General features: G+C 69.8%; 54 protein-coding genes (1 of these 54 running past the window's edge). 37 read left to right on the top strand and 17 right to left on the bottom strand.

The window, feature by feature from the left end; translation table 11 throughout:
• Window positions 1-712, top strand: partial view of a S1 family peptidase gene (locus D0D37_RS07670; RefSeq protein ID WP_116199829.1) — the 3' portion only. Its footprint begins 23 nt before the window's first position; 712 of the gene's 735 nt are visible here — the last part of the coding sequence; its start codon lies off the left edge, out of view; it ends in the stop codon at window positions 710-712.
• On the opposite strand, the gene D0D37_RS07665 is transcribed toward D0D37_RS07670, so the two are convergent.
• Complete coding sequence (locus tag D0D37_RS07665; RefSeq protein WP_116199828.1) at window positions 690-1,784, bottom strand: ROK family transcriptional regulator; 1,095 nt, start codon at window positions 1,782-1,784, stop codon at window positions 690-692. The two genes, D0D37_RS07670 and D0D37_RS07665, sit on opposite strands and share 23 nt — an antisense overlap.
• A 101-nt stretch (window positions 1,785-1,885) precedes the next feature.
• Here D0D37_RS07665 and D0D37_RS07660 point away from each other — a divergent pair, with 101 nt between their 5' ends.
• Together D0D37_RS07660 and D0D37_RS47820 are read left to right on the top strand one after the other, a co-directional pair.
• On the top strand, window positions 1,886-3,157 hold the full coding sequence (locus D0D37_RS07660) for a DUF1479 domain-containing protein (RefSeq protein ID WP_116199827.1): 1,272 nt from the start codon (window positions 1,886-1,888) through the stop codon (window positions 3,155-3,157).
• Window positions 3,158-3,911: 754 nt separating this feature from the next.
• Window positions 3,912-4,175 carry a lasso peptide biosynthesis B2 protein gene (locus D0D37_RS47820; protein WP_341867974.1) on the top strand — a complete coding sequence of 88 codons (264 nt, stop codon included), beginning with the start codon at window positions 3,912-3,914 and terminating at the stop codon, window positions 4,173-4,175.
• On the opposite strand, the gene D0D37_RS07650 is transcribed toward D0D37_RS47820, so the two are convergent.
• Window positions 4,118-5,017, bottom strand: coding sequence for a LysR family transcriptional regulator (locus D0D37_RS07650; RefSeq protein WP_116199826.1), 900 nt, complete (start codon window positions 5,015-5,017; stop codon window positions 4,118-4,120). The two genes, D0D37_RS47820 and D0D37_RS07650, sit on opposite strands and share 58 nt — an antisense overlap.
• A gap of 72 nt (window positions 5,018-5,089) precedes the next feature.
• Between D0D37_RS07650 and D0D37_RS07645 the strand changes: the two genes are divergently transcribed.
• Together D0D37_RS07645 and D0D37_RS07640 are read left to right on the top strand one after the other, a co-directional pair.
• Window positions 5,090-6,874 (top strand): gamma-glutamyltransferase family protein, encoded by a 1,785-nt coding sequence (locus D0D37_RS07645; RefSeq protein ID WP_116199825.1) that lies wholly within the window; start codon window positions 5,090-5,092, stop codon window positions 6,872-6,874.
• A gap of 482 nt (window positions 6,875-7,356) precedes the next feature.
• Window positions 7,357-9,924 carry a glutaminase domain-containing protein gene (locus D0D37_RS07640; RefSeq protein ID WP_116199824.1) on the top strand — a complete coding sequence of 856 codons (2,568 nt, stop codon included), beginning with the start codon at window positions 7,357-7,359 and terminating at the stop codon, window positions 9,922-9,924.
• 66 nt (window positions 9,925-9,990) lie between these two features.
• Here the strand turns inward: D0D37_RS07640 and D0D37_RS07635 are convergent, their stop codons facing one another.
• The gene (locus D0D37_RS07635; protein WP_116199823.1) at window positions 9,991-11,490 is read right to left on the bottom strand and encodes an acyl-CoA synthetase; all 1,500 of its coding nucleotides are present in this window, start codon (window positions 11,488-11,490) and stop codon (window positions 9,991-9,993) included.
• An 85-nt stretch (window positions 11,491-11,575) separates the two neighbouring features.
• On the opposite strand from D0D37_RS07635, the gene D0D37_RS07630 reads away from it, so the two are divergent.
• Window positions 11,576-12,238, top strand: a complete 663-nt coding sequence (locus D0D37_RS07630; RefSeq protein WP_116199822.1) for a TetR/AcrR family transcriptional regulator — start codon at window positions 11,576-11,578, stop codon at window positions 12,236-12,238.
• Here D0D37_RS07630 and D0D37_RS07625 read toward each other — a convergent pair.
• Together D0D37_RS07625 and D0D37_RS07620 are read right to left on the bottom strand one after the other, a co-directional pair.
• Window positions 12,225-13,799 (bottom strand): succinic semialdehyde dehydrogenase, encoded by a 1,575-nt coding sequence (locus D0D37_RS07625; protein WP_116199821.1) that lies wholly within the window; start codon window positions 13,797-13,799, stop codon window positions 12,225-12,227. The genes D0D37_RS07630 and D0D37_RS07625 overlap by 14 nt on opposite strands.
• A gap of 16 nt (window positions 13,800-13,815) precedes the next feature.
• The gene (locus D0D37_RS07620; protein WP_116199820.1) at window positions 13,816-15,444 is read right to left on the bottom strand and encodes a GMC family oxidoreductase; all 1,629 of its coding nucleotides are present in this window, start codon (window positions 15,442-15,444) and stop codon (window positions 13,816-13,818) included.
• 491 nt (window positions 15,445-15,935) lie between these two features.
• Between D0D37_RS07620 and D0D37_RS07615 the strand changes: the two genes are divergently transcribed.
• Genes D0D37_RS07615 through D0D37_RS07605 form a run of 3 tightly spaced genes read left to right on the top strand, consistent with a single transcriptional unit; the run spans window position 15,936 to window position 17,672 of the window.
• Window positions 15,936-16,145, top strand: a complete 210-nt coding sequence (locus tag D0D37_RS07615; protein ID WP_116199819.1) for a CbtB domain-containing protein — start codon at window positions 15,936-15,938, stop codon at window positions 16,143-16,145.
• A 25-nt stretch (window positions 16,146-16,170) separates the two neighbouring features.
• Window positions 16,171-17,010, top strand: a complete 840-nt coding sequence (locus tag D0D37_RS07610) for a CbtA family protein (protein ID WP_116199818.1) — start codon at window positions 16,171-16,173, stop codon at window positions 17,008-17,010.
• Window positions 17,007-17,672, top strand: a complete 666-nt coding sequence (locus tag D0D37_RS07605; protein ID WP_208719848.1) for a (2Fe-2S)-binding protein — start codon at window positions 17,007-17,009, stop codon at window positions 17,670-17,672. Before D0D37_RS07610 ends, D0D37_RS07605 begins: the two co-directional genes overlap by 4 nt.
• 4 nt (window positions 17,673-17,676) lie before the next feature.
• On the opposite strand, the gene D0D37_RS07600 is transcribed toward D0D37_RS07605, so the two are convergent.
• Window positions 17,677-18,249, bottom strand: coding sequence for a DUF3558 family protein (locus tag D0D37_RS07600; protein ID WP_162834118.1), 573 nt, complete (start codon window positions 18,247-18,249; stop codon window positions 17,677-17,679).
• Window positions 18,250-18,403: 154 nt separating this feature from the next.
• Between D0D37_RS07600 and D0D37_RS07595 the strand changes: the two genes are divergently transcribed.
• The 4 genes from D0D37_RS07595 to D0D37_RS07580 all read left to right on the top strand — a co-directional run bounded on the left by D0D37_RS07595 (window position 18,404) and on the right by D0D37_RS07580 (window position 22,035).
• Window positions 18,404-18,604 carry a hypothetical protein gene (locus D0D37_RS07595; RefSeq protein ID WP_116199815.1) on the top strand — a complete coding sequence of 67 codons (201 nt, stop codon included), beginning with the start codon at window positions 18,404-18,406 and terminating at the stop codon, window positions 18,602-18,604.
• Window positions 18,605-18,901: 297 nt separating this feature from the next.
• Window positions 18,902-19,120, top strand: a complete 219-nt coding sequence (locus tag D0D37_RS47325; RefSeq protein ID WP_208719847.1) for a hypothetical protein — start codon at window positions 18,902-18,904, stop codon at window positions 19,118-19,120.
• Window positions 19,105-19,578: a nuclear transport factor 2 family protein gene (locus D0D37_RS07585; RefSeq protein WP_208719846.1), complete on the top strand. Its 474-nt coding sequence runs from the start codon at window positions 19,105-19,107 to the stop codon at window positions 19,576-19,578. The genes D0D37_RS47325 and D0D37_RS07585 overlap by 16 nt, the downstream gene beginning before the upstream one ends.
• Window positions 19,579-19,662: 84 nt before the next feature.
• Window positions 19,663-22,035 (top strand): HAD-IC family P-type ATPase, encoded by a 2,373-nt coding sequence (locus D0D37_RS07580; RefSeq protein ID WP_116199814.1) that lies wholly within the window; start codon window positions 19,663-19,665, stop codon window positions 22,033-22,035.
• 85 nt (window positions 22,036-22,120) lie between these two features.
• Here the strand turns inward: D0D37_RS07580 and D0D37_RS07575 are convergent, their stop codons facing one another.
• The 3 genes from D0D37_RS07575 to D0D37_RS07565 all read right to left on the bottom strand — a co-directional run bounded on the left by D0D37_RS07575 (window position 22,121) and on the right by D0D37_RS07565 (window position 23,927).
• On the bottom strand, window positions 22,121-22,390 hold the full coding sequence (locus tag D0D37_RS07575) for a DUF1918 domain-containing protein (protein WP_116199813.1): 270 nt from the start codon (window positions 22,388-22,390) through the stop codon (window positions 22,121-22,123).
• 337 nt (window positions 22,391-22,727) lie between these two features.
• The gene (locus tag D0D37_RS07570; protein ID WP_116199812.1) at window positions 22,728-23,543 is read right to left on the bottom strand and encodes a cupin domain-containing protein; all 816 of its coding nucleotides are present in this window, start codon (window positions 23,541-23,543) and stop codon (window positions 22,728-22,730) included.
• 30 nt (window positions 23,544-23,573) lie between these two features.
• Window positions 23,574-23,927 (bottom strand): hypothetical protein, encoded by a 354-nt coding sequence (locus D0D37_RS07565; RefSeq protein ID WP_116199811.1) that lies wholly within the window; start codon window positions 23,925-23,927, stop codon window positions 23,574-23,576.
• Between the two features lie 136 nt (window positions 23,928-24,063).
• Here D0D37_RS07565 and D0D37_RS07560 point away from each other — a divergent pair, with 136 nt between their 5' ends.
• Window positions 24,064-25,398 carry an MFS transporter gene (locus D0D37_RS07560; RefSeq protein WP_116199810.1) on the top strand — a complete coding sequence of 445 codons (1,335 nt, stop codon included), beginning with the start codon at window positions 24,064-24,066 and terminating at the stop codon, window positions 25,396-25,398.
• A complete protein-coding gene (locus tag D0D37_RS07555) occupies window positions 25,395-25,946 on the top strand; it encodes a flavin reductase family protein (RefSeq protein ID WP_116199809.1) in 552 nt (183 codons plus the stop codon). Before D0D37_RS07560 ends, D0D37_RS07555 begins: the two co-directional genes overlap by 4 nt.
• Here D0D37_RS07555 and D0D37_RS07550 read toward each other — a convergent pair.
• Window positions 25,904-26,746: a PaaX family transcriptional regulator gene (locus D0D37_RS07550; RefSeq protein ID WP_116199808.1), complete on the bottom strand. Its 843-nt coding sequence runs from the start codon at window positions 26,744-26,746 to the stop codon at window positions 25,904-25,906. The two genes, D0D37_RS07555 and D0D37_RS07550, sit on opposite strands and share 43 nt — an antisense overlap.
• An 85-nt stretch (window positions 26,747-26,831) precedes the next feature.
• On the opposite strand from D0D37_RS07550, the gene D0D37_RS07545 reads away from it, so the two are divergent.
• The 9 genes from D0D37_RS07545 (at window position 26,832) to D0D37_RS07510 (ending at window position 34,271) form a co-directional block, all read left to right on the top strand.
• Window positions 26,832-28,022 carry an acyl-CoA dehydrogenase family protein gene (locus D0D37_RS07545; protein ID WP_116199807.1) on the top strand — a complete coding sequence of 397 codons (1,191 nt, stop codon included), beginning with the start codon at window positions 26,832-26,834 and terminating at the stop codon, window positions 28,020-28,022.
• Entirely contained in the window at window positions 28,019-28,285 is a 267-nt protein-coding gene (locus D0D37_RS07540) for a TIGR04076 family protein (protein WP_116199806.1), read from the top strand. Before D0D37_RS07545 ends, D0D37_RS07540 begins: the two co-directional genes overlap by 4 nt.
• Window positions 28,228-28,560 (top strand): TIGR04076 family protein, encoded by a 333-nt coding sequence (locus D0D37_RS07535; RefSeq protein ID WP_341867973.1) that lies wholly within the window; start codon window positions 28,228-28,230, stop codon window positions 28,558-28,560. The genes D0D37_RS07540 and D0D37_RS07535 overlap by 58 nt, the downstream gene beginning before the upstream one ends.
• A gap of 2 nt (window positions 28,561-28,562) precedes the next feature.
• A complete protein-coding gene (locus D0D37_RS07530) occupies window positions 28,563-29,585 on the top strand; it encodes an LLM class flavin-dependent oxidoreductase (RefSeq protein ID WP_116199804.1) in 1,023 nt (340 codons plus the stop codon).
• Window positions 29,582-29,743: a hypothetical protein gene (locus tag D0D37_RS46480; RefSeq protein ID WP_162834117.1), complete on the top strand. Its 162-nt coding sequence runs from the start codon at window positions 29,582-29,584 to the stop codon at window positions 29,741-29,743. The genes D0D37_RS07530 and D0D37_RS46480 overlap by 4 nt, the downstream gene beginning before the upstream one ends.
• 70 nt (window positions 29,744-29,813) lie before the next feature.
• A complete protein-coding gene (locus tag D0D37_RS07525) occupies window positions 29,814-30,476 on the top strand; it encodes an aspartate/glutamate racemase family protein (RefSeq protein WP_208719843.1) in 663 nt (220 codons plus the stop codon).
• A gap of 290 nt (window positions 30,477-30,766) precedes the next feature.
• Window positions 30,767-31,288, top strand: a complete 522-nt coding sequence (locus tag D0D37_RS07520; protein WP_116199803.1) for a PadR family transcriptional regulator — start codon at window positions 30,767-30,769, stop codon at window positions 31,286-31,288.
• The gene (locus tag D0D37_RS07515; protein ID WP_116199802.1) at window positions 31,288-31,977 is read left to right on the top strand and encodes an ABC transporter ATP-binding protein; all 690 of its coding nucleotides are present in this window, start codon (window positions 31,288-31,290) and stop codon (window positions 31,975-31,977) included. The genes D0D37_RS07520 and D0D37_RS07515 overlap by 1 nt, the downstream gene beginning before the upstream one ends.
• A complete protein-coding gene (locus tag D0D37_RS07510; protein ID WP_116199801.1) occupies window positions 31,974-34,271 on the top strand; it encodes an FtsX-like permease family protein in 2,298 nt (765 codons plus the stop codon). Before D0D37_RS07515 ends, D0D37_RS07510 begins: the two co-directional genes overlap by 4 nt.
• 330 nt (window positions 34,272-34,601) lie before the next feature.
• Here the strand turns inward: D0D37_RS07510 and D0D37_RS07505 are convergent, their stop codons facing one another.
• The gene (locus D0D37_RS07505; protein ID WP_244223424.1) at window positions 34,602-35,957 is read right to left on the bottom strand and encodes an NAD(P)-binding domain-containing protein; all 1,356 of its coding nucleotides are present in this window, start codon (window positions 35,955-35,957) and stop codon (window positions 34,602-34,604) included.
• 89 nt (window positions 35,958-36,046) lie between these two features.
• Here D0D37_RS07505 and D0D37_RS07500 point away from each other — a divergent pair, with 89 nt between their 5' ends.
• The 5 genes from D0D37_RS07500 (at window position 36,047) to D0D37_RS07480 (ending at window position 40,854) form a co-directional block, all read left to right on the top strand.
• Window positions 36,047-36,688 (top strand): TetR/AcrR family transcriptional regulator, encoded by a 642-nt coding sequence (locus tag D0D37_RS07500; RefSeq protein WP_116199800.1) that lies wholly within the window; start codon window positions 36,047-36,049, stop codon window positions 36,686-36,688.
• Window positions 36,689-36,816: 128 nt separating this feature from the next.
• Entirely contained in the window at window positions 36,817-37,557 is a 741-nt protein-coding gene (locus D0D37_RS07495; RefSeq protein WP_116199799.1) for a FadR/GntR family transcriptional regulator, read from the top strand.
• 88 nt (window positions 37,558-37,645) lie between these two features.
• Window positions 37,646-38,374: an SDR family NAD(P)-dependent oxidoreductase gene (locus D0D37_RS07490; RefSeq protein ID WP_116199798.1), complete on the top strand. Its 729-nt coding sequence runs from the start codon at window positions 37,646-37,648 to the stop codon at window positions 38,372-38,374.
• A gap of 45 nt (window positions 38,375-38,419) precedes the next feature.
• Window positions 38,420-39,292 carry a cyclase family protein gene (locus D0D37_RS07485; protein ID WP_167493504.1) on the top strand — a complete coding sequence of 291 codons (873 nt, stop codon included), beginning with the start codon at window positions 38,420-38,422 and terminating at the stop codon, window positions 39,290-39,292.
• 11 nt (window positions 39,293-39,303) lie between these two features.
• Window positions 39,304-40,854 carry an AMP-binding protein gene (locus D0D37_RS07480; protein ID WP_116199796.1) on the top strand — a complete coding sequence of 517 codons (1,551 nt, stop codon included), beginning with the start codon at window positions 39,304-39,306 and terminating at the stop codon, window positions 40,852-40,854.
• Between the two features lie 87 nt (window positions 40,855-40,941).
• Here the strand turns inward: D0D37_RS07480 and D0D37_RS07475 are convergent, their stop codons facing one another.
• The 4 genes from D0D37_RS07475 to D0D37_RS07465 are packed head-to-tail and all read right to left on the bottom strand — an operon-like array spanning window position 40,942 to window position 45,347.
• Window positions 40,942-42,465 (bottom strand): class I adenylate-forming enzyme family protein, encoded by a 1,524-nt coding sequence (locus tag D0D37_RS07475; protein WP_116199795.1) that lies wholly within the window; start codon window positions 42,463-42,465, stop codon window positions 40,942-40,944.
• A gap of 13 nt (window positions 42,466-42,478) precedes the next feature.
• Window positions 42,479-42,637, bottom strand: a complete 159-nt coding sequence (locus D0D37_RS47090; protein WP_167493503.1) for a hypothetical protein — start codon at window positions 42,635-42,637, stop codon at window positions 42,479-42,481.
• A complete protein-coding gene (locus D0D37_RS07470) occupies window positions 42,634-43,932 on the bottom strand; it encodes an amidase (RefSeq protein ID WP_341867972.1) in 1,299 nt (432 codons plus the stop codon). Before D0D37_RS07470 ends, D0D37_RS47090 begins: the two co-directional genes overlap by 4 nt.
• A 47-nt stretch (window positions 43,933-43,979) precedes the next feature.
• Entirely contained in the window at window positions 43,980-45,347 is a 1,368-nt protein-coding gene (locus D0D37_RS07465; RefSeq protein ID WP_116199793.1) for an MFS transporter, read from the bottom strand.
• A gap of 265 nt (window positions 45,348-45,612) precedes the next feature.
• Here D0D37_RS07465 and D0D37_RS07460 point away from each other — a divergent pair, with 265 nt between their 5' ends.
• From D0D37_RS07460 to D0D37_RS07440, 5 genes are read left to right on the top strand one after another with little or no spacing between them, the layout of a single operon-like run.
• Window positions 45,613-46,752, top strand: a complete 1,140-nt coding sequence (locus D0D37_RS07460) for an acyl-CoA dehydrogenase family protein (RefSeq protein ID WP_116199792.1) — start codon at window positions 45,613-45,615, stop codon at window positions 46,750-46,752.
• Window positions 46,753-46,754: 2 nt separating this feature from the next.
• Window positions 46,755-47,675, top strand: coding sequence for an acyl-CoA dehydrogenase family protein (locus tag D0D37_RS07455; RefSeq protein WP_116199791.1), 921 nt, complete (start codon window positions 46,755-46,757; stop codon window positions 47,673-47,675).
• Window positions 47,672-48,604, top strand: coding sequence for an acyl-CoA dehydrogenase family protein (locus D0D37_RS07450; protein ID WP_116199926.1), 933 nt, complete (start codon window positions 47,672-47,674; stop codon window positions 48,602-48,604). Before D0D37_RS07455 ends, D0D37_RS07450 begins: the two co-directional genes overlap by 4 nt.
• A complete protein-coding gene (locus D0D37_RS07445; RefSeq protein ID WP_116199790.1) occupies window positions 48,601-49,398 on the top strand; it encodes an enoyl-CoA hydratase/isomerase family protein in 798 nt (265 codons plus the stop codon). The genes D0D37_RS07450 and D0D37_RS07445 overlap by 4 nt, the downstream gene beginning before the upstream one ends.
• Window position 49,399: 1 nt before the next feature.
• On the top strand, window positions 49,400-50,518 hold the full coding sequence (locus tag D0D37_RS07440) for an acyl-CoA dehydrogenase family protein (protein ID WP_116199789.1): 1,119 nt from the start codon (window positions 49,400-49,402) through the stop codon (window positions 50,516-50,518).
• 40 nt (window positions 50,519-50,558) lie between these two features.
• Here D0D37_RS07440 and D0D37_RS07435 read toward each other — a convergent pair whose 3' ends face one another.
• Both D0D37_RS07435 and D0D37_RS07430 read right to left on the bottom strand, forming a co-directional pair.
• Window positions 50,559-51,005 (bottom strand): hypothetical protein, encoded by a 447-nt coding sequence (locus D0D37_RS07435; protein WP_208719842.1) that lies wholly within the window; start codon window positions 51,003-51,005, stop codon window positions 50,559-50,561.
• A 73-nt stretch (window positions 51,006-51,078) separates the two neighbouring features.
• Entirely contained in the window at window positions 51,079-51,879 is an 801-nt protein-coding gene (locus tag D0D37_RS07430; RefSeq protein WP_116199787.1) for an IclR family transcriptional regulator, read from the bottom strand.
• A gap of 58 nt (window positions 51,880-51,937) precedes the next feature.
• Here D0D37_RS07430 and D0D37_RS07425 point away from each other — a divergent pair, with 58 nt between their 5' ends.
• From D0D37_RS07425 to D0D37_RS07415, 3 genes are all read left to right on the top strand, one after another.
• Window positions 51,938-53,038, top strand: a complete 1,101-nt coding sequence (locus D0D37_RS07425; RefSeq protein WP_116199786.1) for a mandelate racemase/muconate lactonizing enzyme family protein — start codon at window positions 51,938-51,940, stop codon at window positions 53,036-53,038.
• Window positions 53,035-54,210 (top strand): iron-containing alcohol dehydrogenase family protein, encoded by a 1,176-nt coding sequence (locus D0D37_RS07420; protein ID WP_116199785.1) that lies wholly within the window; start codon window positions 53,035-53,037, stop codon window positions 54,208-54,210. The genes D0D37_RS07425 and D0D37_RS07420 overlap by 4 nt, the downstream gene beginning before the upstream one ends.
• Before the next feature lie 188 nt (window positions 54,211-54,398).
• Window positions 54,399-55,604: APC family permease (locus tag D0D37_RS07415; RefSeq protein ID WP_162834116.1), on the top strand; the 1,206-nt coding region annotated here is incomplete at its 3' end.

Below are 55,604 nucleotides of genomic sequence, written 5' to 3'. Positions count from 1 at the left end.
ACTGGCCGTCCTAGCTCCGGTTGCCGCCCTGGTCGCCGTCACCCTGGCGACCCCGGCGTCGGCCGTGATCGGCGGTTCGGTCTCCAGCTACGGCCCGTGGGCGGTGCGGATGCTGGTCGACGGCAAACCCGAATGCACCGGCACCGCGATCAGTCGCGAATGGATCATCAGCGCCGACCACTGCTTCAACGAGGCCGCCGAACCCATCGCGGACTCCCGGATCGAGTTCCGCGTCGGCAATCTCGACCAGCGGCTCGGCACCGTCGTCCGGCCGGTGCCGGGCAGCCGCAACAACCACGCGCTGGCCGACCTCATGCTGATCAAGGTCACCCCGATGAACATCACTCCGGCGAAGCTGCCGACCGGGGGACCGGTGCGGCCAGGCGAGACGGTTCGCGGGTTCGGCTGGGGTGCGACCTGCACCGGCGACGAGAACAGTTGCCAGTCCGACGTGCTCAAGCAGGTGGACGCGAAGGTCATCGACCCCGACGACCAGCGCTGCGAGGGCATGACCATCTCCGGCGGCACCGATTTCTGCGCGCTGAGCACGACCGGCGTCACGGCGGGCGGCGACTCCGGCGGTCCGGTCATGTCCACCGCTGATCGCGACACGATCGTGGGAGTCACCAGCAAATCCGACCGCAGCAGCGTCGCGGCCGACGGGGACGTGTTCGGCCAGCTGGAGTGGATCAAGAAGACCATGAAGGGCTGAGAACGGCGCTCCGCAGGGCACGCACAGCTTCGTCGCGTGCGCCGGTCAGGGCGGGGGAGTCCATGGCGTGCGGGGCGCGGAGCGGGACGTTGCGCGGCAGTCGCGCGAAACGGGCCGACACGGCGTCGAGCACGGCGGGGCCCCACGGGCCGCCCAGGATGATGAGTTCCGGGTCGGCCACGGTCACCAAAGCCAGGAGCACGCCGCAGATCGCTTCGGCGAGGGTGTCGAGGACGTCGTCGGATTTGATCGCGGTCCGCAGGGCGTCGACGTCGATCGTGGTCGAATCCGGCTGGCGGACACCGAGATCGGCGAAGACGTCGATGAAGGCGAGCGCCTGGCCGTCCGCGCCGCGCGTGAGGACGTGCGCGATTTCCCCGGCGAAACCGGCATGCCCGCGCCGCACTTCGCCGTCGGCGACGACAGCGCAGCCGAGTCCTTCGCCGAGGAAGAGGTAGGCGAAGTCATCGGCGGCCTGTTCGGTGCGGGCGGCCCAGTTCACGTCGTTGTCCACCGTGACCGGTCCGGCGACCAGCGGTGCGAGGACGTCGGCGGGGGAGAGTTCCCCGAGCAGGAACGGGGAATCGGGCAGGTGGACCAGTTTCCCGGTGGCGCGGTCGACCGGATCCGCGGCGCTGACGACGGCGAGCCGGAGCGTCCCGGCGTCGTCGGCGACCTGCGCGGCGGCCTTGCGCAGAGCATGAGCGACCTTCCGCGGACGCACCGGGCGGCCGAGGTCTTCGACGTGCCGGGCTAGCACCTCGCCGAAAACGTCGACGGCTTCGGCGATCGCGCCGTCGTGGGAGATGCTCACGACCAGGGCCGTGCCGAGGTCGTCGGCCAGCGCGTAGTAGGTGCCGACGCGGCCGCGGCCGGTGGTGCGTTCGCCGGTGTCGCGCAGCAGCCCGGCCTCCGCGAGCCGCGCGACGCTGTCGCCGACCGCGGGCTTGGAAATGCCGGTGCGGGCGGCGATTTGCGCGCGCGTGAGCCGGCGTTCGGCGAGCAGCGCCCGCAGGACGTGCTCGTCGGTCAGCGACCGGAGCAGGTCGAGGGAGGGCTTGGCCGGCATCATCGGCGCGAGTGTAGCCGATTTAGTCAGGAGTGTTGCCTGAATCGGTGCGGGCGCCTTACCGTCGATTCAGTAAGGAGCCCTTCCTGAATGGAGCGAGCGCTATGCAGCTGCCCCCGTTGCCGCACTGGGAGACGACGCCGGACGACCTTCCGGCGGCGATTCGCGAGGTCAAAGCCGCGCTGCGGGCGCGGATCGAGGCGTCCGGGCGCACCGTGGACGAGGTGTTCGCGGTGGTCGAGGCGCGTGTCACCGCCGCGGTCGAGGAGATCGAGGCGGCGAAAGCGCGCGGCGAAGCGATCTGGCCGGAGCTGGACTACGCCGACATCGAGGCGGGCCGAGTCTCCGAAGAAGAACTCGCCCGGCTCGGGCGGCGCGGCTGTCTCGTGGTGCGCGGTCACTTCCCGCGCGAGCAGGCGCTTGAGTGGGATGCGGGGATCGTCGACTACGTCGACGGCAACCGGTTCTTCGAGAACTACCGCGGCCCCGGCGACGACTTCTTCGGCACCGTCGGCTCGAGGCCGGAGATCTATCCGATCTACTGGTCACCAGCGCAAATGGAAGCACGGCAAAGCGACCGGATGGCGCACGTGCAGGCGTTCCTCAACGCGCAGTGGAAGTCCGAGTCCGACGGTGTCCGGTGGTTCGATCCCGGCCGGGATTCGCTGTACCCGGACCGCATCCGCCGTCGCCCGCCGGGCGCGGATTCCGGCGGTCTCGGCTCCCATCTCGACCCGGGCACCCTGGACCTCTGGATGACCGAGGCGTACCAGCGGGCTTTCCGGCAACTGTTCGACGGCACCGTCGAGTCCTACGACCCGTGGGACGCCGCGCACCGCACGGCCGGTCCGCAGTTCGAGGGTTCGACGATGTGCTCGGTGTTCCGCACCTTCCAGGGCTGGACCGCGCTGTCCGACATGAAACACGACCAGGGCGTGCTGCACACGGTGCCGATCCCGGAGGCGATGGGCTACCTGATGCTGCGGCCGCTGCTGGCCGACGTCCCGGAGGACGACATGTGCGGCGTAACGGTGAACCAGGTGTTCCCGGCCAGCGAGAAATGGCATTCGTTGCTGCTGCGGGCTTCCAGCGGCATCCCGGACGTGCGGGCGGGCGATTCCGTGTGGTGGCACTGCGATCTGATCCACAGCGTCGCTCCGGTGGAGAACCAGCAGGGCTGGGGCAACGTCATGTACATCCCGGCCGCACCGTGGTGCCCGCGGAACGCGGCGTACGCGGGGTCGGTGCGCGAAGCGTTCGAGTCCGGGTCCAGTCCGTCGGACTTCCCGGCCGAGCATTACGAGCGAACCTGGCCGGACCGATTCGCTCCCGGGCAGTTGAACGAGACCGGGCGGCGCGGGCTCGGCATCGGATGACAGTGGTCTAGTCCATTCGGGCCAGCGGGCGGGGCGGGTCCGCGCTCCGACCGGTTCTTTCACCTGGTGGCCACTGTGGACGGTGCGGTGCGGATTCAAGGCACGGCAACCGGATTGCGGCGGGTGTTTCACTGCCGGGTCGACGGAGTGCCGGTCGCCGCTGATCGGGCAGATCTGCTCGCCGAGTTTCTTGTGGGGTGCTCGCCGCGCGGGTGTCATGCGGGCTGCAACTTCCGCCGCCGTTGAACGAACGACCGTTGTGCGTCAAGGTTTCCGCAGTGCCGCCGAGTGTCTGTCTGTTGTGGACAGACGGCCGAGTGCGGGTGAAGCCGTGGTGGCGTCCGCCGGTCGCTCGCGAGTCGCTTGCCCGCGGACCGCGCTCGCCGAGGCGGTCCACTCTGGACGCGGGTCCGCTGACCTGTCCGGCGGCATGGATTCGACGTCGCTGTGTTTCCTTGCCGCTCGGGAGAATCCGGAGTTGCTAACCGTCCGCTGGGCTCGAGGCGGAGGCGGGCAACGACGACGCGGAAGGACGTGACCGCAGTGCTCGACCACCTGCGGTCCGCCGGGTTGCTGACGGCATGACCGCCCCGGTCGCGCTCGCCACGCGCACCCGCCTCCCGCTGCATCGCCGCCCGGTGCCGCTGCTTGCCGTAGTTTTGGCCCGCCCGCTCGCCCGGCTGCGTCCGGCGAAGCTGCGCCGAGTCTTGGAATTCGCACGCCGCGGTGCCCGCGCAGCGACCACCGATGAGGCATCCGCTGCCCGATCGGACGTCGTATCCGTCAGCCTCCGCTGTGCCGGACAAGGCTGCTCCAACGCTCGATCGCCGCCGCGCTCCTGTGTCGGCTCAGGGGCTCCTGGCCGACCTGGTGCACCGGCGTGCGGACGAGCCCGTTCGCCGCGCATGCGTGGATCGAGGCGGACGGTCGCGCGATCGGGGAGCCGTATCCGGACGGCCATTACGCGCCGATGCTGTCGGTTCCGCCGGTGGCGAGGGTGATGTCCACGAACGCCTGAGTTGCCGCGGCAATCGGACCCGACCGATATATCAACCACTGCGGGAGCGTCTCCGGCGGCGAGAACCGGAACACCTCGGCACCGGCGCGGCGGGCCAGGTCCGCCCAGCCGTCCGGCATCAGGCTCGCGCCGATCCCGCGCAGCACCATCGGCAGCACGACGCTCCGGTCGCCTGCCTCGGCCGCGATCGACAGGCCAGGCACGCTCGCCGCGAGCCGGTCGAAGAATCCGCGGACGGCCGTCGGCGACGTGGTGACGACGAACTGCCTGCCGCTGAGTTCGGACCGCTCCACGACCCCGCCCGAGCCGATTTCCGTGCCGGGCGGGGCGACCAGCAGCACTTCCTCGTCCCGCAGGTGATGCGCGACCAGCCCCGGCCCGACCGGGCGTTCGGCGCTCCCGCACACCCCGGCCTCGCACCGGCCCTGCACCACCATCGCGACCACCTCGGCCGCCGACAACGCCGCCGACGTGCTCACCAAAACGCCCGGATACCGCGTGCGCATCTCGGCGATGATGCTGAGCACCGGCTCCAGCGCGGACGACGACGTGGCCGCGACGTCGATCCGCCCGGCCGGTCCGTCGCCCGCCAGCCGTGCGGCGGCGCGCAGGGCGTCGAGGTCGCGCAGCACGAGACGGGCGCGTCCGGCCAGCAGTTCGCCCGCGTTCGACAGCACCGCGTTACGCCCGACCCGGTGGAACAGTTCGACGCCCAGGTCCTGTTCCAGCTTCGAAATCGCCCGCGACAACGACGGCTGCGCCACCCGCAAAGCCCGCGCCGCGTGCGTGAACCCGCCGTGCTCGGCGATCGCGACGAAGTACTCCAGCTGACGGCGTTCCATAGCGATACGCTATCGGACTGGTGTCTCAGATGTCTTTGACGTACCGCCAGCTCACACGCGACGATAAGACCCATGGTCCAGACGCGCCCGACGTTGCAGGGCACCTTCGGCATGGTGTCGTCCACCCACTGGCTCGCCTCGGCGGCCGCGATGGCGGTCCTCGAGGACGGCGGCAACGCCTACGACGCCGCGGTCGCGGGCGCGTTCGTGCTGCATGTCGTCGAGCCGCACCTCAACGGTCCGGGCGGCGAGGTGCCGATGATCCTCGCCCCGGCGGGCGGTGCGCCGAAGGTGCTGTGCGGGCAGGGCCCCGCGCCTGCCGGCGCGACGATCGAGCACTACACGTCGCTTGGCCTGGACCTCGTCCCCGGCACCGGTCCGCTCGCCGCCGCGGTGCCCGGCGCGGTCGAGGCGTGGCTGCTCCTGCTGCACGACCACGGCACGAAGTCGCTGCGCGAGGTCCTCAAGTACGCCATTCACTACGCCGCGGACGGCCACCCGGCGGTGGAGCGCGTCGGCGCGACGGTGGAGACCGTCCGCGAGCTGTTCGAAAACGAATGGACCACGTCGGCCGAGCTGTACTTGCCCGGCGGCGTCGCACCGAAACCCGGTGGGCTGCTGAAGAATCCCGCGCTCGCCGAGACCTGGCGCCGGCTGATCGCGGAAGCTGAGGCCGCCGGAAGCGACCGGGAAGCGCAGATCGAGGCGGCGCGGAAGGCGTGGCGCGAGGGGTTCGTCGCCGAAGCACTCGCCGCCTTCGCCGCGAAACCGGCGATGGATTCTTCCGGCGAACGGCACGCGGGCACGCTCACCGCCGACGACCTCGCCGCGTTCCGCCCGGCCTACGAGGACCCGGTCACCCACACCTGGAACGGCTGGACCGTCGCGAAAGTCGGCCTGTGGAGCCAAGGTCCGGCTTTTTTGCAGCAGGTCGCGCTCCTGCCGGGCGAGCTGGAGTACGCGACGCCGGACTATTACCACCGGCTCATCGAGGGCACGAAGCTCGCGATGGCCGACCGTGAAGCCTGGTACGGCGACAGCACGGACGTGTCCATCGAGGCGCTGCTTTCCCCGGAGTACAACGAGGCCCGGCGCAAGCTGATCGGTGAGCGCGCGTCCTTCGACCTGCGTCCGGGCAGCCCGGAGGGTCGCACGCCTCAGTTGAGTCGGCACGCGCACTACGTCGTGGGCGGCGGGGTCACCGCGTCGGCGATCGGGGCGGGGGAGCCGACCGTCGCGAAGGACGGCCTGACCCGGGGCGACACCTGCCACCTCGACGTCGTCGACCGGTGGGGCAACATGATCGCCGCGACGCCGAGCGGCGGCTGGCTGCAGTCCAACCCGGTGGTGCCGGAGCTGGGCTTCCCGCTGGGCACCCGGCTGCAAATGGCGTGGCTCGACCCGGGCCTGCCCAACTCGCTCGCGCCGGGCAAGCGGCCGCGCACGACGCTCTCGCCGTCGCTCGCGCTGCGCGACGGCGTGCCGGTGATGGCCTTCGGCACCCCCGGCGGCGACCAGCAGGACCAGTGGAACTTCCACTTCTTCCTCGGCACGGCGTTGCGAGAGAAGGTCCGTGGCGGGCTCGACCTGCAAGGTGCGATCGACGCGCCGAACTGGCACACGGACAGTTTCCCGAGTTCGTTCTACCCGCGCGGCATGGCGGCGGGCAGTGTGACGGTGGAGTCGCGGATCGGTGCGGAGGTCATTGCGGCGTTGGAGGCGCGGGGTCATGACGTGACGGTGGGGGAGCCGTGGTCGGAGGGGCGGATGTGCGCGGTGGCGAAGGATCCTGAGACTGGGGTGCTTTCGGCGGCGGCGAATTCACGTGGCGCGCAAGGGTATGCCGCTGGGCGGTGATCGGGATTGACAAGCGCGGTCCTGGCGGCAGGCAGCGTGATGGTGGAGTCGCGGATCGGTGCGGAGGTCATTGCGGCGCTGGAGGAGTGGGGCCGTGCCGTGACGGTCGGGGAGCCGTTGGTCGGAAGGACGGCTGTCCGCGGTGGCCAAGAATCCCGAGACCGGGGTGTTTTCGGCGGCGGCGATTTCGCCTGGGCGCGAGGGTATGCCGCCGGGCGGGGCAGGGCGCTCAGCCCTCCGGCGGCTGCTCGGCGACGTCGGCGGCCCCGGGCAATCCCATGAGCACGATTTCGGCCGCGGTGCTCAGCGGTGAACGACGCGCGTTCGCCTTCTCCGAGATACCCGGTGGTGTGGGCTCGGCAGCGGGACCAGGCTCCGACTGCCCCCTTTCGGCAGATTTACAACGTTGTATCGCGGGGTGACACTGAGGTCGCTCGGTTTCTTCTTTCCCGTGTCCGGCATCTGACCGAAAGAAGCTGTCGATGTCCTCCTCCCAACGTCCCCGCATACTCAGCCGCCGCGACGCTCTGCGCTGGGCGGGCACCGGCGCGGCCGCGGCCGCCGCGCTCTGGTGCGCGCCGGAGCTGGTCCAGTCCACCGCCTCGGCAGCGCCGGCGGGCACGCTGAACCCGCTGCGCCCGCCCGCGACGCCGCTCATCGTGCGTTCGCCGTACCTCTCGACCTGGCAGGCCGCGGACAACCTGCCCGGCGCCTGGTCCACGTTCTGGACCGGGCACGTCACCGCGCTGTGCGGAATCGCCCGGATCGACGGCGCCGCGTACGTGTTCGCCGGGGCACCGCAACTGCCGTCCGGCCCGAGCCTGACGCCGATGACGCAGAACTCCTTGCAGGTCACGGCAACCCGCTCGATTTACGAACTCGCCGGCGGCGGCGTGACCCTCACCGTCACCTTCTTCTCCCCGGTCGACCCCGGCAATCTCCAGCGGCAGTGCGTGCCGTTCGGCTACGTCACCGTCGCCGCGGCGAGCGCCGACGGCCGGGCGCACACCGTCTCGCTGCATTTCGACACGTCGGCCGAGTGGTTGCAATGGGATTCGGGCACGCCGGTCGGCTGGCAGCGGCAGGAGTCCGGCGGCATCACGTCGCTGAGCGTCCAGGCCGCTTCGCCGGCGGTGCTCGCCGAGGACGGGCACGACCAGCCGCGCTGGGGTTCGCTCGTGGTCGCGGCGCCTTCGTCCGGCGTGACCTGGCAGATCGGGCAGGACACGGTCGTGCGCGCGAACTCGGCGAACGGGGGAGCGCTGCCCGGGACCAGCGATCCGGACCAGCCGCGGGCGATCAGCGACCGTTGGCCAGTCCTCGCGTTCGCCAAAGACCTGGGCACGATCCAGCCGGGCGCGGCGGCCGATCCGCTGGTGGTGGTGATCGGGCACGTCCGCACGCCCGCGGTCAGCTACCTCGGCGCGCAGCTGGCGCCTTGGTGGACGCACTACTGGTCGTCGTGGCAGGACATGGTCTCTTGGTTCCACGCCGACTACCCGGCCGCGCTCGCCGCGGGCCTCGCGCTGGACGAGCGGATCGACAACGAAGCTTCTGCCGCTGCTGGCGGTGGCAGTACCGGCGACCATTACGCGGCGATTTGCGCGCTCGCGCTGCGCCAAGCATTCGGCGGGACCGAACTGGTCGAGAGGAACGGCTCGCCGTGGGCGTTCCTGAAGGAGATCTCGTCCAGCGGCAATGTGTCCACAGTGGACGTAATCTATCCAGCGTTGCCCGGCTATCTGCATCTCTCGCCGGAATTCGTGCGGCTGCTGCTGGAACCGGTGCTCGATTACGCCGAACACGGCGGCTGGCCGATGACGTTCTCGGAACACGACATCGGCGCGTCCTATCCGAACGCGGCCGGGCACAACGACGGCAACGAGGAGAGCATGCCGGTCGAGGAATCGGCCAACATGCTCATAATGTCCGCTGCGGTCGTGCAGCGCCTGGATTCCGCGGCGGCGAAGTCATTCGCCAGTGCGCACTACGGAATCCTGCGGCAATGGGCCGAATACCTCGTGGGCAATACTCTCGACCCGGGCAACCAGAACCAGACCGACGACTTCACCGGCTGGATCGCGCACAGCGCCAACCTCGCGTTGAAGGGCATCATCGGTGTCGGTGCGATGGCCATTCTCGCCGATGTCAACGGAAACTCCGCCGATGCGTTGCGGTACCGGTCGATTTCCCGTTCGTACATCAGCCAATGGACCACTTTGGCCAATGACGGTTCGCACCTCCGGATGGCGTATGACCAGCCGGGCACCTGGAGCCTGAAATACAACGGTTTCGCGGACCGGTTGCTGGGCCTTGATCTGGTCCCGCTCGGCACCGCCGCGCGGGAAGCCGCCTGGTACCAGTCCAAACGAGGTGCGCACGGTGTCCCGCTGGACCTCCGCCACGACTACACGAAGGCCGACTGGGAGCTGTGGACGGCCGCCTGGCTGACCGACCACACCGACATCCGCACGACGCTCATCGAAGGCGTCTACAGCTTCGCCAACACCACCGGCTCGAGGGTTCCGTTCTCAGACTGGTACTTCGTCGCCGACGCCCGGCAATCCGGCTTCCAGGCGCGCCCGGTCGCCTCCGGGTACTTGGCCTTGCTGCCGCGCCCGGCCGCTTCGACGACGTCGTGGCGGCGGATCCAGAACCAGCGGTCCGGGAAACTGCTCGCGGTGCAGGACATGTCGCTTTCGGACATTGCTGACGTGACGCAATGGCAGGACAACGGCACGGTCGATCACGTGTGGACAGTCGTGGACAGCGGCGACGGGACCGTCCGGATCATGAACCGCAACAGCGGCAAGGTGCTGGCGGTGCACGACCAGAGCCTGGACAACGGTGCACACGTGCAGCAGTTCCAGGCCAACGGCACGCCGGATCACCTGTGGCGGATTGTGGACGCGGGCGGCGGCTGGTGGAAGCTGGTGAACGTCCACAGTGGAAAGGTGATGGCCGTCGATCAGCAGTCCACTGCGGACGGTGCGCAGGTGACGCAGTGGGACGACAACGGAACGCCGGACCATTTGTGGAGGTTCATCTGAGCCCGGCGACGTGCCGTGAGGGGAACCTTCACGGACTCTGAGTCTCTCAGGGTTCCCCTCACGTCCTTACCGGGAGACCGCGTCGGCAGAGCCGGTGTAGCGAGCCCGGAGTTCGCGTTTGAGCAGCTTCCCCGTGGCATTGCGAGGAAGCTCGGCGACCACCTCGACTCGGCGGGGACATTTGAAAGCGGCGATCCTTTCCCGGCAATAGGCGATCACCGCGTCCCCGTCGAGCGATTCGCCGACCGGTACGACCACCGCGATCACTGTTTCGCCCCACTGCGGATCCGGCGCACCGATCACCGCGACGTCGGCGATGTCCGGATGCCGGTGCAGCACCTGCTCGACCTCGATCGGATAGACGTTCTCGCCGCCGGAAATGATCATGTCTTTCTTGCGGTCCACCAAAGTCACGAAGCCGTCCGCGTCGCAGCGGGCGAGGTCGCCGGAATGGAACCAGCCGCCGCGCATGGATTCCGCGCTGGCTTCGGGCAATCCCCAGTAGCCGGCGAAGACGCTCGGGCCGCGCAGCACCAGTTCGCCGACCGCTCCGGTGGGGACGTCATCGTCGCGTTCGTCCACGATCCGCGCCTCGACGTGCAGGAAGGGCCGTCCGACGGACCCGGCGTGCGAGCGCACGAACGCCGATTCCAGCACCAGCGCGGCGGGGGAGAGTTCGGTCATCCCGAAACCCTCCACAAAGGTCAGTCCCTTGCCCTCGTAGAACTCGATCACCGGCAGCGGACACGGCGCCCCGCCGCACAGCAGGTACCGCAGCCGCGACAGGTCGTAGGAATCGAAGTCCGGGACCTGCGTCATCGCCGCCCACATCGCGGGCACCATGAAGTGGACGGTGACCTTCTCCCGCTGGATCAGCGCGAGTGTCTCTTGTGGATCGAACTTGCCCGCGACCACCACAGTGCCGCCCGCATACAGCAAAGGCAGGGTGAACAGCGCCAACCCGCCGATGTGGAAAAGCGGGGCGACCGTCAGCGTGATGTCGGAGGGGAGCAGGCCTTCTCCGGAGGTGAGCACGTTGATCGCGTTCGCCTCCAAATTGCCGTGGGTGAGCATGGCGCCCTTGGGCCGCCCGGTGGTGCCGGAGGTGTACATCAGCACCGCGACCTCGTCCGGCCCGGTCGGTTCGAGTTCGACGCGATCCTCGGTCGTGCCGAGTTCTCTGTTGTCGACCAGCGTCCGAGCGCCGGAAGCTTCCTTGGCGAGCGCGGCAAAGGCGTCGTCGTGCACTACGAGAACCGGCCGGGCGTCGTCGAGGAGGTACTCGACTTCGGCCGCCGCGAGCCGGAAATTGATCGGCAGCGTGATCGCGCCGAGCCAGGCTACCGCGAAAAGAGTTTCGAGGTAGCCGGTGGAATTCAAGCCCAGCAACGCCACCCGGTCGCCCTTGCGCACGCCCAGGTCGCGCAGTGCCGCCGCCCGTCGCGCGACCCGGCGTTCGAGGTCGGCGTAGGTGATCCGTTCGCCGGTCTCCGCGGCCACGAGCGCGACCGACTCGGGGGTGACGGTGCTGCGCCGGGCAATCCACTGCGCCAAGCTCGCTGCCATGCCGAGACTCCTTCGTCGCCGGGGGACCACGACGAAGGTAACCGTACGGACGGTCAGTGGTCAAACTTTCGGTTACAGTGGCCCGATGCCACCCAAAGGCCGCGCCGGGGACATTCTGGCGACGTTCACCCGCTGCGTCGCCGAACGCGGGTACGACGCCACCAACTTCTCCGACATCGCGGGCGAGCTGGGGATGTCGAAGGGCACCATCGTGCACCACTTCGGCACGAAGGACCGGCTGCTCGCCGCACTGCACGAGTCGTACATGCGCCGCAGGCTCGCCGAGGCCGCGCTGATCCGCGAACGCCTCGCGACGCCGACCCGGCAACTGGCCGGGCTGCTGTACGCGTTTGTGCTGTACCAGGTGGTGGACCGGGAGGCGACCGTCGCGTTCCAGCGCGAGGTCGTCCGGCTCGCCGACCACGAAACGATGGCGCAGGGCCGCCGGATGCGCGCGGAATACCTCGACCTGGTGCGGGCCACGTTGTTCGAAGGGATCGCGTCGGGGGAGTTCCGCTCGTGTGACGTCGAGGTGCAAAGCCTGCTGATCTTCGGCTCGGCGCAATGGGCGTGGACGTGGTTCGACCCGGAAGGCCCGGTGTCCGCCGAGCAGGTGGGCGCGCAGCTGGTCGACTTGGTCCTAGGTGGACTGCTGACGCGCCGCACCCGGCTCAGCGGACTGACCGAAGTGGACGGAAAGGTAGCTCAGGCGGTACGTCAGTCCATTGCGGACATTACCGGATCCTGAGCCGCCGCATCATTTTCAAGCCGGACAGCATTCCTTCCACGTACTTCTCGTACTTCTGTCCCGGCCGAGGGCTCATCACCGGCTTCTTCAACACTGCCAGGTTCTGCACATCCGTGTACTTCAACAACCCCTGGTCGCCGTGCCGGGCACCGACTCCGGACGTCTTCACCCCGCCGGAAGGCGTCCCCTTGGCGGCATAAGCGGTCGCCAGGCTGTCGTTCACGTTGACGTTGCCCGTCTCCAACCGGGCAGCCACCGCGGAAGCCGCGCGAATGTCCTTGCCCCACACCGAAGCGTTCAGCCCGTAATCGGTGTCGTTCGCCAGCTCGACGGCCTCGTCCACTGTCCGGTAACGATGCAACGCCACTACCGGCCCGAAGGTTTCGGTGACCCCGCACAGCATGTCCTTCGTGACGCCTTCCAGAATGGTCGGCTCGAAGAACGCCGGGCCCAGATCCGGCCGAGGCCGCCCGCCGCACAAGACGGTGGCGCCCTTGGCGACCGCATCGTCCACATGGGACTTGACCCGGTTCATGTGGTCCACCGAAACCAGCGAGCCCATTTCCGGCCCGAAGTCGTACGCCGCCCGCACGTCCAGCGAAGAAGCCTTGGCGACAAAGGCTTCCTTGAACTCCTCGTAACGCGACTCCGGCAGGTAAATCCGCTCGATGTGCATGCAGATCTGCCCGGTGTTGCCGAACGCGCCGAACACCGCGCCCGGCACCGCGTCGGCGAGATCGGCGTCCGGCAGTACGATCATCGGGTTCTTGCCGCCGAGTTCGAGACAGCAGCCGATCAGGTTCCGGCCCGCCTGTTCGCCGATCACCTTCCCGGTGGCGGTGGAGCCGGTGAACATCACGTAGTTGGCCTGGTCGATCAGCGTCGGGCCGACGTCCGGGCCTTCGCCGCACACGACCTGGAACAGGCCCTTCGGCAACCCGGCTTCTTCGAGCAGTTGCACGCCGTACAGCGGTGAAAGCGCGGTCTTGTTGTCCGGCTTCAACACCACCGCGTTGCCCGCCATCAGCGCCGGAATGGCGTCGGAAATACCGGTGGCGAAGGGGAAATTCCACGGCGCGATGATCCCGATCACGCCTTTGGGCACCCGGATCTCGGTCGACGACGACACCACTGGCACCGGCCCGCCGCGCCGTTTCGGAGCCAGCAGTTTCGGTGCCCGACGCAGGTAATGGCTCATGATCATCGGCGGATCGCACGTTTCCTCGATCGCCATCCGCCGGTTCTTGCCGCTTTCGACCTGGATCAGGTCGGCGATCGTGCGCGCGCGGTCGATGAACAGCGAATGCGCCCGCCGGAATACCGCGAGCCGCTGCTTGAGCGGCGTCGCGGCCCAGTTCGCCTGCGCCGCCCGCGCGGTCGCGAACGCCTGCTCGATGTCGGACGGCGTCGACTGCGGAAGGTCCGCCAGGACGTCGCCGGTGTAGACCTCGGTGAGCGGCCACACCGCGCCGCCCGAGCCCGGCACGCGGGCGACGAGCTGCCGGAGGAACTCGTCGGTCGCCGAGGCCGGGCGCGTGGGCCGTACCGGGGTGAGGGTCATGGTCTTCCGCTCCTTCTCAGTTGCCGGAAAGGACCAGCTGAGCGCCCATTTCGCCGATCATGATGCACGGCGCGTTGGTGTTGCCGCCGGTGATCGACGGCATGATCGAGGCGTCGCAGACCCGCAGCCCGTCCACGCCGCGCACCTTGAGGTCCGGCCCGACGACAGCCAGGTCGTCCACGCCCATCCGGCAGGTCCCGACGCCGTGGTACACCGACGTCGCGCGGTTGAGGATCGCGTCGCGCAGTTCCTGGCCGCGCAGCTGCTTGCCCGGGTGGATCTCCTCGTTGATCGAGCCCTTGAACGCCTTCGACGCGAAGATCTCGCGCACCATCTCCGAGCCCTCGCCAAGCACTTCGAGGTCGGCCGGATCGGAAAGGTACTGGGGGTCGATGAGCGGCGTCGCGGCCGGATCCGCCGAGGAGAGCCGGATCGTGCCGCGGCTCTTCGGGTAGATCAGCGTGGTGAGGACGGTGAGCGCCGGCCGCTTGTCGACCGGATGCCGGATCGGCGCGTCCTGGTTCGGCGACACGTACGCCCACGGCAGCAGGTGCAGCTGCAGGTCCGGGACCTTGTCGGCCTGTGACGTCTTGAGGAACGCGAGCGCCTCGAACACCGAGTTCGCCAGGAACGTCGAACCCGGCTTGAGCAGCTCGCGAGCCATCCCGCGGGCGAAATACGGTGCGGTGCCCTTGTTCTTGCACGACGACACCTGGAACGTCAGCGCGTGGAACATGTGGTCGTGCAAGTTGTCGCCGACCGGCAGATCGGCGAGCACGTCGATGCCGTGCTCCTTGAGGTGCTCGGCGTGCCCGATCCCGGACAGCATCAGCAGCTGCGGCGACCCGACGAACCCGGCGGCGAGGATGACCTCCTTGCCCGCGCGGATCGTGCGGTGCTTGCCGTTGGCGTCGGTCACCTCGACGCCGGTCGCGCGGCCGTTCTCGATCACCACTTTCCGCACGAACACGCGGGACTGGATCTCGAGCGTCCGGGGCGCGAGGTGGTGCAGGTAGCCGCGCGAGGCGCTGTAGCGGAGGCCGTCGGCAGCGTTCTGCTGCATCCGGCTGACGCCTTCCTGCGATTCGCCGTTGTAGTCGTCGATGATGTCGCAGCCGATCGCGTCGGCCGTCGCGTCGAGGAACTGCAGCGTGCCTTCCTGCGGGATCTTGTTGCGGGTGATCTTGATCGGCCCGCCCGCGCCGCGGAAGGCGTTCTCGCCGTCCTCGAAGTCCTCCATGCGCTTGTACGCGGCGTTGACGCCGTCGGCGTCCCAGCCGGTGTTGCCCTCGGCCGCCCAGGAGTCGAAGTTCGCCCGGTTGCCGCGGACGTAGACCATCCCGTTGACCGAACTGGAGCCGCCGAGCACCTTCCCGCGCGGCACCGGCATGCGCCGATCGAGAACATGTTTCTGCGGGACCGAGTAGAACCCCCAGTCGCTCATTTTCTTCAACTGGGGCACCGCGTGCAGCGGGGCGACCAGCCCCGGCTTGCGCAGCAGCAACTGCTCGTCGCTCTTGCCCGCTTCGAGCACGATCACGCTGGCCCCGGACTCCGCGAGCCGTCCCGCGACGGCAGCTCCCGAGCTGCCCGACCCGACGACCACGTAGTCGGCTTCGTTGCTCCGGGCCACCCTGGCTGCCATGTCCGCTCCTCGTCCCGCGCACCACCGAAACTATAACCTGTTCTAGTTCAGGCACGGTATAGCTTTCCCGCTCGCCGCGCAACGCCTGGTGCGCGAACCTGATTGACTTGTCCATGGCTGCCGACATGGGAGCCGAATGCCCGGCGCGGCAGGGGAGGACTGCGCCTTGGTCGTCGATCGGCTGCGGCGGAATCGGCCGGAACACCTGGCCTTCTATCGCAACCCCGCGTGAGCGTCCTTGCGCTATTCGGTGCGACTCCGCGCACACCGCCCGCGCGAACCGGCCGATAACGGACATCCGGGACCCTCGGGCGATTGACGACCGGCCGGACCCCGCCGTACGGTGCTGCTCGCGCGACGGCTTCCCGAAGCCGGTGAGATTCCGGCACGGTCGCGCCACTGTGTGCCCATCCCGGACGGGGCGGGCGAGTCAGGTCGAGGAGCCGTCGTCAGGTCCACCCGCAAGGGACGCGTCATCCCGAAGGAGAGCCATGGCCACCATTCCGGCCGACCGGTCCACCCAGGTCGTCTTGCCCGTGTCGAAAGCCGCTTTGCTGCTCGGCGCGACGATCGTCGGCGCGCTGCTGCTGTACTACTTCATCGGCGTCGACCAGGGCGCGGTCTCGATCTTCGGCAGCGACACGCACGTGCACGAGTTCGTCCACGACGCGCGGCACTTCCTCGGCTTCCCCTGCCACTGACGCGCCCGGAACGGACAACCGAACAATGCAGAACAAGCTGATTCTGCGCGGCCTCCTCGCCGGAGCGCTGGGCGGATTGCTGGCGTTCGTCTTCGCGCGGATCTTCGCCGAACCGCTGACCCAGGCGGCCGTCGACTACGAATCCGGCCGCGACGAGGCGCAGATGGCGCTCGACAAGGCCGCCGGGATGCCGAGCGAACACGAAGGCCACGAGATTTTCAGCCGCGCCGTGCAAGGCAACCTCGGCATCGGGCTCGGCATGATCCTCTTCGGGGTCGCGATGGGCCTGCTGTTCGCGGTGACCTATACCGTGCTGCTGGGCCGCGTCGGCCGGCTCCGCGCGCGGGTGCTGGCGGTGCTCGTGGCCGGGGCCGGATTCCTGTCGCTGTACCTCGTGCCGTTCCTGAAATACCCGGCCAACCCGCCGGCGGTCGGGCACGAGGCCACGATCGGCGCGCGCACCGGGCTGTACCTGACGATGGTCGTCGCGTCGGTGCTCTTCCTGGTCGCGGCCGTCGTCGTGGGCAAACGGCTCGCGCCGCGGCTGGGCAACTGGAACGCGACGCTCGTCGCGGGTGCCGGGTTCGTCGTGCTGTCCGCGCTCCTGATGGCCTTGCTGCCGTCGCTCGGGTCGCTGGCCAGCAACGTCGCCGAGTACGGCCCGCAGACCAGCGAAACCCCGCTGCCGCTCAAGGGCCCGGACGGCCGGATCGTGTACCCCGGCTTCCCCGCCGACACGCTCGTCGGGTTCCGGCTTTACTCGGTGCTGGCGCAGGTCATCCTCTGGGCGACCATCGCGCTCGTGTTCGGCCCGCTCGCCGAACGCGTGCTGGACCGCGGGCGCGCGGTTACCGTCGAGGCGTGAACCCGCTGACCGGACTGGGACCGTTCTTCGCCGTCGACACGCATTCGGCCGAGGAACCGGCCGAGCCTTGGCGTCCGCTGTCCGAGGTCCTCGACGACGGCCCGGTGCTGCGCGAACGAATCGCGCAGAACCGGGCCGTGCTCGGCGGGGATTTCGTGGAAGTGCGGGTCGCGGCGTCGATCGCGCATCTCGGGCTGGCGGCGCGGATCATCTCGCCCGCGTTGGGGCTAGCTGTCGGTGCGGGAGCAGTCCCTGATTACTCGAGCGCCTGGTGGCAGCCGAAGCTCGGCGGTGCGTTTCCGTTGTCCTTGAAGGAAAATCCGCCGGTCGAGTCCGATGTGGTCACTGGCTTCGCGGAACGGGTGCTGCGCGGTCCGCTGGCGCGGTTGGACAAGGCGATGGCCCAGTTCTCGCTGGCGGAGAATGTCCGGCGGGGGAATGTGGCGTCGGCGCTGAACGGGGCGGTGACGGTGTTGCGGTCCGAGCGTCCAGAGTGGACTGGCAGGGTCGCTCGAATCGTTGCCGCGCTGGAGGAACTGCCGGAGCTGGCCGGTACCGCGACGCGGGAGAACGGCCGGTTCCGTCGCCGAAGCTGCTGCTTGTTCTATCGGGCGACGCCGGACCGCGACGGTCCGAAATGCGGCGACTGCGTGCTGGTCTGACCGGTTACGGTGCTCGGTTGGCCTGATAAGCGACCATGATTCCGGCGAAACGGTCGGCCTCGTAACAAGGGTCGCTGTAGGCGTCTAGCTTGGGATCGGTCGCCGTGACGGTGACGTTGAGAAGCGTGTCCTCGGCGACGCCGGTTTCGACGGTGCAGTGGCCGTCGTGGTCGTCCCGGTGGACGCCGGGATAGCTGTGGACGAAGACCGGCGCGAAGCCCGGAACCGCGGCTCGATGGTGGTACAGCGCTTCCAGGCCGCCGGAGGTGGTGTCGACGGAGGCGATGTAGGTCAACGCCTTCGTGTCGTGGGGGATCCAAGTGCAGGCGGTTTTCCCGGTCGCTGACGAGGCCGTTCCCTGGCTGGTGACGAAGAAAGTGACCAGCTGCTGGCGGGTCATCAGGTCGCAGGGTTTGGTCGTGAACTGCGTGAGATCGAGCGGGGCGTCGGGGAGCGGCGGCGACAGGCGCGGCGGAGGCGGCGGCGCGGACGAGCAGCCTGCGACGCCGAGAAGGAACGCGAGCAGCAGGCCCGCGCGACGACTGCCGTGCGGAGGCACAATTTTGTCCGGCGCCACGGAATTGAGCATAGCCGCCTTTCGGCGCTCTCGGTTTCCAGTCGAAAGGCAGCGAAAGACCGTTTTGGGCGGCCGAATACCGAAATCGCTGAATGAGCCTGCAAACGAGATCTCCGCGAGGAACACTCGGGAAGGAGAACGTCGGGAGGTTGCCATGCGCAGGTACCGGAACTATTGGACATACAGCATCGGGCTGCTCGTCGCGTGGGCACTGGTCTTCCTGCTCACCGGCTTGCTCCGCGGCGCACACGGGGTGCAGCTCGTGCTGCCGGTGTTCGGCGGCTTCTGCATCGGCTGGGTGAGCACCACCATCGCGCGGTATGTGTACCCGCCGCCGAAGCAATGGCTGAGCTGAACCCGTCCCGGTCGGCGAGACGACCGCTGCTGCCGTGGCGTCGACGTTCGTAAGCTCGGCCCGGTGTTCTCCGAACGAGCGTTCTTCTCCTTCGTCGCACTGGCCGGTCCTTCGCGGAAACGCGAGTACGACGACTGGCATCAGCTCGACCACCGGCCGGAGAAACCTGCGCCGCCCCGGCGACGGCACCGCGAGTCTGGACCTGACCGGCGTCGACTACGTCGCGATGTACTGGTTCCGCCTGCCGTACGAGCAGAGCGTGGCCGAGTGGCGCAAGCTCGGCGAGGACTCGTTCCAGTGGGGCCGCAGATCCCGGGCTTGCGGCGGCCGTTGCTGGGGTTCTTCGCGCCGGTACTCGGCTATGCCGCGCCGCGGGTCCGGCTGCTGTATCTGGACGAGGATCCGGTCGAGGTCGCCGAGCGGGAACGCCACTGGGAGCCCGCGCCGCGTCCCGAGGCCGAGCGAGTGCTGCTGTCCGGACCGGTCCGCACGATCGTCCCGTGGCAGGACTGGTGATCCCCGTCGAGGAGTGGGCCGCGCTGCACGATCTCGTGCACCGTTACGCCGCCCGCGTCGACGAGCGCGACTTCGCCGGCGTTGCGCGGCTGTTCGGCGACGACGGGGTGCTCGCGCTGCCGAATCCGCCTCGCGAGTTCGGCCCGGTCCGGGAACATCGTGGCCCCGAAGGCGTCGAAGCGGCCTTGTCCGTGCTGGACGACGTGCCGCTGACCGCGCACGGCATCACCGGCGCGGTCTTCGACCCCGGCGACGATCTCGCGACCGCGCGCGGACGGATCGCCTGCGTCGCCCACCACGTCACCCCGCGCGACGGACGATTCGCCGACGCGGTGTGGCATCTGCGCTACCTCGACCGCTACGCGAAGACGGGCGGCGCATGGCGGTTCGCGCGCCGTGAGGTGCACCTCGATCTGATCGGAACGAGGGAGGTCCGCGCGTCCCGCCTGGGCCGGTGACCTGCGCCGGGTCACCCGAACGGGCGGACCCGCCCGGGGCGGCGGCGCGACGGGTTTGCCCGAAAACTGCGTAAGGTCGAGTCCATGCCAGGGGACGACGGCCTGCTCACGCAGGACAGCACGCGCGGGCTCACCGCGGCCGAGGTGGCCGAGCGGGTCGCCGCGGGACGGACCAACGACGTGCCCTCGCGCACGAGCCGCAGCGCGTGGGAGATCGTCCGGTCCAATGTCTTCACCCGGATCAACGCGATCTTCGCGGTGCTCGCGGTCGTCATCTTCTCCACCGGCTACCTGCTGGACGGGCTGTTCGCCGGGGTGATCGTGGCGAACAGCGCGGTCGGCATCGTGCAGGAGCTGCGCGCCAAGCGGACGCTGGACCGGCTCGCGATCGTCGGCCAGGTGCGCCCGCGCGTGCGCCGCGACGGGACGAGCAGCGAGCTGGCGCCGGAAGAGGTCGTGGCCGACGACGTGATCGAGATCGGCGCGGGCGACCAGGTGGTGGTCGACGGCGAGGTGCTGTCCGCGGACGCGCTCGAGGTCGACGAATCGCTGCTCACCGGCGAATCGGACCCGGTGGTGAAGCGCGCGGGCGACCCGATCATGTCCGGCAGCTTCGTGGTGGCCGGGAACGGCGCGTACCGGGCGACGAAGGTCGGCTCGGAGGCGTACGCGGCGAAGCTGGCCGAGGAAGCGGGCCGGTTCACGCTGGTCGATTCGGAGCTGCGGAACGGGATCAACAAGATCCTCAAGGTCATCACGTACCTGCTCGTTCCCGCCGGCGCGCTGTCGATCTACAACCAGCTTTCCGGTTCGCAGCAGCTGCCCGACGCGCTGCGCGGGATGGTCGCGGCGCTCGTCCCGATGGTGCCCGAGGGCCTGATCCTGCTGACGTCGGTCGCGTTCGCGGTCGGCGTGATCCGGCTGGGCCGGCGGCAGTGCCTGGTCAACGAGCTGCCCGCGATCGAGGGCCTGGCCCGCGTGGACGTCGTCTGCGCGGACAAGACCGGCACGCTCACCGAAAACACGATGCGCTTGGCCGAGCTGCGGCGGCTGCACGAAGCAGGCGAGGCACCGGAGACGGTGCTGGCCGCCCTCGCCGCCGCCGACCCGCGCCCCAACGCCAGCCTGGTCGCGATCGCCGAGGGCTGCCCGGCCGCGCCGGACTGGACGGCGACCGCGGTGGTGCCGTTCTCGTCGGCGCGGAAGTGGAGCGGCGCGGCATTCGGCGAACACGGCGACTGGGTGCTCGGCGCCCCGGACGTGCTGCTGCCCGCCGAATCGGAGGAACGCGCGGAAGCGGAACGGATCGGCGCGCAGGGCCTGCGGGTGCTGCTGCTCGGCCGAGCAGCGAACGCGGTCGATGCGCCGGACGGACCGGGCAAGGTCACGCCGGTCGCACTGGCCGTGCTGGAGCAGAAGATCCGCGGCGACGCCCGCGAGACGCTGGACTACTTCGCCGCCCAAGGCGTTGCGGTGAAACTGATTTCAGGCGACAACGCGGTGTCGGTCGGCGGCGTAGCCCGCGCGCTGGCCCTGCCCGGCGGCGAGGCCCCGGTCGACGCGCGGACGCTGTCCGAGGATCCCGGCAAACTGGCCGAGGAACTGGAAAGCACTGCGGTGTTCGGCCGCGCGACGCCCGCGCAGAAACGGGCGATGGTCGCGGCGCTGCAGGCTCGCGGGCACACCGTCGCGATGACCGGCGACGGCGTCAACGACGTCCTCGCGTTGAAGGACTCCGACGTCGGCGTCGCGATGGGCGCGGGCAGCCCGGCGACCCGGTCGGTCGCGCAGATCGTCTTGCTGGACAACGCTTTCGCGACCCTGCCGTACGTCGTCGGCGAGGGCCGCCGGGTGATCGGCAACATCGAACGCGTCGCGAACCTGTTCCTCACCAAGACCGTGTACTCGGTGCTGCTGGCGCTGATCGTCGGCGTGCCCGGGCTGATCGGCCTGGACGCGATGCCGTACCCGTTCCTGCCCCGGCACGTGACGATCGTCGGCTGGTTCACCATCGGCCTGCCCGCGTTCGTGCTTTCGCTGGCCCCCAACAACGACCGCGCGCGCAGCGGATTCGTCGGCCGAGTGCTGCGCATGGCGGTCCCGGCCGGGGTGGTGATCGGGGCCGCGTCGTTCGTCTCGTACATCCTGGTGCATCCCGGCAAGGCGACCACTGACATCGCGCAAATCCAGGCGAGCACGACGGCGCTGATGACGCTGATGGCACTGGCGCTGTGGGTCCTGGCGGTCGTCGCGCGGCCCTACACCTGGTGGAAGGCCGCACTGGTCGCGACGATGGCGGTTGTTTCGGCGCTGATGTTCTTGCTGCCGTGGACTCGGGACATCTTCCAGCTCGACCCGAGCAACACCGGATACACGCTGACCGCAGTGTGCTGTGCGGCGGCGGGAGTGGTGCTCATCGAGATCGGGCGGTGGATCGGGAACCGGATCGGGAAATGACGGTCCGTGAGGGGAACCCTGAGGGACTCTGATTCCCTCAGGGTTCCCCTCACGGACTTCTTGCGGGCGTGCGTGGTGCCGTGCGTCAGGCGTCGCTCGGGAGATGCTGCTGCAACGCCCCCAGCCCCTCCATCCGCTCCCGGTCGTGTGCGTCCTGAGCGGCCAGCTCGGCGTCGGTCACCACGATCGCGTCCGGGCCCGGGAAGACCGTCGACTCGTGGTCCGCGCCGAGCCAGCGGACGGTGAACGGCGGGCTCCCGTCCGGCGAACCCACGCCCACGATGCGGCCCCGGTGCTCCGGCACGTCCACGTGGATTCCCTTGACGACCAGCCAATCTCCGCGCTGTGCGTGCATGGTTCCTCCTCTTGCCGACAGCGTCGCCCGGAGCGGTACCTCGCGGCGCCGGGCGCGAAACCTCGGTGTAGTCCGATCAGGTGTAAGCAAGTGATTTTTCGTGTTCCACGCGGCTTGACCACGGCGTTCGCGCGGCGGCATCGGGCGGAAGGACGCTGTGAACTAGCCAGGCTGGTAGGCGACCTGGCAAGCCTGCCGTACGGCGGGGAAGTGGTGGACCGGCGGACGCGCGCCCCGCAAACGGGCTGGTTCGCCGCCTCCGCTGGCACCGACGACGAACTGCTGCTGGCTGCGGTCCTGCACGACGTGGCAAGCCGCGAAGCAGCGAAGCAGAAGGTCAGGCCGGGGCAGCCATCAGCGACTGCCCGGCTGTCGCCCTGTCGCTGCACGGATCCGCCGCGCATCCGGCTTTGGCGGGCCCGCTCCTGTCTGGGGGAGCGGGCCTCCCTCGCCCTAACCGCGGCAGGTGTGCCAGCAGGTAGTCCATCGCGCGGCGGACCCGGGCTGACGACGGCGGTTTCGCTTCGGCGGCAAGGGTTTCGCTGAGGGTGTTCGGGTGTCCGAGCAACAACGTCTCGGCCAGCAACGCTTCGAGGTGCCCGGGCCGCGCGCCTCCGCCGGACAGATGGATCGCGGCCTCGACCAACGCCAGTACGCCAGGCGAGACGGCGTTCGCCCGGAGATCGAACTGCACCGCGATCGTGCCGGGCACCCCGGCGAGCAGCGCGGCGGTCCGCTCGACCAGCGGCCGGTCGAGGCGCAGCACGACCTGGTCGAACTCGCCGTCGAGGTCGAGCTGGAAGGCGCGGTACGGGCTCACCACCGACGCCGCGCCCGGCCGCAGCACCGCGTTCGTCGCGCCGTAGGCGAACGGCGCCCGGCCGCCGACTGGCAGCGAAAGCAGGAACTCGTCCTGCTCGGGAGCCAGTTCCGAGATGCTCACGGCCGCGCCGTACCGCAGCCGGTTGAGCGAGACCGAACCGGCGGCGAGGTGGTCGAGCCGCGCGGACAGCCGGCGCCCGCGGACCCGCAGCGTGTGCGGGCGCAGGGCGGAACTGCACGCACCGACGACCTCGTCCACGTCGTCGGCCGCGCCCACCATCCGTTCCCCGCGCATCCGCACAAGCTCGGCGATCCCGGCGACACGGCTCATCGGAGGAGCGTACGTCGGCCGCGGCTGTGGTCAAGAGCGCCGGTACCACCCGATGGCGCAACCGCACGCGCGTCCGGCTTGCTCGATCGCGGCCTGGTCGAGTGCCTGTCGATCCGCAGTCGCGACCGGAAGCCAGGCCGCGCAGTACTCATGCCCGTACCGCTCCAGGAACCCGACCATCTCCCTCGCAGTCACCGCCGGAAACCCAAGCCGCGGCCGGAGTTTCGCAAGCCGCCGAGCCGGCCGCAGCCCGTGTGCGGACAGCACTTCCGCAGCGGCTTCCTCGACGGCAATGTCGCATTCGGACAACACGAGCAAACCCAGCCGGACTCCGGTGGGCCGGAACCGTTCGGCGAAGAAACGGGACGCGGGATCGTCTGCCATGCCCGGTACCGTACGCGGTTAATAGACATTGCAGTAGGCTGTCATGTAGATTACCGCGCTACCCGGGCAGTGCGGCCTCGGCCGCCGCCCACCACACCACGTCAGCGAAGACGACCGGGCGCACAGGAGGTGCGGGGTGGCGGACAACTCTCGCGAAATCACCATCGACCCACGGAAGAACCCGGCGACCGAACACGCGAGGGGAAACTCCGCGTTCCTCGTGGCGGCGGGCGCGACGGCCCTCGAGTACTACGATTTCATGCTGTTCGGCATCGCCGCGTCGATCATGTTCGGCCCGGTGTTCTTTCCGGTGGCCAACCCGCTGACCGCCACCCTGCTCGCGCTCGCGAGCTTCGGCGTCGGCTTCGTCGCGCGTCCGCTCGGCGGGATCCTGTCCGGGCATTTCGGCGACCGCTACGGCCGCCGTCCCGTGCTGCTCGCTTCGCTGGTCGCGATGGGCACGGCGACGACGCTCGTCGGCTTGCTGCCCGGGTACCGCCAGATCGGCTGGTGGGCTCCGGTTCTCCTGGTGGTGCTGCGGCTGGTGCAGGGACTGGCGACCGGAGGCGAGAGCGGCGGCGCGATCGTCTACGGTGTCGAGAACGCGCCGGCGGGCAAACGCGGCGTGTTCGGCAGTTACTCCGGCATGGGCCAGAGTTTCGGCGCGCTGCTCGCGATCGGCGCGTTCACGGCCGTTTCGGCGACGATGCCGGAAAGCACGCTGCTCGCCTGGGGCTGGCGCGTCCCGTTCCTGGCGGGCGGGATCGTCACGCTGATCGGCATCCTGGCCTTGGCGCGCACCCGCGACACCAAGGACTTCGTCTCCGAGGTCGGCGCCGGGAAGGCCGACCGGACGCCGTTGCGGGTGCTGTTCCGTGAACATCCGCGTGCGCTCCTGCTGGCGACCGGCCTGAGCGTCGGCACGAACGGTCTCATCTACATCCTGCTCACCTTCGCGATCACCTACAGCAAAGACAACGGGTGGTCCGGCTCGCAGGCGCTTGCCGGGCAGGTCGTGCTGGTCGCGGCGGTCGCGGCGGCGGTGCTCTTCGCGGGTGCGCTCGCCGACCGGATCGGCGCGCACAAAGCGGTGGTGCTCGGCGCGGTGCTGACCGCGGTGTTCAACTTCGTCCTCTTCGGCGTGATCGCGGGACACAGCCAGGTCGCGTTCTTCGCGGCGTTCGCCGTCGCGGGGGTGATCAACGCCCTGATCACCGGGCCGACACCGGTCTATTTCGCGAGCCTTTTCCCGACGAAGGTCCGCTACAGCGGCGTTTCGCTCGCCTACCAGACCGGTGCGGCCATCAGCGGGTTCGCACCCGCGGCGGCGGTCTTCCTCTTCGACGTCTCCGGGCAGGCGGCGTGGTCGGTGCCGTTGTTCGGCGTGCTGCTGGCCGGAATCCTCGCGGCCTGCACGCTGCTGTTGCGAGGCAGCGCGCGGGAATTCGAGACGGAAGGGGAGCGGCGATGACGGTCAACCGGCTGGGCTCCAGCGTGGTGGCGCACGAGACCGACCCGGTGGACCCGGGCAGCCTGCGCGCGGTGATGCGCGGATTCGCGACCGGAGTGACTGTCGTGGCCACCGCGGACGACGACCGGACGTTCGCCGCGGTGGTGAACTCCTTCACCTCGGTTTCCCTTGCCCCGCCATTGGTCCTGGTGTGCTTGAAGGTCGGTTCGCGGACCTGCGCCGCGATCGAGCGGCGAGGATTCTTCAGCGTCTGCGTGCTGGCCGACGCTCACCAGCGGCATTCCGAGCGGCTCGCCCGTTCTCAGCCCACTGTGGACGATGAAGCTTTCGAATTCGCGCACGGCCTTCCGGTGATCCGAGACGCTCCGGCGGGGTTGCTGTGCCGGGTGGACTCGATGTTGGCGAAGGGCGACCACGTGATCGTGATCGGTTGCGTGGTCGCGACGAAGCTGGCGGAGCGGGACCCGCTGTTGTTCTACAACGGACAGTACCGGGTGCTGCCCGGTCAGGGAGTCGCGGAGGCGGGGTCGACAGCCTCGGCGAAGTAGGCGGCCGCGCGTGGCCGGAGCGCGTCGAGGATCTCGTGGTACACCGCGAGCGCCCTTGCCCGCGCTCCGGCGTGCGGTGTCCACAATGGAGGAAGCTCCGGGTCGAGGTTCGCGAAGGAGCGGAACGTCTGCAGCATCGTGGTGCACGCGAGGAACGCGTCCTCCGGCGCTGATTCCGGTTCGGTCGCGAGCGCGGCGTACCGCCGGGCGAACCGCTCGTAGTGCCCGGCGAGGTCGTCGAGCTGCCAGAGATGGCTCAGCAGCGCGGCGGGCACGGTCTCCTCGTCCAGCCGGCACTGGAAAATCGCGACCTCGTCGGAGATGCCGAGCAGTTTCGCGTAGTCCTTCACCTCGCGCAGGTAGTCCTTCGGCGAGGCCCACACGGCTTCCTGCAGCTGCCCGAACCCGTGGAACCGCAGCTGCTTGACGAAATTCGACCGGTCGGCCTTGCGGCTGTCGCCGAGGTTGTGCCACACCACGGTCCAGGTCTTGGGCGTGTCGTCGACCGCGGCGAGCGTGGCGAGCCGGTTGTCGCCGTCCTCGAGCAGATGCAGCGCGCGCGGGCTGAGCGTGTAAGAGATCGCGCGGCCGCGGCGGTGTCGTTCGGCGAGCCCGCGGTGGACCATCCGGTTGAGCGTGATCCGGCCGGTGGCGGTGGTGACGCCGAACTTCTCGAGCAGCACGACGAGCCCGCCGGACCACATGGGCGCCGTCCTCGGGTGCAGGTAGGCGCCGAACATGCTGAAGAGCAGGCCCTGCGGTTTCGGGTCGAACAGCGGATCGTCGGTCGAGGTGCGCAAGCCGCCAGCATAGCCCAGCCGGCGCGGCGGCTGACCGGCCTCAGATAGTTGACAGCTCTCTCCGGTGCGATGAAGAATACCGGCTATGACGTCGACCTACGCAACGCCCGGCGAGGTCCGGGGGAACGAATGGCAGGCCCCGTTGTCGAGCGCGGCGGTGCGGGCCAACGCCGTCGCGCTGGGCCCGCTGGTTCGCGCCGAAGCTGACCGATGCGAGTCCGAAGCCCGGCTTTCCGGCACTCTGATGCGCGCGTTCCGCGACGCGGGCCTGTTCCAGATGGGGTTCCCGGCGAGCCGCGGCGGCCTCGAAATGCCGCTCGCGGACCAGCTCGCGGTCGTCACGGAGATCGCGTGCCACGACGCGGGCGCCGGCTGGAATGTCGCGGTGCTCAACGCGTCGGGCTACTACGCCGGACGGCTGGGGCAGGCCGCGTACGACGAGCTGTACCCGACGCGAGACCTGCCGACCGGCGGCTCGTTCCACCCGCCCGGCCGCGCGGAGATCGTCGACGGCGGCTATCTGGTGAGCGGCCGCTGGGACTGGGGGAGCGGCACCCCGACGGCCGAGCACGTCGTTGGCGGCTGCCTCGTCTACCGCGACGGCGAACCGGTGCGGCGCGCCGACGGACGGCAGATCCTGCTGGGCGTCTGGCTTCCGCGCGCCGCGGTCCGGCACACCGGGAACTGGCAGGCGCTGGGAATCCGGGGCTCCGGCAGCGGATCGTACGAGATCGCCGAGCCGGTTTTCGTTCCGGAGACGCATGTTTTCGACCGGGAGGCGCCGCCGGACCCGGACGCGGATCCGCTCAACAAGCACGTCGGCCTGTTGTTCTTCCCGCTCACCGGGGTGTGCCTCGGGCTGGCTCAGCACGTAGTCGCACTGACGCTGGACGCCGTCCGCACGCGCTGCCGCGGCGAAGTGTCCAAACTGGACACCGCGACGAAGCAGCAGCTCGGGCAGGCGGCCAGCGAGACGGACTTGGTGTACCGCGGCATCGAGGAAGTCGCTCGCCGCGCCGATGAAGCGATCTTCACGCCGGGCCGCGTGCTGGACCCGGTCGAGGAAGCGCGGCTGCGGGTCGCCAACAGCCAAGCGGGCGAGACCCTGCGGCGAGTCCTGGACCTGTGCGTCGATCTCTACGGTTCGCGCTACATCTACCAGTCCGATCCGCTGGAACGGGTTATCCGTGACGCGTGGGGCGCGCTCGCGCACTTCGGCGCGAAGAAGTTCCATTGGGCTGGGTACGCCGAAGAACTGCTGGGAGCGGCTTCGTGACGACCGTGCGCGTGGTGGTCGAGGAGGGTGCTTCGCCGCGATGCGGTCTCGCGACGGGCGATGCGTTCGAGGTGACCGGCCCGGTGTTGCGGATTCCTTCCGGCAAGCCGTTCTGTCTTCAGGCGATGCTGGCCGCGGTCCCGCTCGTAACGTCCAAAATGGACACCAGGCCGCCGGAGGATTGGCTGGAGCGCAAGCCGTTCGTGTGCTGCCCCGACCCGGACGACGACGTCCTGCTGCGGCTCGGACGGGTCGGGCCGTGACCGCGCGCCTGCGGTGCACGGTCGAATCGATGAACTACTCGGCCTGCGAACTGGCCGTCGGGGACAGCTTCGACCTCGGCGACCGCGGCGTCGAACTGCCGGAGGGGCGCGGGTTCTGCATGTTCGCGATCACCGCGGTCGCGTCCGCGCTCGCCGGGCGGGACGGGGCGGAACCCCTGTCGGCGTGGCTGGCCCGCGAACCGCTCGTCGCCTGCCCCGATCCGCCGGAGAACTTGGTCATGCGGGTGCGGGCACTGCCGGAGAAAGGACCGTGAACATGGAACGCAACCTCGTATTGAGCGTGCGGGTCGGCGCGGCGGGCCACGGCACGCGCGGCCTGACCGCGGCGGCGGTCAACGCCGAGGAGGCCGGATTCGACCAGGTCTGGGCGGGCAACGACATCTTCGGCCCGCCGGGCATCGCCGGGCTCGCTTCGATGCTGCTGGGGACCAGCCGGATCTCGGTCGGCGCCGGCGTGCTCGACCCGGTGTCGATCCACCCCGCGCAGATCGCGCAGCTGGCGAGCGGTTTCCAGGAAATGTCCGGCGACCGGTTCCTGCTCGGGCTCGGCGCGGGTTCGGACCTGTTCCTGAGCTGGGGCGGGCTGAAGCCGGCGAAACCGGTGGTGCGCACGCGGGAGGCGATCGTCGCGATCCGCGAGCTGACCCGCGGCCGCAGCCCCGCGGGCGTGCCCGGGGCCGGGGACTTCTGGTCCGGGCAAGCGCGAATCCAGCAGCCGCGTCCGGTGCCGATCTACGTCGGCGCGATGGGGCCGAAGATGCTGGAAATGACCGGCCGGTACGCCGATGGCGCGCTGCCGCTCTGCCTGCCGCCGCGCCAGGTTTACCGCGCGATGGAGCAGATCAGCACTGGTGCCGCGAAAGCAGGACGGTCGGTGGCCGATCTCGATGTCGCCGCGTGCCTGTGGTGCTCGATCGACACCGACGCGGCCGCGGCGCGACGGTTGCTCGCCCGGCACATCGCGCACTACAGCGGATCGCTGAGCACCGACGCACTGATCGCGAACGGCTTCGATCCGGAGGAATTCGCGCGGACCCAGCAACTGGTGCTCGACGGCGACGAGGACGCCGCGATCGAAACTGTGCTGGCGTCTTCGACCATGCTCGGCCTCGGTATCGCGGGCGGGGTCGGTGAGGTGGTCGAGCAGTGCGGGCTCCTGGTCGAGGCGGGGGCTCGGCATGTGTCGTTCGGTCCGCCGATGGGGCCGGATGCCCTCGATGCGGTGGCGTTGCTGGGCAAGGAGGTTTTGCCGGTGCTGCGGTCGGAGTTCGGCGGGTGACCGGCGGCCGCTGGGCATGGATCCGGACGGCTTCGGCGTCGCGGGCGGGGGTGCGGCAGGTGCCGTTCGGCCGGCCGACGGGGCCGGATGTGCTTGCTGCGGTGGTGTTGCCGGGCTGGGAGGCGGTGCCGATGCGGCAGCCGGAGTTCGGCTCGTGAGCGACGGCGGCCGCACGCGGCTTCCTGGTACCGGCTGCGCAGGCGGTGCGCCCGGGGCTCAGCAGCTTTTGTGCGGCCCGTGATCGGCGTGATCGTGATCGGCGGCGACCGCTCGCGGATCCGCGGCGATGTCGGCTGCCCGGAAACCTACTCGGAGCCGGTCGCTTTCGAGACCGCGGCGGGCACGTCGATGCGACAGATCTTCGACGGCCGCGAACGGGACATGCTGCCGTCGCTGCTCCGCGCCGGGCAGACGCTGGTCGAGCGAGGCGCGACGGTGCTCACCACCACCTGCGGCCTGCTGACCGCACTCCAGCGCGACCTGGCAGCCCGGTTCGACGTGCCGGTGGCGGTGTCTCCGCTGCTGCGGGTGCCGTCGCTGCTGAAGGTGGTCGCGCCCCGGAAGATCGGGGTCGTCACGGCGATCGCCGACCTCCTGACCCCTGCCCGGCTTGCCGCGGCGGGCATCGCTCCGGAGTGCGTCGAGGTGCTGGACCTTTCTGGGACACGGCACTTCGTCCCGGCTCTGCGGGACGGCCGCGCCCTCGACGCCCGGCTCGCGGAACGGGAGATCTGCGAGTGCGTGCGGGCGGCCATGAGCCCGGAGGTTGGCGGGCTGGTTGCCGAGTGCGCCAACCTGCCGCCCTACAGCGCCGCTTTGCGGGCCGCGACCGGACTGCCGGTGTGGGACGCGCTCGACCAGCTTCGGCGGCTTACCCGAGCTTGGCTCTGACCACTGGACGCTCGGTCGATCCGTAGGTGACCTCGGTGCCTCGGCACCGGCGCAGCGGCAGCTCGCACCGGAGGCGGTCGAGGAGGCGGCGCAGCCGCTGCCTCGCGCACACCATCGCGAGCCGGGGGCAGCTCCTCGTGAGCGGCAATCCCGGTTAGAACCGGGATTGCCGCTCACGACCCCTGACCTGCGCAAACAGACTATTCTATGGTGGTATACACGCCGCGTATACCTCTGCGGTATAGTGATCTTCACCCCCGGGATTCCGGGGTCAAGGGAGGAACAGGGGAATGTCGGTTTCACATACCTTGCTCGGGTTGCTCGAGTCGGGTCCGAGACACGGGTACGACCTGAAACGGGCGTACGACGAGCAGTTTGGGCACGACCGGCCGCTCGCGTACGGCCAGGTCTACTCGACGCTGTCGCGCCTGCTGCGCAACGGCATGGTCGAGGTCGCGGGGGTCGAGAGCGGCGAAGGGCCGGAGCGCAAGCGCTACACGATCACTGACGCCGGGGTCACCGACGTCGTGACGTGGCTGGGCACTCCGGAAAACCCGGAGCCGTACCTGCAGAACACGCTGTACACGAAGGTGGTCCTCGCGCTGCTGTCCGGCCGGGACGCCACCGACGTGCTCGACGTCCAGCGCGGCGAGCACCTCAAGGTGATGCGCTCGCTCACGAAGCGGAAGTACGAGGGCGACCTCGCCGATCAGCTGATCTGCGACCACGCGCTCTTCCACCTCGAGGCGGACCTGCGGTGGCTCGAGCTCACCGCGGCCCGGCTCGGCGAACTCGAGAAGGCGGTGCGCTGATGACCAGGCCGGGAACTCCGTTGCTCGTGGGCAACGGGCTGCACAAATCGTTCGGCCAGACGCGGGCGCTCGACGGGGCGGCGCTGGGCGTCTCGGCGGGGGAAGTGCTCGCGATCATGGGCGCGTCCGGTTCGGGGAAGTCGACGCTGCTGCACTGTCTCGCCGGGATCGTCCGGCCGGACTCGGGCGTCATCCAATACGGCGGCCAGGACCTGGTCGCGATGGACGACAAGGGCCGGAGTGCGTTGCGGCGCACCGAATTCGGCTTCGTGTTCCAGTTCGGCCAGCTCGTTCCGGAGCTGACCTGCCTGGAGAACGTGGCGCTGCCGCTCCGGCTGACGGGGGCGAAGCGGAGGCCCGCGGAGGCCAAGGCGAAGGAATGGCTCGCCCGGCTGGAGGTCGACAACCTGGCGAAGCGCCGTCCCGGCGACGTGTCCGGCGGGCAGGCGCAGCGGGTCGCGGTGGCGCGGGCGTTGGTGACCGGGCCGAAGGTCGTCTTCGCCGACGAGCCGACCGGCGCGCTCGACTCGCTCAACGGCGAGAAGGTCATGCAGATGCTCACCCAGGCGGCGCGGGAAACGCACGCCGCGGTCGTGCTGGTGACCCACGAACCGCGGGTCGCGGCGTACTCCGACCGCGAGATCGTGGTGCGGGACGGGCGCACGGTCGACCGGGAGCTGGTCGCATGACGCGGGACCTGCTGCTGGGACTCCGGCTGGCCGTCGGGGGCGGCCGGATGTCCGGATCGGCGCTCCTGCGGCTCGCGATGACCGCGTTCGGGATCGCGCTCGCGGTCGCCGTGCTCCTGCCCGCCGCCTCGGTGAGCCACCTGGTGAACGCGCGGGCGGACCGCGCGGCGGCGATCAAACAGGACACCGCGCCGCGCGAGGGGATCGCGCCGCTGGCGACCTACCGCTGGTATCCGTCGGTCGGCGCGGACTTCCTCCAGCTGACCGCGGTGGCGCCGACCGGGCCGAACTCCCCGGTGCCGCCGGGGCTCGACCGGCTGCCCGCACCGGGCGAGGTGATCGTGTCGCCGGCGCTGGCGGAGAGGCTGAACTCGGCCGAGGGCGCGTCGATCAAGGCGCGGCTGCCCGGGAACGTGGTCGGCCAGATCGCCGAGCCGGGCGTCAGCGACGCCGCCGACCTGACGGCGTACTACGGGTCGACCGCGGCGGAAATCAAGGCCGAGGGCGAAAACGCCAGCAGCGTTTACTCCTACGGCAAGCCCGCCGAAGGGCTCGCGCTCTCGGCGATCATGTGGATGGTCGTCGCGCCGATCGCCGCGGTGCTGCTGCTGCCGTTGCTGATCTTCGTGACCACCGCGTCGCGGATGGGCGCGGCGCAACGCGAACGGCGGCTCGCCGCGCTGCGGCTGATCGGGGTGGACGCCCGGCAGATCAAACGGGTCGCGGCGGCGGAATCGTTGGTCGGCGCGGTGATCGGGCTCGTGGCGGGCGGTGCGCTGTTCTACGCGCTGCGTCCGTTCATGGGGGACTGGCTCCCGTTCGGCCTCCGCGTGTTCGCGGACGATTTCACGCCGTCGTGGATTTCGTTGCTGGTGATCGTGCTGCTCGTGCCCGGCCTCGCGGTCGGCTCGGCGCTGTTCGGCCTGCGCCGGACGATCGTCGAACCGCTCGGCGTGGTCCGCCAGGGCAAACCGGTGCGGCGGCGGATGTGGTGGCGCTGGACGATCACCGGGATCGGCGTGGTGTTCCTGCTCGGAACGCTCGTCGTCTCGCCGGGGTCGGGAGACCAGGTCGCGGCGACGGCGCTCGCGGTGGGCAGCGTGTTCCTGCTGATCGGCGTCGCGGCGCTGCTGCCGTGGCTGGTGGAACGGATCGTGGAACGGCTGCAGGGCGGCCCGCCGTCGTGGCAGCTCGCGGTGCGCCGGCTGCAACTCGACAGCGGCACCGCCAGCCGGGTGGTGTCCGGGCTGGTCGTCGTGCTGGCCGGGACGATCCTGATCCAGGGCGTGCTCACGTCGATGAGCAACCGCACCTCGAGGTCGTACCAGGCGCCGGACGGCGTCGCGGCCGCGCCGGTGCGGGTGGACACGACGACCGCGCACGAGGCCGAGGTCCGGCAGCGGCTGTCCGGGGTGGCGGGGGTGACTGGCGTGCACAGCGCCAAATCCCTGCAGTTCAAGTCCGGTGAGCAGCACGTCTTCGGCACCCTCGGGGACTGTGTGGCGCTGAAGACGCAGGCGAACATCGGCAACTGCGCGGACGGCGACGTCTTCTATGTCGCGGGCTCGTCGGCCCAGCCCGTTCCCCAGGGCGAGTTGCAGATGACCGACTACCGCAAGAGCACCGAGGTCGACGGTCCGAAGTGGACGGCTCCGGGCAACATCCGGGTGGTGCCCGCCAGCAACGACGCGAAGGCCGTGGCCAGCGACCTGCTGGTCACGCCCGGCGCGCTCGGCGGCGTCCAGGCGCCGGGGGAACGCCTGCAACTGCTGGTCGCGGGCCCCGGCGGCGCCGACGCGCTGATCGACCGGGTCGCGACCGCCGTGCGCCCGCTGGCGTGGAAGGCCGAGGTCGGGAAGACGGACTTCATGTCCGACTTCGGCGGCCGCGACGACCGGATGCTCGCGAGCTTCCGCGCGGTGCTGCTGACCGCGTCGCTCTTCGTGCTGGCGGTGGCCGCGATGAGCCTGTTGATGCTGTCGATCGAGCAAATCAGCGAACGACGGCGTCCGCTCGCGGCGCTGTCCGCGTCCGGCGTGCCGATCGGCGTGCTGGCCCGAGGATCGCTGTGGCAGACGGCGGTTCCGGTGGTCGTCGGGGTGGTGCTGGCCGTCGGGGCGGGGCTGGGCTTGACCGCGCCGATCCTGCGGCTGGCGAAAATGCCGATGATGGTGGACGGCGCAGTCCTGGCCGGACTGGCCGGCGCCGCGGTGGGCGCGGTGCTGCTGGTGACGGCGTTGACGCTGCCGCTGCTGCGCCAGGTGACGCGGCTGGACACGTTGCGCTCGGAGTAGACCCGGGGGTGCGGGGCAGTCCGTGGAGGGCTTCTTGAGGGATGGGATTCCTTCGAGGAGCCCTCCACGGCTTTCGTGGGTGGCTGGTGGCGGTCCGTGAGGGGAACCTTCACGGACTCTGAGTCCAATGCCAGGGGACTTCAGCGGCGAGGCCTCAGCCCACCAACTGTCCACAAAGGACTTCATTTCCGCCGAAATGCTCGACCTATGCCCACTTAGCCGCTTCCGCGCGTCCGTGAGGGGAACCCTGAGGGACTCTGAGTCCCTCAGGGTTCCCCTCACGGACCACCGCGGGCACCTCGAACGAAACCGTTGTGCGGCAACGGTCCCTCACGACTCCTGCCGCACCAGCCCAAGCTCCGCGCACCCGTCCCGAAGCGGCTCCAGTCCGAAGGCGTCCACCGGACCCACCACCCCAGGCTTCACCGGTCCCTCGACACTCAACCGAATCGCCGCCCAGGCAAGCAGTTCCCCCGTGAGCGTGTACGCATTCGGCCCCTCAAGCCGCACCTCGACGCGGGAATCGGCGACCGCGACGACCTCCGCGCCGGTTTTCGCCCGCTCCGCCGCGTCCGGTCCTCCGGGCGGCCCCTTCATCAACCCGCTCGCCGCCTGCACCACCGGCCCGGCGATCGCGGCCAGTGCGGAAACCGCGGGCATCACCCGGCTCAGTGCCGGGAACCATCCATTGTAGACAGTGATCTTGTCGAGCGACGGGAAGTTCTCCGGCAGGAAAAGCACTTCGGTGCCGGAAACCAGAAAAGCCGACTTGGACCGCCCGCGAACGGGAAACGTCCGCACCCGGCTGCCGGTCCGCTCCTCGACCGGGGTGATCGCCCCGTGTGCGAGCCGGTCGAGGATGCGGCTGGACATCGTCGGGTGAGCCTGCGCGAATTTGTGGTCCGGTTCCGGCAGCCCGTACCGCGTCATCGGTCCGGTTGCAGCAGCCATCAACCGGCGCGCGACCGGCCAACGCAGCGCCGAAGGCAGCCATTCCTTGCCCGCGATCTGGTCATAAGGCTTGCCCCACACGTACTTCGGGATCACATGCACCCCGCGCCGCGCGGACAGGTAGGTCTCCGCGGCGTGGTACGACGCGTCCACGGCGATGTCCATCGCGGAATTGCCCATGCCGACCACGACGACGCGCCGCCCGGCCAGTTGCGCTTCCTCGGTGTAGGAATGTGAATGCATGATCTCGCCGCGGAATCCTTCGACACCGGGGAACATCGGCTCCGGCATTCGCGGATCCCAATGGTGGCCGTTCGCGACGAGAACCGCGTCGTAGCGTTCGGTGTCCCCTGTGGACAGTGTCACGGCGAAGCTGCCGTCCGGCTTCGGCTCGACGTGCGTCACGCCGGTGCCGAACCGGATGCGGTCGCCGAAGCCGAAATGCTTTGTATACGCCGCGAAATAGTCGGCGATCTGGTCGTGCCGGGCGAAGTCGGGCAGGTTCCGGGGCATCGGGAAGTCGTTGAACTCCATCCGCTGCCGCGAGGTGTTGATGTGCAGGGACCGGTAGGCGGCGGAGACCCCGTTGCGGTTGCCCCACACCCAGTTGCCGCCGACCCGGTCGGACAGTTCGCAGCAGTCCACGTCGATGCCGCGCTCGGCGAGCACCTTGACGGCAGCGATCCCGGCCGAGCCCGCGCCGACGACGCAGACCCGGAAGCTGTTCGCGGACATGTGCTCCTCCTTGTGACCGGTGGTCATATGACCGGCGGTCATAGAGTACGATCGAGAGCGGGGCGAGTCAAGGAGAGGGGAGGTCGGCGGTGCCGACGGGGACGTGGGAGCGGCTGCCGGAGAAGCGGCGGGCGGCCGTGCTGGCGGCGGCCGAGGCGGAGTTCGCGGCGCGCGGTTTCAGCGGCGGCAGCCTCAACACGATCTGCCGCGAGGCCGGGGTGTCGAAAGGCAGCCTTTTCCAGTACTTCACCGACAAGGCCGACATGTACGTCCACCTCGCGGAGCTGGCGAGCGTGCGGATCCGCGCGGCCATGGAGGCCGAGATCGCGAAGCTCCCGTGGGACAAGGACTTCGCCGGCTCGCTCGACCAGCTGCTAGACGCGTGGGTGCGGTATTTCTACGACCATCCGCTCGAGCGCGCGATGACCGCGGCGGCCAACCTCGAACCCGATCCGGTCGCCCGCACGCCGGTCCGCGAGGCGGTCAACAGTCATTATCTGGCAGTGCTGCGGCCGCTGGTCGAACGCGCGGTGGCAGCGGGCCAGCTGCGCGCGGACACCGATGTCGAGATCGTGTTGTCGTTGCTGCTGCTGGTCCTGCCGCATCTGGCGCTCGCCCCGCACGTCGAGGGGCTGGATCCGCTTCTCGGCCTGGTGGAAGGCGATTCCGCGCACGCGGCGGCGACCGCGCGCCGGATGACCGGGGCGATGCTGGCGCCGTATCTCCGCTGAGCGATACCGGGCGGAGAGATACCGGAAATGCGGTTCGCCGCGTCCCCGCCGGAAATCCGCGGTGGTATAGACTGGCGCGGCCCACGTGATTACCGATTCGCCGCACGCGCACCGACAGGGGTCGACCGATGACCAGCAAGAAGAACGCCGCACCGGCCGGGGAAAAGGGCGGCAATCGGCGGCTGGCGGAAAAGGTGTCGGAGCGGATCGAAAAAGACATCATCGACGACGGCTGGCGCGTCGGATCGGTGCTCGGCTCGGAAACGGAGCTGATCGAGCGGTACGGGGTCAGCCGGGCAGTGTTCCGCGAGGCGGTACGGCTGGTCGAGCACCAGCAGATGGCGTCGATGCGCCGCGGTCCCGGTGGCGGACTCGTGGTGACAGAACCGGATCCGGGCGTCGTGCGCAACGCGGCGCGGGTGTACCTGCGGCACGCCGAGGTGAGCCGGCGGCAGCTGATGGAGGCGCGGACCGCCCTCGAGGTCGCGGGCATCGCGCTGGCCGCGGAGAACCTCACGGAATCGGGAATCGTCCGGCTGAAAGAGGCGCTCGAATCCGAACGCGAACTCCTCGAGCAGGGATTCACCCGGGGGCACGCGCGCAATCTGCACCGCGTTATCGCCGAACTCGCCGGAAACCCGGCGATCACATTGTTCGTGGAAGTTCTCGCGCAACTCGATCAGGACATCGTGCAGCGAGAATGGGACGCGGAAGACTCCGGCGGCGAACACTCGGACGCCGCCCGTGAATCGCACGAGGCGCACGAAGCGATCGTGGCGGCCATCGTCGCCGGGGACGCTCCGCTGGGCCAGCACCGGATGCGCCGGCACCTGCAGGCCATCGCCGCGTTGCTGCGGCCGGACGCCTGACCCTCCCCGCAGAGTGCACTCTTTCACCTCCTCCTGGCACCACGTCCGGATTCTGGCTTCAGGTTCCATAAAAGAGTATACTGTATTGATGCTGACCACCATGGGTTTTGAAACCGGAAGCTGTGTCCTGGTCACCGGCGCGGGCAGCGGGATCGGCCGCGCGATCGCGCTCGGCGCGGCCGAACTGGGGCTCGCGGTGGCCGCGTGGGACCTCGACCTCGCGGCGGTGACCAGCCTCGCCGAGGAGGCGGGCGGCGAAGTGCTGCCGGTCGAGGCGGACGCCGCCGACCCGGTCTCGGTCGCCGCGGCGCTGGACCGCACGCTGGCCTGGCGTACGCCGGGGATGCTGGTCAACAACGCCGGTCCGTCGAGCCAGCGGCCGCGGCCGTTCGCGGACGGAGTGGTCGGCGTCCTCGGGCTCGTCGAACTGGTCACGACCTCCTGGCTCGACCGGGTGCGGGAGCGGGCGGAATCCGTCGTGAACGTCGCGTCGATCGCGGGCACGGTGATCGGCGGCGGCGTGAGCTGGTACTCCGCGGCGAAGGCGGGCGTGCTCGGCTACACCAGGTACCTCGCCGCGGAGGCGCCGTTCGGCGTGCGGGTGAACGCGATCGCGCCCGGCCTGGTGGAAACGCCGCGGATGAAGGAGTTCTTGCCCTCGGAGACAGGCAGGCGCATGGTGGGCCGCACGCCGCGCGGGCGAGCCGTGCAGCCCGCCGAGGTCGCCGCGGCGGTGTTGTTCCTGGCCTCCCCGTCGGCCGCGGGAATCACCGGCGCGGTCGTCCCGGTGGACGCCGGGCTGTCCGTCACGGTCTGACCCCAGCCCCTCCGACCCAAGCCCTCTGACCACAAGGAAGTGTTGATGAGTTCCCGAAGCACCCCGCCCGATGCCGACCTCGTGCGCAGCCTCGGCCTGCCCGCGACGGGCTCCGTGTACGACCTGTCGACCGGCTGGTGGCGGCACATGCCGACGTTCGCGGGCAACCCGCAGCTGGAAGTCGTCACGTACAACTCCCCGCAGGGGCAACGCGCCGAAGGCCGGTTCCCGTTCGACTCGCCGGGCACGAACGACGTCGAGTTCGGGTATGTGTCCGAACTGGTCTCCGGCAGCCTGCACACCGGAACGCACATCGACGCGCTGTGCCACGTCACGTGCGGCAGCGAGGACGAGTGGCACGGCGGGACGTCGGCGAACAACGGGCTCGGCGACTACGGTGCGCTGCGCGGCGACGCGTCCGAGTTGGGTCCGATCATCGGCCGCGGCGTGCTGCTCGACATCCCGAAACTGCTCGGCCTCGACGTCCTGCCGCCGCATTTCGCGGTCGGGGAAGACCATCTCCGGCAGGCGGCCGAGGCGGGCGGCGTCACGATCACCGGGTCGGACATCGTGCTCGTGCGGACCGGGCAGATGAAGTTCTGGCCGGACACCGCGCGGATCGCCGAGGAGAGCGGCGGCAGCGGCGTCGGCGTGGACGGGGCGCGGTGGCTGGTGTCGAAGGGCGTGCGGTACGTCGGCGCGGACACCATGTCGTTCGAGGTCCGGCCGTCGCCGGTGCCGGGCAATCCGCTGCCGGTGCACGTGCTTTTGCTGCAGCAGCACGGGATCCACATCATGGAGTGGGTGAACTGCGAGGACCTGGCGGCGGACGGCGTCGTCACGTTCCTCTTCGTCGCGCTGCCGTTGACCCTGCGGGGCGGGACCGGTTCGCCGCTGCGCCCGATCGCTGTTGTCTGAAGGGAACCGGAATGGATTTCGCCAACGACGTGCCGCTCAGCCCGCTGAGTTTCCTGCGGCGCACAGTCGATCTCGACGGCGACGGGATCGGCGTGGTCACCGATGCCGGGGAACGGGTGTCGTGGGCGCGGCTGGCCGACCGGGCGGAGCGGCTGGCCGGACGGCTGCGGGAACTGGGACTCGGCGAGGGCGACCGGGTCGCGGTGCTGGCGCCCAACGGTGTGCCGTTGCTGGAAGCGCATTACGGCGTGCCCGGGGCCGGGTGTGCTTTGGTGGCGTTGAATACGCGTCTCTCGCCGGACGAATACACGCAGCTGCTGCGGCTTTCCGGCGCGAAGGTGCTCATCGTCGACCAGTCGCTGGCCGCCCAGATCGCCGAACGAACGCCTGAGCTGCGTGCGGTCGTGGTGATCGGCGAGGACTACGAGGATTGGTTGCGCACGGCGGATCCGGTGCCGTTGCGGCTGCCGAGCGATGAACGTCAGCCGTTGGCGGTCAACTTCACCTCCGGCACCACGGCGGGCCCGAAAGGCGTGGTCTACACGCATCGCGGTGCGTACCTCAACGCGCTCGGCCAGGTCGTTTCCACTGGCCTGCAAGCAAGTTCGCGCTACCTGTGGACGCTTCCGATGTTCCACTGCAACGGCTGGTGCTACACCTGGGCGGTCACCGCGGCGGGCGCGCGGCACGTCACGCTGCGGAAAGTGGATGCGACGCGGGCGTTCGAGCTAATTGAACAGGAAGCGGTGACGCATCTCAGCGGCGCTCCGGTTGTGCTCGACATGCTGGTTCAGGCGAGCGGCGGCGCGCGGTTCGCGCAGCAGGTGCAGTTCGCGGTCGGGGGAGCGCCGCCGTCGCCCGCAGCGATCGCGGCGATGGCTGGGATCGGTATCGAGGTGACGCACCTCTACGGGATGACGGAGACGTACGGGCCTTCGCTGATGTGCGTCCCTCGGCCGGAGTGGCAGGAGCTTGCACCGGAGAAGCGGGCGAAAATGATGGCCCGGCAAGGGGTTCGGACAGTGAACGTCGAGTCGGCGCGCGTGGTGACTCCGGGGCTCGAGGACGTTCCCGCGGACGGGGAGACTCTGGGTGAGTTGGTGATCCGCTCGAACACGGTCATGGCGGGGTATCTCGACAATCCGGCCGCGACCGAGGCGGCGTTCGCTGGGGGCTGGCTGCACACCGGCGATGTGGCGGTACGGCATCCGGACGGGTACGTCGAGGTCCGCGACCGGCTCAAGGACGTGATCATCAGCGGCGGGGAGAACATCGCGTCGATCGAGGTCGAGAACGCGCTGCTGGACCACGAGGCGGTCGCGGAGGCCGCGGTGGTCGCGAAGGCGGATCCGAAGTGGGGGGAGGTGCCGGTCGCCTTCGTGCGGCTCCGCGACGGGGCGGAGGTGTCCGATGTGGACTTGATCAGTTGGCTGCGGGGACGGTTGGCGCATTTCAAGGTACCCAAGGACATCCGGTTCACGGAGTTGCCGAAGACGTCGACGGGAAAGATTCGCAAGGCGGAGCTGCGCAAGCTGGCGGCCGGGGCGGTGGGCGGTCCGTGAGGGGAACCCTGAGGGAATCAGAGTCCGTGAGGGTTCCCCTCACGGAAGTTGCGCCGAGGCCGGGAGAGCTGGCGGAAATGCCGAGCCTCAATCCGGCGAGGCGGCGAGAGCGTCGGCGCGGGCTTGGCGGCGGTCCGGTTTGTTGTTCGCGGTGAGCGGCACCGCGGCGATCAACCGGACCGTCTTCGGGATCTTGTAACCCGCCAGTTCCGCGCGGCAGTACTCCCGCAATGCCGCCGGTTTCACAGTCCGTCCCGCCACCGCGACGACGCTCACCTCGACCCGTTCTCCCCAGTGTTCGTCGGGCATCCCGTACACGATCGCGTCGGCGACATCCGGATGCCTGAGCACGACCTCCTCCACTTCGCGCGGGTAGACGTTCTCCCCGCCGCTGATGATCATTTCCTTGCGGCGGCCCGCGATGGTCACCCAGCCGTCCTCGCTCCGCGACGCGAGGTCTCCAATGTGGACACCGTCGGCCTGGAAGGTCCTGGCCGTCTCGTCGGCGAGGCCGTAGTAGCCGCGGGTCTGCCACGGGCACGAAACCACCAGGTCGCCGACGACACCTGGAGCGGCTTCGCGGCCATCAGCGTCGAGGATGTGCACGGTCGCGCCCGGCAGCGGCCTTCCGACCCCGGCGAACCGCCCGGCCAGCAGGTCCTCGTGGTCGAATCCCATCACCGAGCCGAATTCGGTCGCGCCGAAACCGGCTCGGATGCGGGCGTTCGGGAAGTCGTGCAGCAGGTCCTGCACGAAATCGCCAGTGGAGGGGGCGGAGCCGAACCGGATCGCGGTGACGTTGTCGCGGCGCGTCGACGCGTATTCGGGCCGGGCGCGCAAGGCGGCGAACATCGTCGGCGCGCCCATGAGCCTGCTGGCGCCCTGGTCGATCGCGGCGAGTGCGGCCGCGGGGTCGAAGCGCCGGTGGATCCAGACCTCGCCGCCGGCGAACAGCGGTGTCAGCAGGTTCGTGCCGAGCGTGATGTGGAAGAACGGCGAGAAGAACAGTTCGACGTCCGACTGGACCCGCGGATTGCCGTGTGCGCAGGTGTTCAGCCACAACCACAGGCTGCGGTGAGTGTGCACCGCGCCCTTCGGACTGCCGGTGGTGCCGCCGGTGCCGAAAATGATCGCGAAGTCGTCCTCGGCCGGGTCGTTCTGGTCGCCGCGCGGTTTGTGCAGCGGGGCCAGCCGTTCGGCGATCGGTGCGGGCTGGTTCGCCGAGGGAAGTTCGATGACGCGGTATCCGGTTTCCCAGGCGAGCGCGGCGTAGGTGGGGTCGGCGACCAGCGCGGCGGGTTCGAGCGCGCTGAGGTACGCGCGAGCTTCTGGCGCGGTCAGCCGGATGTTCAACGGCGCGGCTACCATTCCGGCGGCGAGCGCGCCGAGGATCGCGACCGTGTGCGGGATCGACGGCTCCATCGCGGTGACGATCCGGTCGCCCGGCCTGGCCCCGGACTCGCGCAAGGCGGCAGCGGTCGCGTCCATGGCGGCGACCAGTTCGGCGAAGGTCAGTTCGCCGTGCTCGTCGGCCAGGGCACGCCGGTGCGCGCCGTGCGGTTGCCCGCCGATCGTCCGCAGCCAGCTCGGCAGCGTCAGGTCGTTGCCCACGGTCGTTCCTCCTTCACAGCTCCGCCCGGAAGATCGGGGCGGGCTCCTCGTATAGTGCCTCGTCCAGTGCGGAGAGTTCGGCCGCCCAGCCCGGGTAGTCCGCCTCTAGCCGGGCGATCTCGGCTGGAGCCGGGGACAGTCCGGCCGCGGCGAGCAGAGCCGCGACGGTCATCGGACGCTCTCCATCGGCGTCTGCCGATGCCAGCTGGTCCGTTGCTGGTAGGCTTGTCCGGCGGCGAGTACGGCGGCCTCGTCGAACGGGCGTCCGGCGATCTGCAGGCCGAGCGGCAGCCCGTCGTCGGTGAAACCCATCGGAACTGACAGCGCCGGATTGCCCGCCGCGTTCCAGTAGGAGGTGAGTGCGGTGTCGGCCATTCCGGACGTGCTCAGCTCGGCGATCTCGGGCGCGCCGGAGGTGGCGGTTGGCATCAGCACCAGATCTACCTCGGTGAACAGTTGCGCGAGCTTCCGTTGCCCGGCCCGCCGGACTCGTTGCAGCTGCACGTAATCAGCGGCGGAGACGAGCGCGCCCTTCGCGATCGCCATCCGCGTGGAGGCACCGTAATCGGACCACCGGCGTTGGAGATTCGTTCGGTGCCAAGCGAAAGCCTCCGCCGCGAGACCGAATTTGGTCACCGTCTTCAGTTCCGTGTAGTACGGCAGTTCGACCGGCCTCGTGTGTGCGCCCGCGTCGCGCAGAATAGTCACTGCCTGATTGAAGACCGGGTCTGGTGCCGCAACGACTCCGATCCGTACCCCAGCCAGTGAACCGGTGAGCCCGCTGCGGTAGTCCTCGAAAGGCCGGTCGACCGAGGAAGGATCGCCCGGGTCGGCCCCGGCGAGCACGGTCAGCAGGATCGCGCAGTCCTCGGCGCTGCGGGCGAGCGGGCCGACGTGGTCGAAGCCGGGCGCGAGCGGGACGCAGCCGTTCTTCGGCACCCGGCCGTACGTCGGCTTGAGCCCGGTGACCCCGCACAACGCGGCGGGGTACCGGACGCTGCCCGCGGTGTCGGTGCCGAGACTGCCGAACACCAGTCCCGCGGCGACCGCGCTCGCGCTGCCGGAGCTGGATCCGCCGGTGTAGTGCGTGGGACGCCACGGGTTGCGCGGGAGCGGGAACCCCTTCGTCGTATCCGGCGCACCGATTCCGAACTCCATCGTGGTCGTCTTCCCGGTGAGCACCGCACCGGCAGCGCGTAGCCGGGCGACCGCCGGTCCGTCGCCTTGCTGGCCCCAGGCGCGATCGAACACCTGGCTTTGCGCGGTCGTCTCGCCCTCGTCGGTAGCGAGGAGATCCTTGACTGCCAACGGAATCCCGTGCAGCGGACCGCGGTCGAGGCCAGCAGCCAGTTCGGCATCCGCTCGTTCCGCGGCGGCGCGCGCCGGTCCGTCGAACCGCGAGAGGTAGATGCCCAGCGCGGCGTCGTGCTCGTCGGCGGCGGCGAAGGCGGACTCGGCCAACGCCACCGCGGTGGTCCTCCCAGTTCGGAGGGCCACCGCGGCTTCGGCGATGCTCAGGACCATCGCGCGGCCGGTTCGGCGGCGGGGGAGTCCGCCTCGGGCGATTCGGTGAGGTCGCTGCCGCGGGTCTCCGAGATCCGCCAGATCGCCACGATGGTGATCACCGCCCCGATGCCCGCGATGGCGCTCAGCGGCAGGCTCGACCCGCCGAACCCGGCGACCAGGCTGCTCGCGATCAACGGCGTGAACCCGGCGCCGATCAGGCTCGCCATCTGGTAGCCCAGCGAAACCCCGGTGTAGCGCACGCCGGTGCCGAACATCTCCGACAGCATCGGCGCGAGCGGCGCGTACATCAGGTTTTGCAGCACCTGCGCGCCCATGAGACCGAGCGTCAGCCACAGGACCGAGCCGCTGGTGACCATGGCGTACAACGGAAGCGCGTAGAGGATCGTGCCGACGGCGCCGATCAGGCTCACCGTCCGCCGTCCGACCCGGTCCGACCACGCGGAGAAGGTCGGGATGCAGATGATGCCGACGCCCGCGACGAACAGGAGCGCGCGGGCCACGTCGGACACGTCGTAGCCGAGGGTTTTGGCGTAGGCGATGCTGTGCGAGCTGACCAGCGCGGTCAGTGCGAACGGCCCGATCCCGGCCGCGCAGGCGAGGATGAGCGCGCGCGGGCGGCGCAGCACCTGCAGCACCGGGACGGCGGGCTTCTTGTCGCCGGACTTGGCCGCCTGCTCGCGGAAGACCGGGCTCTCCGAGACCCGCAGCCGCACGTACAGGCCGATGATCAGCAGCAGCGCGCTCAGCAGGAACGGCAGCCGCCAGCCCCACGAGAACAGCGCGGGTTTCGGGAGCAGGCTCACCAGCGCGAACACGAGCGTCGCCAGGAACGACCCCAGGGGCGACCCGAGTTGCATGATGCCGGCCCACAGGCCGCGCCGGCGCGCGCTCGCGTGCTCGACGACCATCAGCGCCGCGCCGCCCCATTCGCCGCCGACCGCGATCCCTTGCACCACGCGGAGGAACACGAGCAGCAGCGGCGCGGCGACGCCGATCGAGCTGTAGGTCGGCAGCACGCCGATGAGGAAACTGGCCGCGCCCATCAGCGTCATGGTCACCATCAGCATCGACTTGCGGCCGAGCCGGTCGCCGAAGTGGCCGAAGACGAGCCCGCCGAGCGGACGCGCGACGTAGCCGGCGGCGAGCGTGCCGAACGCGGCGATGGTGGAGGTCGAGCCGTCCAGCGACGGGAAGAACAGCGGGCCGAACACGAGCGCGGCGATCGAGCTGTAGATCAGGAAGTCGTAGTACTCGATCACGGTGCCCAGCAGGCTGGACATCGTCACCTTGCGCAGTTCGGGGGACGCGGCGTTCTGCTGCTGCGGGGCGGGCGGCTGCGGTTCTGGCGAGACCATCGGGACCTCCGGGGATGGGGCGATGAGCGACCGAGTTGAGGATACTGATAGGCGGACGGAGTGCAAGAGGTGCACGTTCCGGATGCGATTCCGTTACCACCGCTATGACCGGCGATTTTGAGCCGATGGGAGAGCGAAGTGGCCCGTGCCTGGTTGCATAGCAGGGCTAATTGAGTATCCTTTATTCATCGAACGAGGTGGAAGGAGTCGGCGACGTGCACCGACTGGACGAGCGCCAGGGCCGCCGCGGGCCGGAGGGACGCTGATGGAGTTCGCGTGGGATCAGGCCGACGTCGCGTTCCGGCGCGAGCTGGGGGACTTCCTCGACCGCGAGCTGGCGGAATGGGACCGGTCCGAGACCGGCCTCGGCAGCGCCGTCTACAGCGATTTTTCGCGCGGGTTCGTCGGCAGGCTGGCGGAAAAGGGCTGGCTCACGCCGCACTGGCCGCGAGAGTACGGCGGCGGCGGGCAGGGCGCGTGGCAGCATTTCGTGCTCGGCGAGGAGATGTGGCGGCGCGGGGAGCCGCGCGGGCCGCAGTACATGAACGTCAACTGGGTCGGGCCGGCGATCATCAAGTACGGCACCGAGGACCAGCGGCGCAAGCTGCTCCCGCCGATCGCGCGCGGCGAGGTCTTCTGGTGCCAGGGCTTCTCCGAACCCGAGGCGGGCACCGACCTGGCCGCGTTGCGGACGAAGGCGGTGCGCGACGGCGACAGCTACGTCCTCAACGGACAGAAGATCTGGACGTCCTACGCCAACGTCGCCGACTACTGCTTCCTGCTCGCGCGCACCGGGTCGGCCGCCGACGGCCGCGACGGCATCTCGGTCTTCCTGCTCCCGTTGAACACCCCGGGAGCCGAGGTCCGGCGCATCCCGGGGTTCGTGGGCGATCATTCCTTCAACGAGCTCTTCCTGACCGACGCCCGGATTCCGGCGGACTGCCTGCTCGGGGAGGAGAACAAGGGATGGGAGATCGTCCGGCGCACGCTCGCCTACGAACGCGTCGGCGCGCCCCGGTACGCCCGGGCGGCGCTGGTGCTGGACCGGCTGGCCGCCGAGGTCGGCGCGGTCGGACGGCTGGCCGACCCGGGGATCCAGGAGCAGTTCGGCCGCGCGCGGGCAGCGTGCGAGGCGGCGCGCGTGCTGGTGTACCGGGTGATCGACGAGCGGGCGAAAGCGAAGGAGCCCTCGCCGATGGCGTATCAGGCCCGCGCCGCGATGGTGCAGGCCGAACGCGCGGTGGGCGACCTCGCGCTGGACGTGCTGGGCAGCGAGGCACTCGTCGAAGGAGCGCTGGGCGATGCGCAGTTCCGCAACTCGCTCGGCGCGGGCATCGCCGCGGGCAGCTACGAGGTGCAGCTCAACCTGATCAGCCGTCTCATCCTCGAACTGCCGAAGGACTAGCCGTGGATTTCGAACCGACCTCGACCCAGCGCGCGGTGCTCGACGCGCTGGGCGCCCTGCTGGCCCGGCACGCCGGACCGGAACGCAGCCGTGAGCTGGCCGCTCGCGGCGAATACGACTGGAACCTCGAAGAAGCGTTGCGGCGCGACGGTTTTCTCGACCTGTTCGCCGCGGAGGACGCCGGTCCGCTCGACGCGACCTTGGCGGTAGAGGCGATCGCCGCGGAACTCGGCGCGGTGAGCGCGGTGCCGCACCTGCTGGTGCTGCCTGCGCTGGGGCTCGACCGCCCGGCCGGGCCGGTGGTGCTCGCGGCGGGCGAGCCGGGTCCGGTGCGCTACGGCGGCGAGGCGACGCGGATGCTGCTCGCCGACGGCGACCGGTGTTTCGCCGCTGACCTCGATCCCGGTGCGGCTGAACGGGTTCCGTCGGCTTACGGCTATCCGCTCGCCCGGGTGGTTCCTGCTGGTCGCGAGGAATTGGCTCCCGGGGCAGCGGAGACAATGGTGAACTGGTGGCGGGTCGGCGTGTCCGCGGAGGCGGTCGGCATGATGCGGCGAGCCGCCGGCATCGCGGTCGCCTACGCCAAGGACCGCAAGGTGTTCCGCCGCTCGCTCGGCTCGTTCCAGGCGCTGCAGCACCGGCTGGCCGAGGTGAACGTGCTGGTGGAAGGCGCGCGCTGGCTCGTCTACGAGGCCGCGTTCGCCGGGGCGCCCGCCGAAGCCGCCGCGGTCGCCGCGACGCACACGATGTCCGCGCTCGGCCGCGTGACCAGGGAAACCCACCAGATCATGGGCGCGATCGGGCTGACCGCCGAACACGACTTGCACCTGTGGACGCTGCGGTTGCAGGTGCTGCGCGCGGAACTGGGCAGTTGGCGGACGCCGAGCCGGGCCGCCGCCGAAGCACGCTGGGCGACGGCATGAGCGTCGCGTTGACGCCCACCGAAGAGCAGCGGGCGCTGGCCGAGGTGGTCCGGAGTTTCTGCCGGACGCACTGTCCGGACGAGGTGTGGCGCTCCGGTGCGTTCCCGGCGGAGTTCTGGCGCGGGCTGGCCTCGCTCGGAGTGCTTTCGCTGGCGGTGCCGGGCGAAGGCGGCGGGGCGGGTGACATCGCGGCTGCTTGCGCGGAGCTGGGCCGGGCTGCTGCGCCTGGTCCGGTGGCGGCGACGGTGTTCGCGACCCATGCGCTGCCGCCAGAGCTTTCGGCTCAGGTTGCGGACGGGAATTGCGTGGCCTCGGTCGGTGCGCCGCCTTTGTTGCCTTGGGCTCCGGTGGCGGGTGTTTTCGTTGAAACGGACGGCGGCGCGGGGGCTTGGCTCGCCGAGGCTGGTTCGGTCGAACCGGTCGAGGTGCTGGGCGGAGAGCAGTGCGGCCGGGTCGAGCTGACCCGGATTCAGCCGTTGGAACGCGTCGAGGCGGCGACGGCGCTCTCGGACATCGCGGCAGCCGCCTATCTCAGCGGTGCGGGACGGCGGTTGCTGGACCTCGCTGTCGAGCATGCGCGTACGAGAGTCCAATTCGGACGTCCAATCGGGACATTCCAGGCCGTCGCACATCCGCTCGTGAACGCCGGGCTTTCGCTTACCGCGGCGGAGAAACTCACCACGATGGCGGCGCTCGCGCTCGACGACGGACATCCCGACGGGACCGCGCTGGCGGCCGCGGCGCGGTGTTCGGGAGGGCGGGCATCGGTCGAGGCGGCGGAGGTCGCGCACCAGACGCTCGGCGCGATCGGGTATTCCGTGGAGGGACCGATCGGGCCGCTTTCGCAGCGGATCAGGCACCAGGCATCGCGGCCGGGGTGCGCGGACAAGATAGCGGCGAAGTACCGCCGGAAAGGCCAGGAACGATGAGCGACGCGCCCGAGGTGCTGTTCGAAAAGCGCGACCACGTCGCCTGCCTCACGCTCAACCGCCCGCACCGGGGCAACTCGCTGACCGGGTCGATGATGCCGGTGATCCGCGAGATGTGGGCCGAGGTCCGCGACGACCCGTGGATCCGCGCGGCGATCGTGATCGGCGCGGGGGAGCGGCATTTCTGCACCGGGGCCGACGTGCACGCGGTCGCCGGGCGCGGCGGGATGAGCACCGGGAACGGGCCGCTGACCGACGAGGTGTTCTGGTCGCCGCGGCAGAACCGGGTGTGGAAACCGGTGATCAGCGCGGTCAACGGGCTGGTCGCCGGGGCCGGGCTGCACTTCGTGGTCGACGCGGACATCGTGCTCGCGGCCGATCACGCGGCGTTCATGGACACGCACGTGAACGTCGGTCTCGTCGGCGCGATGGAGAACATCGGGCTGGCGAAACGGCTTCCGCTCGGCTCGGCGCTCCGGATGACGCTGATGGGCAAGAGCTACCGGATGCCCGCTCAGCGCGCGTACCAGCTCGGGCTCGTCGACGAACTGTCCACTTCGGAGGATCTGATGGCCGACGCCGAGGAAATGGCCCAGTTGATCGCGCGGAACTCGCCGCAGGCGGTGTCGCTGTCGAAGCAGGCGGTCTGGAATTCGCTGGAGATGGGATACGGGCAGGCGTGCGAGTACGGCTGGTCGCTGCTGCGCATGCACTGGGCCCACCCGGACGCGAAGGAAGGTCCGCGCGCGTTCGCCGAGGGCCGCGAGCCTAACTGGACAACCGGGGAGCAATGAGATGGATTTCGGCTTCACCGCTGAGGAAGAGGCGTTCCGGGCGGAGGTTCTCGAGTTCCTCTGGGAGTACCGGGACACCGACGGGTACTTCCACCGCGGCAAGAACACCGCCGACGGCGTCCGCCGGGTCTACCGCGCGCTGGGCGACCGGGGCTGGCTGTCGCTGTCGTGGCCGGTCGAGTTCGGCGGCGGCGGACGGTCGCCTGCTTACGAGTTCATCCTCTGGGACGAGATGGCCTACGCACGGGTAGCGCGCCCGCCGATGGGCCCGGGTCTCGTGGCCAAGGCCCTGATGACGCACGGCACCGACGAGCAGCGCGAGCGATACCTCGCCGACCTGCGACGCGGTCGGCTGAACTTCTGCCTCGGCTACTCCGAACCGGACGCGGGCTCGGACCTCGCCGCGGTGCGCACGAAGGCTCGGCGCGTGGGCGACCATTACGTGGTCGACGGGGCGAAGTGCTGGACGTCTAACGCGCACTGGTCGGACCGCATTTGGCTGCTGTGCCGGACCGGGGCGCCGGATAGCCGTTCGCGCGGGCTGAGCGTGCTGATCGTTCCGCTGGACAGTCCCGGGATCACCGTGTCGCCGATCCCGACCCTGGACGGCGGACGGCTGAACGAGGTCCGGTTCGACGGCGTGCGGGTCCCGGTCGCTGATCGGGTGGGTGCGGAGAACGAGGGCTGGCAGGTCGTCGCGTCGGCGCTCGCGGTGGAGCGGCACGTGCAGTTTCCGCCCAAACGGTTGCGTCGGGACTTGCACGACCTGATGGCTGCGCTGGACTCGGCCGGAGTCGCCGAAGATCCGGTGGTGCGGCGGCGCGTGGGTGAGCTGTCTGTCCGGCTAGCCGAGGTCGATGCGCTTGCGCTGGCCCTGCTGGGCGAGGTGATCCGGGGAGAACCGGCCGCGGTCCCGGCGGCGTATCACAAGCTGGCGGGCACGGTGCTGGCCCAGGACATCGCCCGCGCCGGGATGGAGTTCGGCGGGGCGGAGGCGGTGGTCGCGGGGACGGATACGGAGTTTCTGTGGCGGCAGTCGATCCTGGAGACGATCGGCGGCGGCACTACCGAGGTGATGCGGGGGTTGATCGCGCGGCAGGAGTTCGGGTTGTCGGCTTGAGTGGGGGGCTCGTGAGTGGCTGTCCCGGTTCTAACCGGCATCAGCACTCACGAGCTCTTACCCGTGCCCCGCGGAGGTAGGCCGCGAGCCGGATCCGCAGTCCGCGCAGGTCGCGGAGAGCGAGCGGCAGGTGATAAGCCGGTCGGTAGCCCACCGCAACACCCGCGTCCCCGCATGGTCCGGCGAAGTAGACGAACCCGTCGTCGTGGTCGCGGCGGGCGGGGGACCAGGGCTGGTCCTGCCAGGCGCGCGCGGCGGCGTGGCTGGCGATCCAGTAGCTCGGGGCCTTCATCGTCTCGGCGATCGCAGCGGCGAAACCGGCGGCGTCGGTGTCGCTGACGCCCAGTCCGCGGCCTGGCCACACGCGCGGCAGCACTCGGTCCGCGGTGTGGTCCTCGAGCCACGGCGCGCAGGCGAAGATCGCGCTGGTCCCGTCGACCGAGACCGACCAGCGTTGCATCGCCGCAGTGGGCGGGATTTCGTACATGGCGACCACCTGCCGGGGAAACGACGATTTGGCGAAGCATAAATGAACGGTGCGGGGCAGCGCAGACCGCGGTTCAGCGAGGGGCGCCGAGTGCGGCGGAAATCCGGTCGGCCACGGTGCGGGTGAATCGGCCCGCCGCGGGAAGCCGCCCGCCGAGGCGCGATTTCGGCGCGGACACGTTGACCGCCGCGACGATGTCGCCGCGGAAGCCGTACACCGGCGCGGACACGCCGACCAGCCCGGGCTCGAACTCCTCGTCAACGGTTTCGTAGCCGCGTTTCCGGATCCCCGCCAGCTTCGCGGCCAGCTGGTCGAGCGTGAGCGGCGGCGGCTCCTCGGCGGGGCCGGGGAGATCGGGGAGCGGATGCGCGGCGGCGCCGGCGAAGGTCCGCCACCATTGCCCGACGGTTTCCTCGTCCCATTCGCTCAATAACACCCGTCCGGGTGAGGTCGAGAACGGGTCGACACCGACGCCTTCCCAGCCGAGTCCGCGAAAAGCGTGGGACGCGAGTTCGCTCCGGAGGGTGAACACCTGGCCGGCGCGCAGGACGCACAAATGCGTCGTTTCGTTCAGCCGCGCCACGATCGTGCGCAGAAATGGCGCGGCGAGGTGCGCGAGATGCGTTTCGGTGGCGTGCGTGGCCAGCGCGAACAACCGCCAGCCCGGCCGGTACGCGCGGGTGTGTTCGTCGCGCGAGACCAGACCGGCGTCGGCGAGCGTCGCGAGGGCGCGCGAGACCTGCGCCTTGTCGCGGCCGGACAGTTCGGCGACGCGGGACACGCCGAGTCCGTCCCGTGCCTCCGGCAGTGCGAGGACTTCGAGCAGGTCGACGTCGCGGACCAGCCCCGAGCCGTACGTGCGCTGGTTCGCCATGTTGAGGACTGTGCAACAACGATTGGGCAGCAGTCAATCCGCGGTTACCGTCCGAAGAGTGAAGATCGCCGACATCCAGCTGCTGCCCGGGACGCTGCCGCTCGATCCGCCGTTCGACGCCGCGTGGGATCCGGTTCCGCGCACGCGCTTCGACGCGACGGTGGTCAAGGTCGTCACCGACGAAGGCGTGGTCGGCTACGGCTCCGGCGACATGATGGCCGGTTTCGAGCCGTACGCGGAGCTGTTCCTCGGTCAGGATCCGATGGCCATCAGTCGACACGTGCGAGCGCTCGAGACGATCGCGTTCCACGCCGGGCGCTACTGGCCGTTGGAGATCGCGCTGTGGGACGTCATCGGGAAGGTGCTCGACGTCCCGGTCGCGACGCTGTTCGGCGGTGCCGCGGACGCGATCCCGGCGTATGCGTCGACCGGCCGGATCCTGCCCGCGGAGCAGCGGGCCGAGGTCATGGCCGGGATCCGCGAGCGCGGGTTCCAGGCGGCGAAGATCCGGCTGGCCGCCGACGATTTCGCTGGCGGAATCCGCACTATGCGCGCGGTCCGGGACGCGGTCGGGCCGGAGATGACGCTCATGGTCGACCTGAACCAGGCGTGGCGCATGCCCGGCGACGTGCGGCCTTCGCTCGACCCGGCGGCGGTCCGGCGGTTCGCGGAGGCGCTGCGCGAACTGGACGTGTTCTGGCTCGAAGAACCGCTGCCGCTGGACGACCGGCCCGGCCTGCGCGCGGTGCGGGACACCGGGATCCGCGTCGCCGGGGGAGAAATGGTCCGGACCTTCCGCGAACTGCTGGACCTGGTGGAGTCCGACGCCCTCGACGTCTATCAGCCCGACGTCGCGCTCGCCGCCGGAATGCTGCGCGCCCGGACTCTCGCCGAGCTGGTGCTGGCGCGCAATCGCCTCTTCACGCCGCACACCTGGTCGAACGGTCTCGGCCTGCTCGCGAACCTGCACGTGACCGCGGGCGTCGGCGGGGGACCGTACCTCGAATTCCCTTACGACCCACCGGTTTGGACGCCCGAGCGGCGCGATTTCCTGCTTTCCGCCCCGCTGGACATCGATGCGGACGGCCTGCTGCACGTGCCGTCCGTGCCGGGGCTGGGCGTCGCTGTCGACGAGGAACGGTTCGGGAGGAAGCCATGACAGAGACGCAAATCCCGGCCATCGAGATCGGCCCCTATCCGGCCGCCACTTTTGCCGCCGGTGCGGTCGAACAGCTGCCGCGACTGGTCCGGACGACCGGCGCGCGTAAGGTCGTGCTGGTCAGCGACCGCGGGCTGGTCGCGACCCCGTTGCCAGAGAAGACATCCCAGTTGCTGCGGCAGGACGGGTTGGCAGTCGAGGTTTTCTCCGACGTGCACCCGAATCCGACCACCGACGACGTCGACGCGGGCGGTGCGTTCGTGCGTGCCGCCGGTGCTGAGGCGGTGGTTTCGCTGGGCGGCGGGTCCGCTTTGGACGCTGCGAAGGCGATCGCGCTCGCCGCCGTCAACGAACGTCCGGCCACGGAATTGAGCTGGAGCACCGAGGAATCAGCGGATCTCGTGCCCGCGTTGCCGATCGTGGCGATCCCGACCACGTCCGGCACCGGGTCGGAGTGCAACGACCTCGGCGTCATCACCGATCCGCGGCAGCAGCGCAAGTGCTACCTGGGCGGCCCGGCTTGCCTTGCCCGGCACGCACTTCTCGACCCGGCGTTGACGTTGAGCCTGCCGCCTCGCGCGACCGCCGCCGCCGGAATCGACTGCTTGACCCATGCGGTGGAGTCGTTTCTCTCCGCGCGGCCGAATCCCTGGGCTGATGGTCTGGACCTGCAAGCAGTCCGCTTGGTCGCGGAGAATCTGCGTCGCGCGGTTTCCGACGGCGGCGACCTGACGGCGCGAGCGAACCTGATGCTCGCCGCACACACGGCAGGCCTGGCGATGCGGACTACCGGACTTGGCGTGGTGCACGGCGTCGGACACTCGCTGGGCGGCCGGTTCGACCTGCCGCACGGCCAGGCTTTGGCTCTGGTGCTCGGCGAATGCCTGCGGTTCAACCGCGCGGTGCGGGAGGAACGCTTGGCGCGCTTGGCGGAACCGCTGGGCGTCGCCGATGCCCGGGAATCGCTGGCGCACAACGCCGATGCGGCGATCGCGGCGATCGAACGGCTGGTCGCGGACGTCGAACTGTCCGGCCGGCTGCGCGAATTCGGCATCGGCGAAGGAGATCTGCCGGACCTGGTGGCCGACACCCTGGCGGACGGCGTGCTGGCGAACACCCCGCGCGAGGTCTCGGCGGCGGACGTGACCGGGATACTCCGCGCAACCTGGTAGTCCGGGGCGGGAACCGGCAATGTCGGACATAACTCGCGAATACCGTTGTGCGGCAACGGCGGACCGAGCAGGATCGCGGCTCGGCGCCGAATGGTGCACAAGGTAACGATCTTATGTCCGCTTATTCTGCGCGCGCCGCCGCGGGAGGACAGTGGAAGCGGACCGCCGACCCGGCAGGAGGCCGCGCCATGGACACAGCCGGAACGACCGAACAGCCGTCCCCCGCGGTCGTCGCGGGGGACGACAAACGGCTCAAGAAGCATTTCGGCCCGATCGGGCTGCTGTTCACCGCGGTGGGATCGATCATCGGGTCAGGCTGGCTCTTCGGCGCGCTCAAGGCGGCGCAGCTCGCCGGGCCCGCGGCGATCGTGTCGTGGGGGATCGGCGCGGTCATGTTCGTCCTGATCGGGATGACCTACGCGGAATTGGGCACGATGTTCCCGCATTCGGGCGGCGTCGCGCGGTTCCCGCACTATTCGTTCGGGTCGTTCGCGAGCTTCTCGATGGGCTGGGTCACCTGGATCGCGGCGGCCGCGGTGTCGCCGATCGAGGTGCTCGCGGTAGTCCAGTACGCCACGAACTACGTGCCCTGGCTGGAAAGGCTCGACGCGGACCGCAACGCCGTGCTCACCCCGGCGGGCACCGGCATCTCGGTCGCGCTGCTGGCGTTCTTCGTGCTGGTCAACTTCTTCGGCGTGCGCTGGTTCTCCCGGATCAACAACGTGCTCGTGTGGTGGAAGCTCGCCGTCATCGCGCTGGTGATCGTGGTGTTCCTGGTGACCGCCTTCAACACCGGCCATTTCACCGGCTTCGGCGGGTTCGCCCCGTACGGGACGCACGGGATCTTCTCCGCGGTCGCGAGCGCCGGCATCGCGTTCTCGTTCTTCGGGTTCCGGCAAGGCGTCGAGCTGGCGGGGGAGACCGCCAACCCGAAACGCAACGTGCCGCTCACGCTCATCGGTTCGGTCGTGCTCACCGGGATCCTGTACGTGCTGCTGCAGATCGCGTTCATCGGCGCGGTCCCGTCGGACGCGATCGCCAAACAAGGCTGGGCGCACGTCGGCGCGAACTTCACCACCGGCAGCGACGTGCTGGCCACGTTCGGCCCGCTCGCCGCGATCGCCGGGGTGCTCGGCATCGGCTGGCTCGCCGCGGTGCTGTACGCCGACGCGATCATCTCGCCCGGCGACACCGGCCTGATCTACACCGGCGTCACCGCGCGTATCTCGTATGCCATGGTGCGCAACGGAAACGAGCCGTCCGGGCTCGCGAAGGTGAACTCCGCGGGCGTGCCGTGGGTCAGCCTGATCCTCGCGTTCGTCGTCGGCTGCTTCTTCGTCCTGCCCTTCCCCGGGTGGAGCCAGCTGGTTTCGTTCGTCACGAACAGCACGGTG

The organism is Amycolatopsis circi, from assembly GCF_003385235.1.
In the GTDB taxonomy this organism is placed as follows: Bacteria; Actinomycetota; Actinomycetes; order Mycobacteriales; family Pseudonocardiaceae; genus Amycolatopsis; species Amycolatopsis circi.
Note: the sequence above shows the minus strand (reverse complement) of the source record. Positions and strands in the feature narration are given on the sequence as shown.

Bases quoted from the DNA above. Each gene is read 5' to 3' on its own strand.
- D0D37_RS07665 (WP_116199828.1), bottom strand. From the start codon at position 1,784: ATGATGCCGGCCAAGCCCTCCCTCGACCTGCTCCGGTCGCTGACCGAC.
- D0D37_RS07660 (WP_116199827.1), top strand. From the start codon at position 1,886: ATGCAGCTGCCCCCGTTGCCGCACTGGGAGACGACGCCGGACGACCTT.
- D0D37_RS07650 (WP_116199826.1), bottom strand. From the start codon at position 5,017: ATGGAACGCCGTCAGCTGGAGTACTTCGTCGCGATCGCCGAGCACGGC.
- D0D37_RS07645 (WP_116199825.1), top strand. From the start codon at position 5,090: ATGGTCCAGACGCGCCCGACGTTGCAGGGCACCTTCGGCATGGTGTCG.
- D0D37_RS07640 (WP_116199824.1), top strand. From the start codon at position 7,357: ATGTCCTCCTCCCAACGTCCCCGCATACTCAGCCGCCGCGACGCTCTG.
- D0D37_RS07635 (WP_116199823.1), bottom strand. From the start codon at position 11,490: ATGGCAGCGAGCTTGGCGCAGTGGATTGCCCGGCGCAGCACCGTCACC.
- D0D37_RS07630 (WP_116199822.1), top strand. From the start codon at position 11,576: ATGCCACCCAAAGGCCGCGCCGGGGACATTCTGGCGACGTTCACCCGC.
- D0D37_RS07625 (WP_116199821.1), bottom strand. From the start codon at position 13,799: ATGACCCTCACCCCGGTACGGCCCACGCGCCCGGCCTCGGCGACCGAC.
- D0D37_RS07620 (WP_116199820.1), bottom strand. From the start codon at position 15,444: ATGGCAGCCAGGGTGGCCCGGAGCAACGAAGCCGACTACGTGGTCGTC.
- D0D37_RS07615 (WP_116199819.1), top strand. From the start codon at position 15,936: ATGGCCACCATTCCGGCCGACCGGTCCACCCAGGTCGTCTTGCCCGTG.
- D0D37_RS07610 (WP_116199818.1), top strand. From the start codon at position 16,171: ATGCAGAACAAGCTGATTCTGCGCGGCCTCCTCGCCGGAGCGCTGGGC.
- D0D37_RS07595 (WP_116199815.1), top strand. From the start codon at position 18,404: ATGCGCAGGTACCGGAACTATTGGACATACAGCATCGGGCTGCTCGTC.
- D0D37_RS07580 (WP_116199814.1), top strand. From the start codon at position 19,663: ATGCCAGGGGACGACGGCCTGCTCACGCAGGACAGCACGCGCGGGCTC.
- D0D37_RS07575 (WP_116199813.1), bottom strand. From the start codon at position 22,390: ATGCACGCACAGCGCGGAGATTGGCTGGTCGTCAAGGGAATCCACGTG.
- D0D37_RS07570 (WP_116199812.1), bottom strand. From the start codon at position 23,543: ATGAGCCGTGTCGCCGGGATCGCCGAGCTTGTGCGGATGCGCGGGGAA.
- D0D37_RS07565 (WP_116199811.1), bottom strand. From the start codon at position 23,927: ATGGCAGACGATCCCGCGTCCCGTTTCTTCGCCGAACGGTTCCGGCCC.
- D0D37_RS07555 (WP_116199809.1), top strand. From the start codon at position 25,395: ATGACGGTCAACCGGCTGGGCTCCAGCGTGGTGGCGCACGAGACCGAC.
- D0D37_RS07545 (WP_116199807.1), top strand. From the start codon at position 26,832: ATGACGTCGACCTACGCAACGCCCGGCGAGGTCCGGGGGAACGAATGG.
- D0D37_RS07530 (WP_116199804.1), top strand. From the start codon at position 28,563: ATGGAACGCAACCTCGTATTGAGCGTGCGGGTCGGCGCGGCGGGCCAC.
- D0D37_RS07520 (WP_116199803.1), top strand. From the start codon at position 30,767: ATGTCGGTTTCACATACCTTGCTCGGGTTGCTCGAGTCGGGTCCGAGA.
- D0D37_RS07515 (WP_116199802.1), top strand. From the start codon at position 31,288: ATGACCAGGCCGGGAACTCCGTTGCTCGTGGGCAACGGGCTGCACAAA.
- D0D37_RS07510 (WP_116199801.1), top strand. From the start codon at position 31,974: ATGACGCGGGACCTGCTGCTGGGACTCCGGCTGGCCGTCGGGGGCGGC.
- D0D37_RS07505 (WP_244223424.1), bottom strand. From the start codon at position 35,957: ATGTCCGCGAACAGCTTCCGGGTCTGCGTCGTCGGCGCGGGCTCGGCC.
- D0D37_RS07495 (WP_116199799.1), top strand. From the start codon at position 36,817: ATGACCAGCAAGAAGAACGCCGCACCGGCCGGGGAAAAGGGCGGCAAT.
- D0D37_RS07490 (WP_116199798.1), top strand. From the start codon at position 37,646: ATGCTGACCACCATGGGTTTTGAAACCGGAAGCTGTGTCCTGGTCACC.
- D0D37_RS07485 (WP_167493504.1), top strand. From the start codon at position 38,420: ATGAGTTCCCGAAGCACCCCGCCCGATGCCGACCTCGTGCGCAGCCTC.
- D0D37_RS07480 (WP_116199796.1), top strand. From the start codon at position 39,304: ATGGATTTCGCCAACGACGTGCCGCTCAGCCCGCTGAGTTTCCTGCGG.
- D0D37_RS47090 (WP_167493503.1), bottom strand. From the start codon at position 42,637: ATGACCGTCGCGGCTCTGCTCGCCGCGGCCGGACTGTCCCCGGCTCCA.
- D0D37_RS07465 (WP_116199793.1), bottom strand. From the start codon at position 45,347: ATGGTCTCGCCAGAACCGCAGCCGCCCGCCCCGCAGCAGCAGAACGCC.
- D0D37_RS07460 (WP_116199792.1), top strand. From the start codon at position 45,613: ATGGAGTTCGCGTGGGATCAGGCCGACGTCGCGTTCCGGCGCGAGCTG.
- D0D37_RS07450 (WP_116199926.1), top strand. From the start codon at position 47,672: ATGAGCGTCGCGTTGACGCCCACCGAAGAGCAGCGGGCGCTGGCCGAG.
- D0D37_RS07445 (WP_116199790.1), top strand. From the start codon at position 48,601: ATGAGCGACGCGCCCGAGGTGCTGTTCGAAAAGCGCGACCACGTCGCC.
- D0D37_RS07440 (WP_116199789.1), top strand. From the start codon at position 49,400: ATGGATTTCGGCTTCACCGCTGAGGAAGAGGCGTTCCGGGCGGAGGTT.
- D0D37_RS07435 (WP_208719842.1), bottom strand. From the start codon at position 51,005: ATGTACGAAATCCCGCCCACTGCGGCGATGCAACGCTGGTCGGTCTCG.
- D0D37_RS07430 (WP_116199787.1), bottom strand. From the start codon at position 51,879: ATGGCGAACCAGCGCACGTACGGCTCGGGGCTGGTCCGCGACGTCGAC.
- D0D37_RS07420 (WP_116199785.1), top strand. From the start codon at position 53,035: ATGACAGAGACGCAAATCCCGGCCATCGAGATCGGCCCCTATCCGGCC.